This is a genomic window from Pseudomonas sp. A-B-19, assembly GCF_019947515.1.
GTDB lineage: Bacteria > Pseudomonadota > Gammaproteobacteria > Pseudomonadales > Pseudomonadaceae > Aquipseudomonas.
The window spans coordinates 1-56,841 of record NZ_JAGYGN010000035.1; the positions used below are offsets into that span (position 1 = coordinate 1).

The 56,841-nt window shown below is 60.4% G+C and carries 52 protein-coding genes and 1 tRNA gene (1 of these 53 only partly in view); 40 read left to right on the forward strand and 13 right to left on the reverse strand.

All coding sequences use genetic code 11. The annotated features are described in order from the left end of the window. Positions 1 to 1,949 (reverse strand): retention module-containing protein (locus tag KGA81_RS26705; RefSeq protein ID WP_223550064.1); only part of this gene is annotated, 1,949 nt, incomplete at its 3' end. Between the two features lie 356 nt (positions 1,950 to 2,305). On the opposite strand from KGA81_RS26705, the gene KGA81_RS26710 reads away from it, so the two are divergent. From KGA81_RS26710 to KGA81_RS26765, 12 genes are all read left to right on the forward strand, one after another. Beyond that, a complete protein-coding gene (locus KGA81_RS26710) occupies positions 2,306 to 3,661 on the forward strand; it encodes a TolC family outer membrane protein (protein WP_223550066.1) in 1,356 nt (451 codons plus the stop codon). Positions 3,662 to 3,703: 42 nt separating this feature from the next. After that, complete coding sequence (locus KGA81_RS26715; RefSeq protein WP_223550069.1) at positions 3,704 to 5,860, forward strand: type I secretion system permease/ATPase; 2,157 nt, start codon at positions 3,704 to 3,706, stop codon at positions 5,858 to 5,860. Continuing rightward, complete coding sequence (locus KGA81_RS26720; protein ID WP_223550071.1) at positions 5,850 to 7,214, forward strand: HlyD family type I secretion periplasmic adaptor subunit; 1,365 nt, start codon at positions 5,850 to 5,852, stop codon at positions 7,212 to 7,214. The genes KGA81_RS26715 and KGA81_RS26720 overlap by 11 nt, the downstream gene beginning before the upstream one ends. A gap of 383 nt (positions 7,215 to 7,597) precedes the next feature. After that, entirely contained in the window at positions 7,598 to 8,485 is an 888-nt protein-coding gene (locus KGA81_RS26725) for a TauD/TfdA dioxygenase family protein (RefSeq protein ID WP_223550074.1), read from the forward strand. 18 nt (positions 8,486 to 8,503) lie between these two features. Then, on the forward strand, positions 8,504 to 9,529 hold the full coding sequence (locus tag KGA81_RS26730; RefSeq protein ID WP_223550076.1) for an ABC transporter substrate-binding protein: 1,026 nt from the start codon (positions 8,504 to 8,506) through the stop codon (positions 9,527 to 9,529). Between the two features lie 5 nt (positions 9,530 to 9,534). Then, a complete protein-coding gene (locus KGA81_RS26735; protein WP_223550078.1) occupies positions 9,535 to 10,395 on the forward strand; it encodes an ABC transporter ATP-binding protein in 861 nt (286 codons plus the stop codon). Between the two features lie 21 nt (positions 10,396 to 10,416). Continuing rightward, on the forward strand, positions 10,417 to 11,283 hold the full coding sequence (locus KGA81_RS26740; protein ID WP_223550080.1) for an ABC transporter permease: 867 nt from the start codon (positions 10,417 to 10,419) through the stop codon (positions 11,281 to 11,283). A gap of 52 nt (positions 11,284 to 11,335) precedes the next feature. Then, complete coding sequence (locus tag KGA81_RS26745; protein ID WP_223550083.1) at positions 11,336 to 12,265, forward strand: LysR family transcriptional regulator; 930 nt, start codon at positions 11,336 to 11,338, stop codon at positions 12,263 to 12,265. A gap of 207 nt (positions 12,266 to 12,472) precedes the next feature. Further along, complete coding sequence (locus tag KGA81_RS26750; protein WP_223550085.1) at positions 12,473 to 14,005, forward strand: MFS transporter; 1,533 nt, start codon at positions 12,473 to 12,475, stop codon at positions 14,003 to 14,005. Positions 14,006 to 14,031: 26 nt separating this feature from the next. After that, positions 14,032 to 15,096 carry an HlyD family secretion protein gene (locus KGA81_RS26755; RefSeq protein ID WP_223550088.1) on the forward strand — a complete coding sequence of 355 codons (1,065 nt, stop codon included), beginning with the start codon at positions 14,032 to 14,034 and terminating at the stop codon, positions 15,094 to 15,096. Next, on the forward strand, positions 15,093 to 16,670 hold the full coding sequence (locus tag KGA81_RS26760; RefSeq protein ID WP_223550090.1) for an efflux transporter outer membrane subunit: 1,578 nt from the start codon (positions 15,093 to 15,095) through the stop codon (positions 16,668 to 16,670). Before KGA81_RS26755 ends, KGA81_RS26760 begins: the two co-directional genes overlap by 4 nt. Positions 16,671 to 16,787: 117 nt before the next feature. After that, entirely contained in the window at positions 16,788 to 18,371 is a 1,584-nt protein-coding gene (locus KGA81_RS26765) for a glycosyltransferase family 39 protein (protein WP_223550093.1), read from the forward strand. 18 nt (positions 18,372 to 18,389) lie between these two features. Here KGA81_RS26765 and KGA81_RS26770 read toward each other — a convergent pair whose 3' ends face one another. Together KGA81_RS26770 and KGA81_RS26775 are read right to left on the reverse strand one after the other, a co-directional pair. Beyond that, positions 18,390 to 19,148 carry a slipin family protein gene (locus tag KGA81_RS26770; protein WP_223550095.1) on the reverse strand — a complete coding sequence of 253 codons (759 nt, stop codon included), beginning with the start codon at positions 19,146 to 19,148 and terminating at the stop codon, positions 18,390 to 18,392. A 2-nt stretch (positions 19,149 to 19,150) separates the two neighbouring features. Then, positions 19,151 to 19,684, reverse strand: a complete 534-nt coding sequence (locus KGA81_RS26775; protein WP_223550097.1) for an NfeD family protein — start codon at positions 19,682 to 19,684, stop codon at positions 19,151 to 19,153. 198 nt (positions 19,685 to 19,882) lie between these two features. Between KGA81_RS26775 and KGA81_RS26780 the strand changes: the two genes are divergently transcribed. The 11 genes from KGA81_RS26780 to KGA81_RS26830 all read left to right on the forward strand — a co-directional run bounded on the left by KGA81_RS26780 (position 19,883) and on the right by KGA81_RS26830 (position 29,009). Further along, complete coding sequence (locus tag KGA81_RS26780) at positions 19,883 to 20,344, forward strand: aminoacyl-tRNA deacylase (protein ID WP_223550099.1); 462 nt, start codon at positions 19,883 to 19,885, stop codon at positions 20,342 to 20,344. A gap of 139 nt (positions 20,345 to 20,483) precedes the next feature. Further along, a complete protein-coding gene (locus tag KGA81_RS26785) occupies positions 20,484 to 20,729 on the forward strand; it encodes a DUF2789 domain-containing protein (protein WP_223550101.1) in 246 nt (81 codons plus the stop codon). An 82-nt stretch (positions 20,730 to 20,811) separates the two neighbouring features. Further along, entirely contained in the window at positions 20,812 to 21,057 is a 246-nt protein-coding gene (locus KGA81_RS26790; protein ID WP_046040690.1) for a type II toxin-antitoxin system prevent-host-death family antitoxin, read from the forward strand. Further along, on the forward strand, positions 21,047 to 21,328 hold the full coding sequence (locus tag KGA81_RS26795) for a type II toxin-antitoxin system RelE family toxin (protein ID WP_223550103.1): 282 nt from the start codon (positions 21,047 to 21,049) through the stop codon (positions 21,326 to 21,328). The genes KGA81_RS26790 and KGA81_RS26795 overlap by 11 nt, the downstream gene beginning before the upstream one ends. 131 nt (positions 21,329 to 21,459) lie before the next feature. Continuing rightward, positions 21,460 to 21,888, forward strand: coding sequence for a MarR family winged helix-turn-helix transcriptional regulator (locus KGA81_RS26800; protein ID WP_223550105.1), 429 nt, complete (start codon positions 21,460 to 21,462; stop codon positions 21,886 to 21,888). Then, the gene (locus KGA81_RS26805) at positions 21,885 to 23,957 is read left to right on the forward strand and encodes an FUSC family protein (RefSeq protein ID WP_223550107.1); all 2,073 of its coding nucleotides are present in this window, start codon (positions 21,885 to 21,887) and stop codon (positions 23,955 to 23,957) included. Before KGA81_RS26800 ends, KGA81_RS26805 begins: the two co-directional genes overlap by 4 nt. Continuing rightward, a complete protein-coding gene (locus tag KGA81_RS26810; RefSeq protein ID WP_007975639.1) occupies positions 23,954 to 24,163 on the forward strand; it encodes a DUF1656 domain-containing protein in 210 nt (69 codons plus the stop codon). Before KGA81_RS26805 ends, KGA81_RS26810 begins: the two co-directional genes overlap by 4 nt. Continuing rightward, positions 24,160 to 25,047 carry an HlyD family secretion protein gene (locus KGA81_RS26815; RefSeq protein ID WP_223550109.1) on the forward strand — a complete coding sequence of 296 codons (888 nt, stop codon included), beginning with the start codon at positions 24,160 to 24,162 and terminating at the stop codon, positions 25,045 to 25,047. Before KGA81_RS26810 ends, KGA81_RS26815 begins: the two co-directional genes overlap by 4 nt. Further along, entirely contained in the window at positions 25,044 to 26,492 is a 1,449-nt protein-coding gene (locus KGA81_RS26820; protein ID WP_223550111.1) for an efflux transporter outer membrane subunit, read from the forward strand. The genes KGA81_RS26815 and KGA81_RS26820 overlap by 4 nt, the downstream gene beginning before the upstream one ends. 93 nt (positions 26,493 to 26,585) lie before the next feature. Beyond that, entirely contained in the window at positions 26,586 to 27,221 is a 636-nt protein-coding gene (locus tag KGA81_RS26825; RefSeq protein ID WP_223550113.1) for an NADH:ubiquinone oxidoreductase subunit N, read from the forward strand. Between the two features lie 282 nt (positions 27,222 to 27,503). Beyond that, on the forward strand, positions 27,504 to 29,009 hold the full coding sequence (locus tag KGA81_RS26830; RefSeq protein ID WP_223550115.1) for a YdgA family protein: 1,506 nt from the start codon (positions 27,504 to 27,506) through the stop codon (positions 29,007 to 29,009). A 67-nt stretch (positions 29,010 to 29,076) separates the two neighbouring features. Here the strand turns inward: KGA81_RS26830 and KGA81_RS26835 are convergent, their stop codons facing one another. Then, on the reverse strand, positions 29,077 to 30,606 hold the full coding sequence (locus tag KGA81_RS26835; protein ID WP_223550117.1) for an FAD-dependent oxidoreductase: 1,530 nt from the start codon (positions 30,604 to 30,606) through the stop codon (positions 29,077 to 29,079). Between the two features lie 139 nt (positions 30,607 to 30,745). On the opposite strand from KGA81_RS26835, the gene KGA81_RS26840 reads away from it, so the two are divergent. The 4 genes from KGA81_RS26840 (at position 30,746) to KGA81_RS26855 (ending at position 32,341) form a co-directional block, all read left to right on the forward strand. Continuing rightward, positions 30,746 to 31,306 carry a YbhB/YbcL family Raf kinase inhibitor-like protein gene (locus KGA81_RS26840; RefSeq protein ID WP_223550119.1) on the forward strand — a complete coding sequence of 187 codons (561 nt, stop codon included), beginning with the start codon at positions 30,746 to 30,748 and terminating at the stop codon, positions 31,304 to 31,306. A gap of 42 nt (positions 31,307 to 31,348) precedes the next feature. Beyond that, entirely contained in the window at positions 31,349 to 31,618 is a 270-nt protein-coding gene (locus tag KGA81_RS26845) for a hypothetical protein (protein WP_223550121.1), read from the forward strand. 118 nt (positions 31,619 to 31,736) lie between these two features. Further along, positions 31,737 to 32,036 (forward strand): type II toxin-antitoxin system prevent-host-death family antitoxin, encoded by a 300-nt coding sequence (locus tag KGA81_RS26850; protein ID WP_223550123.1) that lies wholly within the window; start codon positions 31,737 to 31,739, stop codon positions 32,034 to 32,036. After that, positions 32,033 to 32,341 carry a type II toxin-antitoxin system RelE/ParE family toxin gene (locus KGA81_RS26855; RefSeq protein ID WP_223550125.1) on the forward strand — a complete coding sequence of 103 codons (309 nt, stop codon included), beginning with the start codon at positions 32,033 to 32,035 and terminating at the stop codon, positions 32,339 to 32,341. Before KGA81_RS26850 ends, KGA81_RS26855 begins: the two co-directional genes overlap by 4 nt. Positions 32,342 to 32,411: 70 nt before the next feature. Here the strand turns inward: KGA81_RS26855 and KGA81_RS26860 are convergent. Further along, positions 32,412 to 32,488: transfer RNA gene (locus tag KGA81_RS26860), tRNA-Arg, on the reverse strand. Between the two features lie 349 nt (positions 32,489 to 32,837). Between KGA81_RS26860 and gabD the strand changes: the two genes are divergently transcribed. The 3 genes from gabD to KGA81_RS26875 all read left to right on the forward strand — a co-directional run bounded on the left by gabD (position 32,838) and on the right by KGA81_RS26875 (position 37,093). Beyond that, on the forward strand, positions 32,838 to 34,280 hold the full coding sequence (gene gabD, locus KGA81_RS26865) for an NADP-dependent succinate-semialdehyde dehydrogenase (RefSeq protein ID WP_223550127.1): 1,443 nt from the start codon (positions 32,838 to 32,840) through the stop codon (positions 34,278 to 34,280). Positions 34,281 to 34,464: 184 nt separating this feature from the next. After that, a complete protein-coding gene (gene gabT, locus KGA81_RS26870) occupies positions 34,465 to 35,742 on the forward strand; it encodes a 4-aminobutyrate--2-oxoglutarate transaminase (RefSeq protein WP_223550129.1) in 1,278 nt (425 codons plus the stop codon). A gap of 136 nt (positions 35,743 to 35,878) precedes the next feature. Next, positions 35,879 to 37,093 (forward strand): response regulator, encoded by a 1,215-nt coding sequence (locus KGA81_RS26875; RefSeq protein WP_223550131.1) that lies wholly within the window; start codon positions 35,879 to 35,881, stop codon positions 37,091 to 37,093. 100 nt (positions 37,094 to 37,193) lie between these two features. Here the strand turns inward: KGA81_RS26875 and KGA81_RS26880 are convergent, their stop codons facing one another. Together KGA81_RS26880 and desA are read right to left on the reverse strand one after the other, a co-directional pair. After that, positions 37,194 to 38,183, reverse strand: a complete 990-nt coding sequence (locus KGA81_RS26880; protein ID WP_223550133.1) for a sensor domain-containing diguanylate cyclase — start codon at positions 38,181 to 38,183, stop codon at positions 37,194 to 37,196. A 211-nt stretch (positions 38,184 to 38,394) separates the two neighbouring features. Next, positions 38,395 to 39,579, reverse strand: coding sequence for a delta-9 fatty acid desaturase DesA (gene desA, locus KGA81_RS26885; RefSeq protein WP_223550135.1), 1,185 nt, complete (start codon positions 39,577 to 39,579; stop codon positions 38,395 to 38,397). A 146-nt stretch (positions 39,580 to 39,725) separates the two neighbouring features. On the opposite strand from desA, the gene dibA reads away from it, so the two are divergent. The 6 genes from dibA to KGA81_RS26915 all read left to right on the forward strand — a co-directional run bounded on the left by dibA (position 39,726) and on the right by KGA81_RS26915 (position 46,078). Beyond that, positions 39,726 to 41,666 carry a phosphodiesterase DibA gene (dibA, locus tag KGA81_RS26890; RefSeq protein ID WP_223550137.1) on the forward strand — a complete coding sequence of 647 codons (1,941 nt, stop codon included), beginning with the start codon at positions 39,726 to 39,728 and terminating at the stop codon, positions 41,664 to 41,666. Positions 41,667 to 41,952: 286 nt separating this feature from the next. Continuing rightward, positions 41,953 to 42,135 carry a sulfur starvation response protein OscA gene (oscA, locus tag KGA81_RS26895; RefSeq protein ID WP_056726967.1) on the forward strand — a complete coding sequence of 61 codons (183 nt, stop codon included), beginning with the start codon at positions 41,953 to 41,955 and terminating at the stop codon, positions 42,133 to 42,135. 144 nt (positions 42,136 to 42,279) lie between these two features. Beyond that, positions 42,280 to 43,293: a sulfate ABC transporter substrate-binding protein gene (locus KGA81_RS26900; RefSeq protein WP_223550139.1), complete on the forward strand. Its 1,014-nt coding sequence runs from the start codon at positions 42,280 to 42,282 to the stop codon at positions 43,291 to 43,293. A 90-nt stretch (positions 43,294 to 43,383) separates the two neighbouring features. Continuing rightward, on the forward strand, positions 43,384 to 44,202 hold the full coding sequence (gene cysT, locus KGA81_RS26905) for a sulfate ABC transporter permease subunit CysT (protein WP_223550140.1): 819 nt from the start codon (positions 43,384 to 43,386) through the stop codon (positions 44,200 to 44,202). A gap of 13 nt (positions 44,203 to 44,215) precedes the next feature. Beyond that, complete coding sequence (gene cysW, locus KGA81_RS26910) at positions 44,216 to 45,085, forward strand: sulfate ABC transporter permease subunit CysW (protein ID WP_008045439.1); 870 nt, start codon at positions 44,216 to 44,218, stop codon at positions 45,083 to 45,085. Positions 45,086 to 45,088: 3 nt separating this feature from the next. Further along, positions 45,089 to 46,078 (forward strand): sulfate/molybdate ABC transporter ATP-binding protein, encoded by a 990-nt coding sequence (locus KGA81_RS26915; protein ID WP_223550142.1) that lies wholly within the window; start codon positions 45,089 to 45,091, stop codon positions 46,076 to 46,078. Positions 46,079 to 46,168: 90 nt separating this feature from the next. Here the strand turns inward: KGA81_RS26915 and KGA81_RS26920 are convergent, their stop codons facing one another. Continuing rightward, a complete protein-coding gene (locus tag KGA81_RS26920; protein ID WP_223550144.1) occupies positions 46,169 to 46,693 on the reverse strand; it encodes a DUF962 domain-containing protein in 525 nt (174 codons plus the stop codon). 83 nt (positions 46,694 to 46,776) lie between these two features. Here KGA81_RS26920 and KGA81_RS26925 point away from each other — a divergent pair, with 83 nt between their 5' ends. Then, positions 46,777 to 47,463 (forward strand): Crp/Fnr family transcriptional regulator, encoded by a 687-nt coding sequence (locus KGA81_RS26925; RefSeq protein WP_223550146.1) that lies wholly within the window; start codon positions 46,777 to 46,779, stop codon positions 47,461 to 47,463. A gap of 221 nt (positions 47,464 to 47,684) precedes the next feature. On the opposite strand, the gene KGA81_RS26930 is transcribed toward KGA81_RS26925, so the two are convergent. Then, positions 47,685 to 48,689, reverse strand: a complete 1,005-nt coding sequence (locus tag KGA81_RS26930; RefSeq protein ID WP_223550149.1) for an AraC family transcriptional regulator — start codon at positions 48,687 to 48,689, stop codon at positions 47,685 to 47,687. A gap of 100 nt (positions 48,690 to 48,789) precedes the next feature. On the opposite strand from KGA81_RS26930, the gene KGA81_RS26935 reads away from it, so the two are divergent. After that, entirely contained in the window at positions 48,790 to 49,863 is a 1,074-nt protein-coding gene (locus KGA81_RS26935; RefSeq protein ID WP_223550151.1) for a fatty acid desaturase, read from the forward strand. Positions 49,864 to 49,994: 131 nt separating this feature from the next. On the opposite strand, the gene KGA81_RS26940 is transcribed toward KGA81_RS26935, so the two are convergent. From KGA81_RS26940 to KGA81_RS26950, 3 genes are read right to left on the reverse strand one after another with little or no spacing between them, the layout of a single operon-like run. Beyond that, positions 49,995 to 51,605, reverse strand: coding sequence for an arylsulfatase (locus KGA81_RS26940; RefSeq protein ID WP_223550153.1), 1,611 nt, complete (start codon positions 51,603 to 51,605; stop codon positions 49,995 to 49,997). Positions 51,606 to 51,620: 15 nt separating this feature from the next. After that, complete coding sequence (locus KGA81_RS26945) at positions 51,621 to 52,436, reverse strand: ABC transporter ATP-binding protein (protein ID WP_223550155.1); 816 nt, start codon at positions 52,434 to 52,436, stop codon at positions 51,621 to 51,623. Beyond that, entirely contained in the window at positions 52,433 to 54,031 is a 1,599-nt protein-coding gene (locus KGA81_RS26950; RefSeq protein WP_223550157.1) for an ABC transporter permease, read from the reverse strand. Before KGA81_RS26950 ends, KGA81_RS26945 begins: the two co-directional genes overlap by 4 nt. Before the next feature lie 403 nt (positions 54,032 to 54,434). On the opposite strand from KGA81_RS26950, the gene KGA81_RS26955 reads away from it, so the two are divergent. After that, positions 54,435 to 55,448 carry an ABC transporter substrate-binding protein gene (locus KGA81_RS26955; RefSeq protein ID WP_223550159.1) on the forward strand — a complete coding sequence of 338 codons (1,014 nt, stop codon included), beginning with the start codon at positions 54,435 to 54,437 and terminating at the stop codon, positions 55,446 to 55,448. 95 nt (positions 55,449 to 55,543) lie between these two features. Here the strand turns inward: KGA81_RS26955 and KGA81_RS26960 are convergent, their stop codons facing one another. Then, positions 55,544 to 56,464, reverse strand: coding sequence for a LysR family transcriptional regulator (locus KGA81_RS26960; RefSeq protein ID WP_223550161.1), 921 nt, complete (start codon positions 56,462 to 56,464; stop codon positions 55,544 to 55,546). 183 nt (positions 56,465 to 56,647) lie between these two features. On the opposite strand from KGA81_RS26960, the gene KGA81_RS26965 reads away from it, so the two are divergent. After that, positions 56,648 to 56,841, forward strand: partial view of a TauD/TfdA dioxygenase family protein gene (locus KGA81_RS26965; protein ID WP_223550163.1) — the 5' end (the start) only. The gene runs 727 nt beyond the window's last position; only the first 194 of its 921 coding nucleotides appear in the window; its start codon is at positions 56,648 to 56,650; its stop codon lies beyond the right edge, outside the window.

Here is a 56,841-nt window from a genome sequence, read left to right on the forward strand (position 1 = left end):
TTGCCGACGGTGACCGGCAGGCTGCCGGCGCTCTGGCCTTCGGCGATGGTGATGACCTTGCCGCTGTCCAGCGTCACGGTGACCGGACCGTTTTGTGCGGTGACCGGGTCACCGTTTTTGTCGGTCAAGGTCGCGGTGTAGGTGATGGTGCCGTGCTCGTCGACGCTCGGGGTGGCGGTCAAGGTCACGGTGGTGGCGTCGTTGACGTCGTTGACCGTGGTGCTGACCGGGGTCTTGATCGGATCGATGGCTTCGAGGTTACCGCCCACTGCGTCCTTGATGGATTCGCTGACCGTGGTTGGTCCTTGGTACACGTCGTTGCCGACGGTGACCGGCAAGCTGCCGGCGCTCTGGCCTTCGGCGATGGTGATGACCTTGCCGCTGTCCAGCGTCACGGTGACCGGACCGTTTTGTGCGGTGACCGGGTCACCGTTTTTGTCGGTCAGGGTGGCGGTGTAGGTGATGGTGCCGTGTTCGTCGACGCTCGGGTTGGCGGTCAAGGTCACCGTAGTGGTGTCGATCGAGTCAGTGATGGACGTTACTGCCGGCTCTTTACTCGGCACCAGGTTTTCGAAGTTGCCGCCGGTGGTGCCGGCGATGGTGGTGCTGACAGTGTTGCCGTTGACATAAACGTCGTTGGCCGCAGTCGGCACGTTGACGCTGCCGCTGGTCTGGCCCGCGTCGATGGTGATGACCGAGCCGTTGCTCAAGGTCACGGTCACCGGCGTGCCGGCCGGGTTGGTCAGGGTCGCGGTGTAGGTGATCTGGCCGCCTTCGGTGATGGTGCCGGTGGCCGTCAGGCTCAGGCCGGTGGTGTCCACGGAGTCGGTGATGGTGGTCACGGCCGGCGCGGTGTTCGGCACCAGGTTTTCGAAGTTGCCGCCGGTGGTACCGGCGATGGTGGTGCTGACAGTGTTGCCGTTGACATAAACGTCGTTGGCCGCAGTCGGCACGTTGACGCTGCCGCTGGTCTGGCCTGCGTCGATGGTAATGACCGAGCCGTTGGACAGGGTGACGGTCACCGGCGTCTGCGCCGGGTTGGTCAGGGTGGCGGTATAGGTGATCTGCCCGCCTTCGGTGATGGTGCCGGTGGCGCTCAGGCTCAGTCCGGTGGTGTCGACGGTATCGGTGACCTGGGTCACGACCGGGGTAGTCGGTGGCGTCACGGTGATGCCACTGCCGCCGCTGGTGCCGGTGACCGTTACTTCGATCCGGGTCGCGTCGTTATAGACAGTGTCGTTCGCAGCCAATGGCACGTTGATGGTGCCGGTGGTCGCACCCGCGGGAATCACGATCACTGCGCCGTTGGACAAGGTGACAGTCAGGTCGCTCAGCGGTGCCTGTGTCAGGGTCGCGGTGTACACCAGCACGCCACCGGCCTCGGTGATGGTCGGCGTGGCACTGAGGCTGAGGACTGATTCACTCGGGGTATTGGCGTTGGTATTGGCGTTGGCATTGGTATTGGTGGTCTGGCCACCCGGGATTTCCAGGGTTGTTTGCCCGGCAGCGTTGATGCCCGCAGTCGGGAAACCAATGGTCGGATCGACGCGGCCAGCCGTAGCGTCGAGCACCACAAAGCTGTGACCGCCACCGGCGGCACCAGAGCCTGCCGCCGTCGGCCCCGCAGCGGTGGCTTCAAGGTCTTTGGTCGGGTCGGCACCGGCGACAATGGCTTGTTGCAGCTCTTCTACCGATGGCGCGGCTTGCGCAGTGGCGGCTGCCAGATCAGTGCCGGAGTCCGGAGCGTCAGCGCTCCACTGGGTGTCACGGCCCAGATCGAGGGTGCGGCCATCGGCCAGTTCCAGGGACACGGCACCGGAAAGGCCAGTGTCGATCTGGTCACCGGCGAACAGTTTGTCGCCTTCAACGAGAACACGGCGGACGCCCTCTGGGGACACCACGAAAACCTGACCGACAATGCTTTTGACGATGGCAACAACACTGCTCATTGAAGACTCTCCGGGGTGTCACGTTCAGTTGACTTCCATAGACCTGATGGCGCCTGCGCCTACCAGTCTGGACGTACATTGCAAAAAGGGTGCACAAGTTTGACGCAAAAATCCGTCAATAATTTGGCTAGAGTTTTTCGCTATTAACTTTATGCCAAACTATTGACCTTCTGCAGATCATCCTAAACAATCGCCCCAGTAATGTCACATTGATATTTCAGCCACGACCTGTCCTCGGTATGTGATCCAGTTCCGCTTCTGAACTTTCCGACATACGGTCATTTGGCTTGCCATCTTTCAACGCAGCGCGCTCTTTTGCTGTGATTCAAGACAAGAAGTCCTGGGAAATTCCTACAATGCGTTCGCCCTTGTTCATGGCTATACCTTTCGTCCTCGCCGCGTCTTTTGTTCAGGCGCAGTCCTTGCCAGACGCCATGCAACAAGCGCTGGACGTCCATCCGGAAGTCCAGGCAGGCGTCAACAGCCGATTGGCTGCGGACTATCAATTGAAGGCTGCGAAAGGTGGATACCTGCCACGGGTCGACCTGCTGGGTGGTTACGGTCGTGAAGGCACCGATAGCGTGACTACACGCACGGACAGCAGTAGCAACAACCACTGGGAAACCCTGAATCGCAGTGAGTCCAGTTTGCGACTGACCCAAATGGTTTTTGACGGTTTTGCGACGTCCAGCGAAGTGGGGCGTCAACAAGCCGCCGTCAACTCCCGTGCCTACTCGCTGCTGAGTACTTCCGAGCGTACCGGGCTGACCGTGGCCCAGGTGTATCTCGATGTGCTGACCCGTCGCGAATTCGTGCGTCTGGCCGAGGACAACCTCAAGAGTCACCAACGCATTTACGACCAGATCCAGCTGCGCACCCAGCGCGGCGTCGGCAGCGGCGCCGACCTCGATCAGGCAGAGGCGCGGATGGCCCAGGCGCGCAACAACCTGATCACCGAGCAGACCAACCTGGCTGACGCCGAAACCAACTACCTCTCCGCTGTCGGCCAGATGCCCGATCAACTGGAGCGCCCGGCGAGTTTCATGGCGCTGATGCCGGCCAACCTGAATGAAGCCCGTGCGCAGATGCTGGAAAACAGCCCGATCCTGCGCTCGGCCGAATCCGATATCGCCGCTGCCGAGAAGCAGTACGACACGGCCAAGTCGACCTTCTACCCACGCTTCGATGCTGAATTGGGTCGTACCGCAAACAACGACATTGATGGTCAGAACGGCCACGACAACGAATGGCAGGCCATGCTGCGCATGCGTTTCAACCTGTATTCCGGCGGCAGCAACAAGGCCGATCTGGAATCCAAGGCCTACCAGTCGAACCAGGCGCTGGACATCCGCAACAACGCCTTGCGCCAATTGAATGAAGAGCTGGGTCTGGCCTGGAACGCCCTGAACAATGCCAACGCGCAGGTGCCGATCGCCCAGCAATACGTCGATCACAGCACCGCCGTGCGGACCGCTTACCAGCGTCAGTTCAGCCTCGGCGAGCGCACCCTGCTCGATTTGCTCGACAGTGAGAACGAACTGTTTACCTCCTCTCGTCGTCTGGCGGAGATCAAGAACACTCAGTTATTTACTCAGTACCGTATCAAGGCGACCATGGGCGAATTGCTCAAAAGCCAGGGAGTGGTCGCACCATTGGCATCCGTTGTGCAGAACGACGTGAAGCCCAAGGTTCAATTGCCCGGTATGAATTGAGCGGGACCTTCGTTGTTCAATTGTTAGCCAAGAGTGCCGAGCGTGGAATCAGAAGTCAGTCGGGTTCAACTCATTCATGATCCGCGCGCGTTGCATGACGATCCGTTACTGGATGGTCTGCTCGCTCTGTGCATGCTGCACCAGAAGCCTGCCAGCGCGGCGATGCTGACCACCGGCCTGCCGCTGCCCGAGCAACGCCTGAGTGTCGACTTGCTGCCTCGCGCGGCCGCTCGCGCGGGGCTGCAAGGTCGGGTACTGCAGCGCAAGCTGGAGGATATTCCGGCGATTGCCATGCCGGCATTGTTGCTGCTCAAGGACGGTCGCAGTGCCGTCCTGCTTGGCTGGCAAGGCGAAGATCAGGTACGGGTGCTGCTCAGCGAAAGCGATGGCGGCGAGTCCCTGGTCAGCCGTGAGCTGCTGGCCGACGACTACACCGGCAAGGTCTTTTTCGCCCAGCCCCAGCACAAATTCGACGTCAATCACGGTACGTTGATTCCGCGTGCACGCTCGTGGTTTCGCGACACCCTCAAGCGTTCACGCTGGTTGTACGCCGACGCCATTGCCGCCAGTTTTCTGATCAACATCATCGCCATGGCTGCGCCGTTGTTCGTGATGAACGTTTACGACCGCGTCGTGCCGAACCAGGCCGAAGCCACGCTCTGGGTGCTGGCACTCGGCATCACGGGCGCCTATCTCTTCGACCTTATCCTGAAAAGCTTGCGCAGCCTGTGCCTGGATCTGGCCGGCAAGAAAACCGACCTGATCATCTCGGCCACGCTGTTCGAGCGCATCGTCGGCATGGCCATGAAATACCGGCCGGCACGGGTCGGCAGCTTTGCCCAGAACATCCATGAATTCCAGAGCCTGCGCGACTTCCTCGCCTCGTTGACCCTCACCAGCCTGATCGACCTGCCGTTCACGATTCTGATTTTCATCGTCATCGCGATCCTCGGCGGGCACCTGGTGTGGATACCGGTGCTGGCATTCCCGATTGCCCTGGCCATCGGCTATGCCTTGCAGAAACCCCTGGTAGCAACCATGGAACGGACCATGGCGCTGGGGGCCGAACGTCAGTCGAGTCTGATCGAAACCCTGGCCGGCCTGGATGCGGTGAAGGTCAACAACGCCGAAAGCGAACGCCAGTACCAGTGGGAACAGACCATTGGCACCCTCAGTCGTCTTGAGTTGCGGGTGAAAATGCTCTCCGGCCTGGCGATGAACATCACCTTGCTGATCCAGCAACTGGCCGGGGTGATCATGATCGTCTTCGGCGTATACCAGATCATCGACGGCCACCTGAGCATGGGCGGCCTGATTGCCTGCTACATGCTCAGTGGCCGAGCGCTCAGCCCGCTGGCGTCACTGTCCGGGTTGTTGACCCGCTATCAGCAGGCGCGGGTGACCATGACCTCGGTCGACCAGATGATGGAACTGCCTCAAGAGCGCAATTTCGAAGAGCGTCCGCTCAGCCGCAAAGTGCTGCAAGGCGGCATTGAGTGCCGCCAGCTCAACTTCACCTACCCGCAACAGCAGAACCCGGCGCTGAAGAACATCAACCTGTCGATTCGTCCCGGCGAGAAGGTCGGCATCATTGGCCGAAGCGGTTCGGGCAAGAGCTCCCTGGCGAAACTGCTGGTGGGGCTGTATCAGCCGGATGATGGCTCGTTATTGGTCGATGGTGTGGATATTCGCCAGATCGATGTCAGCGAGCTGCGCTACAACATCGGCTACGTGCCCCAGGACATTCAGTTGCTCGCTGGCACCTTGCGCGACAACCTGGTTTCTGGTGCGCGGTATGTCGAGGACGAACTGGTGCTGCAAGCGGCAGAGCTGGCCGGCGTCCACGAATACGCGCGCCTGCATCCACAGGGTTATGAGCTGCAAGTGGGCGAGCGCGGGCAGAACCTTTCCGGTGGTCAACGGCAGAACGTCGCCCTGGCTCGTGCATTGTTGCTCAACCCGCCGATCCTGCTGCTCGACGAGCCGACCAGCGCCATGGACAACACCGGCGAAGAACGCCTCAAGCAGCGCCTGGCGGCGGTGATCGAAAACAAGACCATGGTGCTGGTGACGCACCGGGCATCGCTGTTGTCGCTGGTCGATCGGCTGATCGTGATCGACCGCGGGCAGATACTCGCCGACGGCCCGAAAGCCGCGGTGATGGAAGCGTTGAAGAAGGGGCAGATCAGTGTTGCTTAAGTCGGGTAAGGATTCGATCCGTCGCTACTTCAAAGGCACTGCTTCGCTGCAGGGCCAGCCGCTGCCGGAGGTCAACAAGGCGCTGATCGAGGACGCACCGCGGGTGGTGCGGTTGACGATCTGGGCGATCATCGCTTTCTTTGTATTCCTGATGCTCTGGGCCAACTTTGCGGTCATCGACGAAGTGACCAAGGGCGACGGCAAGGCGATTCCATCGTCGAAGATCCAGAAAATCCAGAACCTTGAGGGTGGTATCGTTGCCGAGCTGTTCGTCAAGGAAGGCCAGATCGTCGAAGCCGGCGCACCGCTGATTCGCCTGGACGACACGCGATTTGCTTCGAACGTTGGCGAAACCGAGGCCGATCGGTTGTCGATGCTGCTGCGGGTCGAACGCCTGAGCGCCGAGGTCGAAGATCGCCCGCTGAACTTCCCCGAGGATGTACTCAAAGCCGTGCCGGGTCAGGCCAAGAGCGAAGAGTCGCTCTATATAAGCCGTCGTCAACAGTTGCACGACGAAATCGGCGGCTTGCAGGAGCAACTGATCCAGCGCCAGCAGGAACTGCGCGAATTCACGTCAAAGCAAGCGCAGTATCGCCAGCAATTGGGCTTCCAGCGTCAGGAAATCAACATGTCCGAGCCGTTGGTGGCCCAGGGTGCGGTATCACCGGTGGAAGTCCTGCGCCTCAGGCGTGCCGAAGCGGAGACCCGTGGTCAGCTCGACGCCACCACCCTGGCCATTCCGCGAGCCGAATCGGCAATCAAGGAAGTGCAGCGCAAGGTCGATGAAACCCGTGGCAAATTCCGTAGCGATGCCCTGACCCAACTCAACGAAGCGCGCACCGACCTGAACAAGGCCCAGGCCACCGGCAAGGCCCTGGAAGACCGGGTCAGCCGGACGCTGGTCACTTCGCCGGTGCGGGGTATCGTCAACAAACTGCTGGTCAATACCATCGGCGGGGTTATCCAGCCAGGCAGCGATCTGGTGGAAATCGTGCCACTGGATGACACCTTGCTGGTCGAGGCGAAGATCCGCCCGCAAGACATTGCGTTCCTGCACCCGGGGCAGGAAGCGACGGTGAAATTCACCGCCTATGACTACACCATCTACGGCGGGCTGAAGGCCAGGCTCGAGCAGATCGGCGCCGATACCATCACTGACGAAGACAAGAAAACCACCTACTACATCATCAAGCTGCGCACCGATCGCAGCCACTTGGGCACCGATGAAAAGCCGTTGCTGATCATTCCGGGGATGGTAGCTTCCGTGGACATCATCACCGGCAAGAAGACCGTCCTCAGCTACCTGCTCAAGCCGATCATCCGCGCGCGGGCCGAGGCGTTGCACGAGCGCTAGATCTTCATTGAGGCGACGGGCCTCATCGTCGGAACGCCGCCCGGAGCAAGTTCGCTCCCACATGGATTTTTGCTGGAACACAATTTTGTGCCCAACGGAGAACCCCTGTGGGAGCGAGCTTGCTCGCGATGGCGTCCGCCAAAACACCACAATCCTGTCAAAAAGTGACAAATAACGTCACACCACGATTCCCCATCTCCTTAGCAATCGCCATATCGTTATTCTCTAACGGTATTTAAATTTCAATTCTTATATCTATAAAGTCAACCTCCTGCGTACCTGCCGACCAATCGGCGCGCCGCACGACACGAACCAACACGGGACCTCCGTGAGTTTCTGATCGACGCGCGCGCCTTTGAGCGTGCCGTGCGTGGGAGTGATTTATGTCTGCAGCTTCAGCTTCGCCAAGCATCGCGCCACAGTTCTTTGAAATCCGCCCGTTCAGCGGTGCGGTGGGGGCCGAAATCATCGGCCTCGACCTGTCCCGTCCGATCAATGATCAGGACTTCGCACGCATTCACCGCGCGCACCTGGACCATCATGTGGTGGTGTTCCGCGACCAGCGCATCACCCCCGAACAGCACATCGACTTCAGTCGTCGTTTTGGCGTGTTGCAGATCCATGTGCTCAAGCAGTTCCTGCTGGCAGGGCATCCGGAAATCCTCATCGTTTCCAACATTGTCGAAAACGGCCAGAACATCGGCCTGGGCGACGCCGGCAAGTTCTGGCACTCCGATCTTTCTTATAAGGAACTGCCGAGCCTGGGTTCGATGCTGTATGCCCAGGAGCTGCCGTCAGAAGGCGGCGACACATTGTTCGCCGACATGCACAAAGCCTGGGAAAGCCTGCCGCTCGCGTTGCACAAAGCGGTGGAAGGTCGCTCAGCCGCGCACTCCTACACGGCGCGTTACAGCGAGACCAAATTCGAAGGCAACTGGCGCCCGACCCTGACCCCGGAGCAGCTCGCCCAGGTCGCCGAAGTGGTGCATCCGGTGGTGCGTACTCATCCGGAAAACGGCCGCAAGGCACTGTTCGTCAGCGAAGGGTTCACCACCCGTATCGTTGGCCTGCCGGACGACGAGAGCCAACAACTGCTGACCGAACTCTACGCCCACAGCGTGCTGCCGCAAAACATCTACCGCCATCAATGGCAGCCCCACGACCTGGTGTTCTGGGACAACCGTTCGCTGATCCACCTCGCCGCCGGATGCCCCAGCCATCTGCGTCGCAAGCTGTATCGCACCACCATCCAGGGCGACGCGCCTTTCTGATTTGTCGGAGATTTGATCATGTCCAAACGTCTTCCATTCGTACCGCTGGCCGCCGCCGTCGGCCTGGGTTTCAGCCTGATCGCCGGCAGCCTGGTGGCGCCGACCGAGGCCCACGCCGAAGGTGAAATCCGCATCGCCGAACAGTTCGGCATCGTTTACCTGCTGCTCAATGTGGTGCGCGATCAGAACCTGATCGAGAAATACGGCAAGCAGGAAGGTATCGACATCAAGGTCGACTGGACCCAGCTCTCCGGCGGTGCAGCGGTCAACGATGCGTTGCTGTCGGGCTCGATCGATATTGCCGGCGCAGGCGTCGGCCCGTTGTTGACGATCTGGGACCGCACCCACGGCAAGCAGAACGTCAAGGCAGTGGCCTCCCTGGGCAACTTTCCGTACTACCTGGTGAGCAATAACCCCAAGGTCAAAACCATCGCCGACTTCACCGAGAAGGACCGTATCGCGGTGCCGGCGGTGGGCGTGTCGGTGCAGTCGCGCTTCCTGCAATACGCGGCGGCCAAGCAGTGGGGCGACAAGGAGTTCAACCGCCTCGACAAGTACACCATCGCCGTTCCGCACCCCGACGCGACAGCGGCGCTGGTGGCCGGCGGCACCGAGCTGAGCGGGCACTTTTCCAACCCGCCGTTCCAGGATCAGGAACTGGTCAATCCCAACGTGCACGTGGTGCTGAACACCTATGACCTGCTCGGTCCGAACTCGCCGACGGTGCTGTTCGCCACCGAGAAATTCCGCAATGAGAACCCGAAAACCTACAAGGCATTCATTGAAGCACTGACCGAAGCGGCCACGTTTGCCCAGAACGACAAAGGCGCGGCGGCGGACACTTACATCCGGGTTACCAAGGCCAAAATAGACCGCGCCGCGTTGCTGAAAATCATCGACAACCCGCAGTTCGAATTCAGCGTCACGCCGAAAAACACTTATCCGTTGGCCGAGTTCCTCTACCGCGTCGGTGCGATCAAAAACAAACCTGATTCGTGGAAGGATTACTTCTTCCAGGATGCCAAGCCGCTGCAAGGGAGCTGACCGAAATGAATGCCCCTTTGCAAGGCCACACGGTCAGCAAATCGATCGCGGCAGCCCAGGCGCTGCTGTCGGTCGATAACGTCAGCCTCGAATACCGCACACCGCAACGTGTGGTGCGGGCGACCCATCAAGTCAGTTTCGAGATCGATCCGGCGGACCGTTTTGTCCTGCTCGGACCGTCCGGTTGCGGCAAGTCGACGTTGCTCAAGGCTGCGGCTGGATTCATCCAGCCCGTGGAAGGCGAGATCCGCCTGCAAGGTCAGCGCGTCGATGCGCCGGGGCCGGACCGGATCGTGGTGTTCCAGGAGTTCGACCAACTGCCGCCGTGGAAAACCGTGAAGCAGAACGTGATGTTCCCGCTGCTGGCCTCGAAAACCCTCAAGCGCAAAGAGGCCGAAGATCGGGCGTTGCACTATCTGGAGAAGGTCGGTCTGGCGGCGTTTGCCGATGCTTATCCGCATACCCTGTCGGGCGGGATGAAGGCGCGGGTTGCTATTGCCCGGGCACTGGCGATGCAGCCGAAAATCCTCCTCATGGACGAACCCTTCGCCGCCCTCGATGCCCTGACCCGACGCAAGATGCAGGAAGAGTTATTGCTGCTCTGGGAGGAGGTGCGTTTCACGCTGTTGTTCGTCACGCATTCCATCGAAGAAGCGCTGGTGGTGGGCAATCGCATTCTGTTGCTGTCGCCGCATCCGGGCCGGGTGAGGGCGGAAGTCCACAGCCACCAATACGATTTGCACAGCCTCGGCGGTGTGGCGTTCCAGGAATCAGCGCGGCGCATCCATCGGCTGTTGTTCGACGAAGGCCAGCCGACCCAAGCCGATCATGAACTGGATTTCGCCGACATCCGCATCGCTTATTGAGCCAGTTGAAAGGAGGGCCCGATGAGCCATTTATCATCCCGACGTGAAGCGTTCGAAACGGTTTTGCAGCCACTGACCAGCGTGCCGCTGGAGCGTGAATTACCCCTCGGCCAACGTCTGTGGCAACAGAGCTGGCTACGTAAAAGCCTGATCCTGATTTTGCTCGCCGTGCTTTGGGAAGCGGTTGCCCGGTATCAGAACAACGACCTGCTGCTGCCGAGCTTTGTGCAAACCGCACACGCCTTGTACGACGGCCTGCTCAGCGGTGAATTGCTGGGCAAGGTGTGGATTTCCCTGGTGGTGTTGCTCAAGGGTTACCTGATCGGCATCGCCTTGGCGTTCGCCCTGACCACACTGGCGGTGTCGACGCAATTCGGTCGCGACTTGCTCAGTACCCTGACCTCGATGTTCAACCCGTTGCCGGCCATCGCGCTGCTTCCATTGGCGCTGCTGTGGTTTGGACTGGGCCAGAACAGCCTGATTTTCGTGCTGGTGCATTCAGTACTCTGGGCGCTGGCGCTGAACACCTACGCTGGCTTCCTCGGCGTCTCGGAAACCCTGCGCATGGCCGGGCGCAACTACGGCCTCAAGGGCATGCGTTTCGTGCTGTTCATCCTGATCCCGGCAGCACTGCCGTCGATCCTCGCCGGGCTGAAAATCGGCTGGGCGTTTGCCTGGCGTACGTTGATTGCTGCTGAGCTGGTGTTCGGCGCTACCAGTGGCAAAGGTGGGCTGGGGTGGTACATCTTTCAGAACCGCAATGAGCTGTATACCGACAAGGTGTTTGCCGGGTTGGCGGTGGTGATTCTGATTGGGTTGCTGGTGGAAAATCTGGTGTTTGATTCTTTGGAGCGGGTGACGGTGAAACGGTGGGGGATGGTTCGGTGATGTTTGCTAGCATTGCATTTGAGTCAGCCCTGATCCGACACGAGTGCTCGTAATGCAATTGCCAGACATGAACCTGTTGGTCGCCCTCGACGCCTTGCTCGACGAGGGCAGTGTGATGGGCGCCGCGCGGCGGATGAACCTGAGTCCGGCGGCCATGAGCCGGACGTTGACGCGCATCCGCGAAGCCATTGGCGATCCGATTCTGGTGCGCGCCGGGCGTGGCCTGGTGCCGACCCCCAAGGCGCTGGAATTGCGCGAGCAGGTGCGCAGTGTGGTGGAGCAGGCCGGGTTGCTGTTTCGCTCGGCTGATGCGGTGGAACTGAGTTCGTTGCGGCGGCGTTTCAGTATTCGGGCCAACGACTTTTTTGTCGGCGTTTACGGCGGCAAGCTGTTCGACACCCTTGACCGACAGGCACCGCACTGTGAATTGCGTTTCGTCCCCGAAGGCGATGGCGATGATGAGGCGTTGCGTGAAGGGCGGATCGATCTGAGCATCAGTAACACCCGTCCCCTGACGCCGGAAGTGAAAGTCCAGAACCTGTTTTCCACCCACTTCGTCGGCCTGGTGCGTGAGGATCACCCGCTGTTGGACGAAGAGATCACGGCAGAGCGCTATGCCGGTTATTCCCATATCAGCATGTCCCGGCGTGGCATTGCCCGTGGGCCCATCGATACCGCGCTCAATGCCCTGGGGCTGGAGCGGCGGGTGGCGGTGATCGCGCCCAGTTTTCATGCGGCGATGTTCGCCTTGCCCGATTCCGACCTGATTCTGCCGGTGCCCAAGGAAGCATTGCTGAGCGTGCGGCGGCTGGGGTTGAAGCTGCGCTCGTTTGACCTGCCCATCCCGTTGCCGACCTTGATGCTGACCCAGGCCTGGCACCCGCGTTTCGACAAGGACCCGGCACATCGCTGGCTGCGCGAAACGCTCAAGACGTGTTGCGATGAGACGTGGCTGGCTGCACAACCTGAAAGTCACCGCTGAACTCCTGTGGGAGCGAGCTTGCTCGCGATGAGGCCGGCGGCCTCGACATCTCTATTGGCTGATCTGCCGCTATCGCGAGCAAGCTCGCTCCTACAGGGTTTTGTATTGTTGCGTCTAGCACACTTATAACCTGCCAATAAGTTGATTTTCGTCAGGCGTTACGCTTCCTAGAATGCTTCGGTCTTTCCACGCCGGAGCTTGCAATACATGACTTCTCTCACGGCCCCGGCTGCCGTCGCCGCGTCCGGTCCGACAGCTTCACCACAGGTTTTCGGCCCTCGAATCATCATCGGCCTGGTGGGCGTATTGCTGGCGGTGCTGGTGTCGGGCCTGAACGAGATGGTGACCAAAGTCGCCCTGGCCGACATCCGCGGTGCGTTGGGCATCGGCTACGACGAAGGCACCTGGCTGGTCGCCTGTTACACCGCGACTTCCGTGGCGGCCATGGCCTTCGCGCCGTGGTGTGCTGTGACGTTCTCGCTGCGGCGTTTCACCCTGTGGGCCATCGGCCTGTTCACCCTGTTGGGTGTGTTGTGCCCGTTCGCCCCGAATTACGAAAGCCTGTTGTTGCTGCGCACCTTGCAAGGCCTGGCGGGTGGCGCATTGCCGCCCATGCTGATGACCGTGGCCCTGCGGTTTCTGCCGGCCAATGTGAAGTTGTATGGCCTGGCCGGTTATGCTCTGACAGCGACGTTCGGCCCGGGCCTGGGCACGCCATTGGCCGGGTTGTGGACCGAGTATGTCGGCTGGCAATGGACCTTCTGGCAAATCATCGCGCCGTGCCTGATTGCCATGGCTGCGGTGGCGTATGGCTTACCCCGGGACCCGATGCGTCTGGAACGCTTCAAGTCCTTCAACTGGCTCGGTGTGCTGCTGGGTTTTCCCGCCATCTGCATGCTGGTGATCGGCATCTTGCAGGGCAATCGCCTGGACTGGTTCGAGTCGAACCTGATCTGCGGATTGCTCGGCGGCGGGCTGTTGCTGCTGGTGCTGTTCTTGACCGGCGAATGGTCGCAGCCGATGCCGTTTTTCAAGATGCAGATGCTCGGCATCCGTAACCTGTCTTTCGCCCTGCTGACCCTGGCGGGCGTACTGGTGGTGTTGCAGGCAGTGATCATTATCCCGTCCAGCTACCTGGCGCAGGTCCAGGGTTATCGTCCGGTGCAGGCCGCGCCGATCATGCTGCTGGCGGCGCTGCCGCAATTGATTGCGCTGCCGTTGGTGGCGGCGCTATGCAACTTTCGCTGGGTCGATTGCCGCTGGGTGTTGGGCCTTGGCCTGAGCATGCTGGCGCTGTCGTGCGTCGGCGGTTCGCAACTGACGTCCGTGTGGATTCGCGACGATTTCTATGTGCTGCAATGGCTGCAGATATTCGGACAGCCCATGGCAGTGTTGCCGCTGCTGATGCTGTCCACCGGCAGCATCAGCCCGATGCAAGGGCCATTCGCATCGGCCTGGTTCAACACCGTCAAAGGCCTTTCGGCGGTCATCGCCACCGGGGTGATCGAGGCGTTGACCACGGCACGCCTGCATTTTCACTCGACCATGCTGGTCGATCGCCTCGGCAACTCGCCGCTGGCTGAGCGCGACAGCGCAAGCCTCGCTCATCGTCTGCATGAGCAAGCGGTGGTACTCACTTCCTCTGATCTTTACCTGTGCATGGCCGGTATCGCCGTGACCTTGATCCTGTTGATTTTCTGGCTGCCGACGCGGATCTATCCGCCGCGTGCTCCGACCTGAATGCTCCACTGATACAGAAGGTTTTTATGAACACTCAAGCAAAGCAGAAAGTCGCGGTGGCCGTGGTCGCCGCGTTGGCCGTCGGCGTGCTGCTGTACCTGGCGATGCCGGGCCTGTTCGGCAAGCGTACCCAGCAGAGCACCAACGATGCTTATGTCTCGGCGGATTTCACCCTGGTCGTGCCGCGGGTCGCCGGGTTTATCAAGCAAGTGCTGGTCGAGGACAACCAGCAGGTCAGGGCCGGGCAGTTGCTGGCGCTGATCGATGACCGGGATTTGCGCGCCGCCGCCGAGGCCGCCGACGCCGAAACGCTGGTGGCCAGGGCGCAACTGCAAAACGCCCGGGCGACCCTCGAGCGCCAGACGTCGGTGATTGCCCAGGCGCAATCCTCGGTGGTCTCGGCCAAGGCGGAAATGGCCTTTGCCGGGCATGAGTTGAACCGCTACAACCACCTCGCCGGGGTAGGCGCCGGCACGGTGCAAAATGCGCAACAGGCGCAAACGCGCATCGACCAGGCCGCCGCGCGGCTGGCCAACGCCACGGCAGTGCTGGCGGCGGAACGCAAGCAGGTGGAGATTCTCACGGCCCAGCGCGATGCGGCCGAAGGCGGCCTGAAACGGGTGCAAGCGAAGCTGGAAATGGCCAGCTACGAGTTGTCTTACACGCGGATCGTCGCACCTCAGGACGGCATGGTCGGCGAACGCGCGGTGCGGGTCGGCGCCTACGTCACTCCGGGCAGTAAAATCCTCGCGGTGGTGCCGCTGGCGCAGGCTTATGTGATGGCCAATTTCCAGGAAACCCAACTGACGGATGTACAGCCGGGTCAGGCTGTGCAAGTGCGCGTCGACAGTCTGGGTGGCGCGGCATTGAACGGTCGTGTCGAAAGCATTGCACCGGCTACCGGGGTGACGTTCGCCGCGGTCAAACCGGACAACGCCACCGGCAACTTCACCAAGGTGGTGCAGCGGATTCCGGTGAAGATCGTGCTGGAGCCGGGGCAGTCGCTGGCCGAGCGCTTGCGGGTAGGGATGTCGGTGGAGGCGAGTATTGATACCGCAAGTGATGTCTCGCGTGAGGTGACTCAGCGATGAAAACCTGTGTTGACGGTGCGGACGCCATCGCGAGCAAGCTCGCTCCCACAAGGGTTATGCGCGATGTACAAGATTTTCGTATCACAGAAAGTCCATTGTGGGAGCGAGCGTGCTCGCGAAGGGGCCAACTGTCGCAACTTACCTTGAGTGCCGTGCTCGCAATGAGCCTCAGCGGCTGTACCGTAGGCCCCGATTTCAAAAAGCCCGAAGCCACCGAAATCACCGAATGGTCGAAACCATCAAAGGCAGCCGCCAGCCAGGCCGTCGCCGAAACAATGGCCGAGCGCTGGTGGGAAGTGTTCCACGACTCGAAACTCTCGGCCCTGAGCCAGCGCGCCCTGACCGACAACCTCGATCTGAAGCTGGCCAGCAGCCGCTTGCAGCAAAGTCGCGCCGTGCGTCAGGTCATCACCGCCGAGCGCTATCCCAACACGACCGCCAGCGGCCGTTACGGACGCAACCGTAACAGTGGTGAAGGCCTGAACGACCCGTCAGGACACAACGGCCAATCCGCCTTCAACCTGTGGGATGCCGGCTTTTCCGCCTCCTGGGAGCTGGATTTCTGGGGGCGCGTGCGGCGGGAAACCGAAGCCGCCAATGCCAACCTGGAAGCCGCCGAGAACGACCGGCGCAGCGTGCTGCTATCGGTGCTGGCCGAAACCGCCCAGGACTACATTCAATTACGTGGTGTGCAGAACACCCGGCTTGTCACCGAACAGAATCTCGACGTTGCCCGTCATAGCCTGAAGCTCTCGCAACTGCGCCTGGCCGACGGTGTCGCGACGGATCTGGACGTCGCCGAAGCCGCCGCGCAGGTAGCGGCCATCGAATCGCGTCTGCCCACACTGGAGCAGCGCCAGTGGCAACTGATCAATGCCTTGAGCCTGTTGATGGGCGAACCGCCCCAGGCATTGGCGACGGAGTTATCCACAGATGCACCAGTGCCACAAACGCCGAGGCAGGTCGCCATTGGCTTGCCCTCGCAACTGGCTGAACGCCGGCCGGACATTCGCCAGGCCGAAGCACGGCTGCATGCCGCCACGGCCAGCATTGGCGTGGCCAAGGGCGATTTCTATCCGCGCATCACCCTGTCGGGGAACATTGGTTCCCAGGCCATGCAACTGAGCGATTTCGGCTCCTGGGGTTCGCGCTCGTTCGGGATCGGTCCGCAATTGAGCTTGCCGTTGTTCGACGGCGGCCGCTTGCGCGGCGTGCTCGAATTACGTGAAGCACAACAACAGGAAGCCGCTATCGCCTATCAGCAAACCGTGCTGCGCGCCTGGCATGAAATCGATGACCAACTGACCGCCTACAACGCCAGCCAGTTGCGTCGCGACAGCCTGGCCGAAGCCGTGCGCCAGAACCGCATTGCTCTGGACACCGCGCAACAGCAGTACGTCGAGGGCGTGGTGGATTTCGTCAGCGTACTCACCGTGCAAGGGGCGTTGCTGGCGACGCAGGAGCAGTGGGTCGAGAGTTCGGCCGGCGTGTCGCTGGCGGCCGTCGGGTTGTACAAGGCGTTGGGTGGCGGTTGGGAGTCGGTGTATTCCGTGGCGCAGACGACGCTGCGCTGACGGTGCCACCGCCGGCTATCGCTCCATTACCGGGTCAGCATCGACGATGCTCGGCTTGAAGGGCTAAAGTGATGCGCAAACAATCTGGCTCTTCACTCAGCGTTACAAGGGGAGGCAATGGAGGCGCGCAGAGAAACGCCGATGGGCGACACTCAGGGACCGCACGCCAATCCTGGTTTCGCCAGGGGCGCGCAACTGTTGATCCGCTGGACGCGGGAGCATTGGCTGGTGCCGATTCTGGTGTTGGCCGCGCTGGTGCGCTTTTACGATCTCACTGCCGCCGCGATTTGGGGCGACGAGGGTTCCAGCCTGCTGCTGGCCCGTTATTCGATACCTGATATCTGGTTGCATGCTGCCTTCGATGTCCACCCGCCGCTGTACTTCATGTTGCTGCACGGCTGGATCGCGATGTTTGGCGACGGCATCTTTTCAATCCGCTGTCTCAGCGCCCTGCCGGGGATTGCCTCGGTCGGACTTGGTGTGTGGCTGGTCGATCGGCTCGCCACCCGCCGTGCCGCGATACTGGCCGGTTTCCTGTTGGCCCTGCTTCCCACGGCGGTGCGATATAGCCAGGAAGTGAGAATGTATTCGCTGCTGGGGCTATGGTTGCTGGGGGCAACCATAGCGCTGGTGTACTGGATCCGCAGGCCCCAGCGTCGGCGCTACCTGGTGATCTACGTCGTGCTGATGAGCGCGGCCTTTTACACCCATTACTTCACAGCCCTTTGCGTGCTGTGCCATTGGCTGTACCTGGGGATCATCCGTGTGCAGCCGGGGCATCGCCTGCAGCACATCCAGCGCAGTGACTGGTGGCTGGCCAACGTGGCTATCGTGGCGCTGTATCTGCCTTGGCTGCCGGGGTTTGTCGAGCTGCTACGTCATGTGGATCAACTCAAGGCCAATGGCGATGTCGGCTGGGAGTTGCCTGTCAGCCTGGATTCTTTACCGTCGATGATCTGGTCGATACTGACCCAGGACGACGGCGAAACCCTGCCCTCGCTGGTATTTATCGCCTTGCCGCTGGCCCTGCCTGTGTTGGTGTGGGTGGCGCTGGCACGTGATCGAAGCGTGTCCCGCGGCAGTGCGTTGCTCGCGGTCTACACCTTTGTCCCGATGCTGCTGGTGTTTGCGGTGTCGTTTTTTTCGCCGATATTCATCGAACGCTACCTCACCGCGTATGCCCTTGGCCTGCCGCTGTTGGCAGCATTGGCAATCGACCGCTTGTACTCCGGTTCCCGGGTACTGGCCCTGACGGTGCTGGTGCTGTTTGTCGGTGTTGAACTGGTGGGCCTGAAAAACAACGCGACGGTGGACGTCCATGATCAGGTCAATGTCCTGGTGGAAGACGTCAACCTGCATTTTCAGCCGGGTGACCGGATCGTCACCAGTGACATGCTCTGGTACTTGAGTTACGTCTACTACAACCGCACCAATACCCAGCCCCTGCTGTACACCCCGGCACGGGCCGATGGCACTTCGAGCCGGCCGAACGACTATGGTTTCGGTACCTTGACCACGCCAGACGTGTATCTGGACCACTTGAGTGATTTGTCCAGGGGCACGGGGCGAGTCTGGCTGATCGGCACCGCCGACGTACCTGACGAGTTCGCACCGTTGCCGGCGCAATGGCAGATCGCTCGTCAGATGAAGGCCGGTGGTGTTGTCGCGAGGTTGTACCTGTCCGGCAATACCGGGCAATGAGTGGCGTCATCGCAACCTTCAAGGTTTCGACGACAAGTCCGCCATGCCCTTGAGCAACTCGATCGGCAGTGGAAAGACGATGGTCGAGCTCTTGTCGCCGGCAATCGAACTCAGGGTCTGCATGTAGCGCAGCTGCATGGCCCCCGGTTGGCGGCCAAGCATTTCGGCGGCCTGCATGAGTTTTTCCGAGGCCTGCAATTCGCCCTCGGCGTGGATCACTTTGGCTCGCCGCTCCCGTTCAGCTTCGGCCTGCTTGGCGATGGCGCGGATCATCGATTCGTTGAGGTCCACGTGTTTGATCTCGACGTTGGCAACCTTGATGCCCCAGGCGTCGGTCTGGGCGTCGAGTACTTGCTGGATGTCCAGGTTCAACCGTTCGCGCTCGGCCAGCAGCTCGTCCAGTTCGTGTTTACCCAGCACCGCCCGCAGCATGGTTTGCGCCAACTGGCTGGTGGCGGCGAGGAAGTCCTCGACCTGGATGATTGCTTTCTGCGGATCGAGCACGCGGAAATACAGCACCGCATTGACCTTGACCGACACGTTGTCGCGGGTGATCACGTCTTGCGGCGGAACGTCCAGCACCACGGTCCGCAAATCGACCCTGACCATTTGCTGGACGGCTGGAATCAGCAGGATCAGACCAGGGCCCTTGACCTGCCAGAAACGCCCGAGCTGGAACACCACGCCGCGCTCGTACTCGCGCAGGATGCGAAACGTCGACCCCGCCAGTGCGATGAGCAACAGCAGGAGCGCGACAAGACCTAATTGCAAACCCATGACTATTCTCCACCCGGCGCCGCGTCAGCCGCGGCCACTTGCAGCAGCAAACCCTTGCGCCCCACCACCCGCACCCGTTGCCCGGGCTGCAGCGGTGTCGCGCTGAGCACTTGCCATCGTTCTCCTTGCAGATGCACCCAGCCACCATAGGCATTGCCGATCTGCAATGAGGTCACCGCCGTCTCGCTGCCGAGCAGCCCGGCATCACCGCTGACGATGTGTCGCGGTCGGGTTTTCAGGGCGTGAAACACCAGGTAACTCAGTAGCAGCGCGCTGACCATTGCCAGGCCGATCATCAATGGCACGGGCACTTCGGTATTGGACAGGATCACCGCACCGATCACGAACATCACGATGCCGCCCAGGCCGATCACACCGTAATTGGGCAGGGTCGCCTCAGCGACCAGAAACGCGAGGCCGAAGGTGATCAACCAGATCCCGAGGGGGTTGGGCACCAGCAATACAACCGTGTCGGCGGCCCAGGTCGATCCGCTCAACGCCAACAGCAGCGCAACGGCACAACAGCGCATGTTCACTTGACCCTCCGAGAGAGTCTTGGGGTGGCTCTGTAGACAGTCTAGTTGAGCCTTGGTCGGTATGAATTTTGCTCAATTATCGTCGACATCCGATGGGCGGATTTCCCGCTGGAACACGTCATCGGGCCTAGACTTTCAGTACCGAAAGAATTGTTAACCAGCGTCCGCCAGCGGTTGTTGCGGACACCGAGGTGCATCATGCGTATGGCAAGAACCGTGCAGCGAAGCCTGGAAAAGGCTCAATGCAACTACGACATCGTCAGCCACCCACACTCGGCCAGCAGCCTCGAAACGGCACGGCTCGCAGGTATTCCTGCCGAACGGGTGGCAAAATCGGTGATCCTCGACGATCACCATGGGCATTACCTGATGGCCGTGCTGCCCGCCAGCCGTCATCTTGATCTGAGCAAAGTCCGCAGTAGCGGTGAGTGGCAGGTGTCTCGCGAAAGCAACCTGGCGCATCTGTTCGACGATTGCGAACGCGGCGCCGTACCGGCGCTGGGTGAGTCCTATGGTTTGGAGGTGGTGATCGATCCACTGCTGACCCGGCAGAAAGACATCTATCTGGAGGCCGGCAACCACGTCAACCTGGTGCGCATGGACATGCCCGAGTTCCTGAAAATGGTGCCGCATGCCGAGGTGCGGGAGTTGAGTCATTGAGTTTTGTTTCGTCAATGCTGACGTCTTCGCGAGCAGGCTCGCTCCCACAGGTTTTGTGATCGACACAGATCCTTGTGGGAGCGAGCTTGCTCGCGATTGACCGCGCAGCGGTCTCTAAATCGGTTCACTGGAGTTCGTCATGGAAAGCCCAACCCACAACCTTCCATCCCTGTTCAAACAACTCGGCCTGCCGGACGACGCCGAAAGTATCGACAAATTCATCGCCTCCCATTCACCGCTCAAGCCGGAGCTGCAACTGGCGGATGCGTTCTTCTGGAACAAGAGCCAGGCGGACTTCCTGCGGGACGAAATTCTCGAGGACGCGGATTGGGCCGAAGTGATCGATCAGCTGGATGTGCTGCTGAGGAAGGGGCGGGGGGTGTAAAAAACTGATAGGCGGTGCTCAACCGAGGTTGCTCTGATTACAATAACTGACCAGAATTAAGACCTTATTTGAGGTCTTAATTATGCAAAGTGTTTTGGCTGATATGGCTGTCAGCGTGTCTGAACTAAAGAAAAACCCCTCTGCCGTTTTGAATGGCGCCCATGGAGGGCCCGTCGCAGTGCTCAATCACAATCGCGTTATGGGCTACATGGTTCCTGCCGATGTGTTCGAAGCCATGATGGAACGCCTTGATGATTTGGAGTTGGCGGAAATCGTGCGTTCTCGTCGTCATGAAACGCCGATCCCGGTAACGCTGGATGACTTATAAGCTCGAATTTCTGCCGTCTGCACGCAAGGAATGGGACAAGCTGGGGCACACGTTGCGTGAACAATTCAAAAAGAAGTTGGCAGAGCGGCTTGAACTGCCTCGAGTCCCTTGCGACTCATTCCATGGCATGCCCGACTGTTACAAAATCAAGTTGAAGTCATCGGGATATCGACTCGTCTACGAGGTGATAGATGAGCGCGTCGTCGTTTCTGTCGTCGCAGTAGGGAAGCGCGAACGCAGTGAAGTGTATGAGCGTGCCAAGAAACGTTGATCGCTCTCGACAGGTCTCTATTACGTATTTGTTTCAAAACTTGACGGAAAATCCTCTCCAATGCATATTGATAGTTAGCAAACTAACAGTGTGTGTTTTCCCTCGTGCCGAATAACCTCGACGTTCTCCAGATGAACATCAGCAGTGCCATGGTGGTGGCCGCCAGGCATTGGCGCAAAATCTGCCAGACCACGCTGGTCAACTACGGAATCTCCGAAGCCTGCGCCGTTCCGCTGTTGATGATCGGGCGTCTGGGCGAGGGTGTGCGCCAGGTGACGGTGGCCCAGGCGGCAGGGATGGAGAGCCCGTCGCTGGTACGCCTGCTCGATCAACTGTGCCATGCCGGTTACGTCTGCCGCACCGAAGATGCACAGGATCGCCGCGCCAAATGCCTGAGCCTGACCGCTACCGGTCGGGAGCTGGTGCAGGCGGTCGAAGTGGAACTGGTGCGCTTGCGCCACGAAGTCCTTGAAGGCATTGCCCCGAGTGATCTGGAGGCTACGCTGCGGGTACTGAGAGCTTTTGAAGCGGCCACGCCGCCATCGGTGGCCAACTCTTGAACGGATTCTTCTCTGGCATGCCCCCGGCGCGGGACTGGTTCTACGGAGTCCGCACCTTCGCTGCATCGATGATCGCGTTGTACATCGCCCTGCTCATGCAAATGCCGCGTCCGTACTGGGCGATGGCCACGGTGTACATCGTTTCCAGCCCGTTTCTCGGGCCTACCAGTTCCAAGGCATTGTACCGGGCGGTCGGCACCTTTATCGGCGCCGCGGCGGCGGTGCTGTTCGTGCCGATGTTCGTGCAGAGCCCTTACGTGCTGGTGGTGGTGATTGCGCTGTGGACCGGCACGCTGCTGTTTCTGTCCCTGCATTTGCGCACCGCCAACAACTACGCCTTGATGCTCGCCGGTTATACCCTGCCGTTGATCGCCCTGCCGGTGGTGAACAACCCGTTGGGCGTGTGGGACGTGGCTGAAGCACGGACCGAAGAAATCTTTCTCGGCATCGTCGTGGCGGCGGTGGTCGGTGCCATGTTCTGGCCGCGGCGTCTGGCGCCGGTGTTCAATGATTCGGTGGGCAAATGGTTTGTCGATGCATCGACCTACAGCCTGCGCTTCCTCAGCCGCAACGTGCAGCCTGAAGAAGTCAGTGCATTGCGCGCATCGATGGTCGCCACGTTCAACTCTCTGGAGTTGATGATCGGTCAGTTGCCCCACGAAGGCTCGCGTGCGCAGACGGTGCGCAACACCAAGGAGTTGCGTGGGCGGATGATTCACCTGCTGCCAGTGATCGATGCCCTCGACGACGCGCTTTACGCACTGGAACGACGCACCCCGGAGCTTGTGGACAAGTTCGCGCCGTTGCTGGCCGCCACCACCGAATGGCTCGAACACAAGGATTCCGATCTCGACCGCTGGCAAGCCCTGAAGGATCGACTCGAGGCCCTGCAACCTGCTCCCGAAGCGCTGGACGATCGCAAGCAACTGCTGTTCTCCAACGCCATTTACCGCCTCGGCGAGTGGATCGATTTGTGGCAGGACTGTCGCAGCCTGCAATACGCCATCCAGTGCGAAAGCCAGGAAAGCTGGCGCGCGGTGTATCGGCACTGGCGGCTGGGACGGCTGACACCGTTTCTGGACCGCGGCCTGATGTTCTATTCCGCCGCATCGACCGTTACGGCGATCATTGTCGCCTCGGTATTGTGGATTCTGCTCGGCTGGACCGATGGTGGCAGCGCAGTGATCCTGGCGGCGGTGGCGTGCAGCTTCTTCGCCTCGATGGACGACCCGGCGCCGCAGATTTACCGATTCTTTTTCTGGACGGCGATGTCAGTGGTGTTCGCCAGCCTGTATCTGTTTCTGGTGCTGCCCAACCTGCATGACTTTGCGATGCTGGTGCTGGCGTTTGCCGTGCCGTTCATTTGCGTCGGCACCCTGACGGTCAAGCCGCAGTTCTACCTGGGCATGCTGCTGACCCTGGTCAACACCTCGTCCTTCATCAGCATTCAAGGCGCTTACGACGCGGACTTCCTCAGTTTCGCCAACTCCAACCTGGCAGGGCCCATGGGGCTGCTGTTCGCGTTCGTCTGGACCCTGATCGCCCGGCCGTTCGGTGCTGAGCTGGCAGCCAAGCGCCTGACCCGTTTCAGTTGGCGTGACATTGTCGGCCTCTCCGAGCCGGCCACGTTGTCCGAGCACCGACTTCTGGGCATTCGGATGCTCGATCGGCTGATGCAGCATCTGCCGCGCCTGGCCATGACCGGCCAGGACTCCGGCGTGGCGCTGCGGGAAGTGCGGGTGGCGCTGAATCTGTTGGACCTGCTCGCTTATACGCCGCGGGTCCTCGGTGTACCGCAGGTGCTGTTGCACCAGGTGGTGGCTGAGGTTGGCGAGTACTTCAAGGCCTGTCTCAAGGCCGGTGAACGCTTGCCGGCACCGAGCCCGTTGTTGATGACCCTCGATCGCACCCGTCGCGCCCTCAGCGGTGCCGGCGATGACGAAACCCGTCGGCATTTGCTGCACGCCTTGAGCGGCCTGCGCCTGGCCTTGTTGCCAGGCGTCGAATTCGTCGGCGCCGCCGAGCCCGAAGAACCGCTTCCCCATGGCATTGATGGAGCGCCTCTATGATCGGTGACCTGGATGTCAGCGGGGTGTTCCTGCCCACACTGCTGGTGCTGATGGGCATTACGTATGTGTTGTACCTGTTGGTGCACGGGGTGCTGACGCGCCTGCACTTTTACCGTCTGGTCTGGCACCGGGCATTGTTCAACGTGGCCCTCTACGCCCTGCTGCTCGGCGCCGTGGACTCACTCAGTCGATACCTGATGACATGAAAAAACCGTTTCTTACCCTGGGTCGCGTGGTGTTGACCCTGCTGATCGTGAGTTTCGCCGTTGTCGTGGTCTGGCGCATGGTCATGTATTACATGTTCGCGCCCTGGACCCGCGACGGGCACATCCGTGCCGACATCGTGCAAATCGCCCCGGACGTTTCCGGTCTGATCCAGCAAGTGGAGGTGCGCGACAACCAGTTGGTCAAGCGCGGCCAGGTCCTGTTCAGCATCGATCCAGACCGCTTCAAACTGGCGCTGCGCCAGGCAAAAGCGTCCGTCGCCGATCGCGAAGAAACCCTGGCCCAGGCCCAACGCGAGGCCAAGCGAAACAAGGGGCTCGGCAATCTGGTGCCGGGTGAGCAACTGGAAGAAAGCCAGTCGAAAGTGGCCCGCGCCCAAGTGGCCTTGATGGAAGCCCAGGTGGCAGTGGACAGCGCCCAGCTCAACCTCGACCGCTCGGTGATCCGCAGCCCCGTGGACGGCTACGTCAACGACCGCGCGCCACGGGCCCAGGAGTTCGTCAGCGCCGGGCGAGCGGTGTTGTCGGTGGTCGACAGCAACTCGTTCCATATCGATGGCTACTTCGAAGAAACCAAACTGAATGGCATCCACATCGGCCAGAACGTCGACATCCGGGTGATCGGCGACAATGCGCGCCTGCGCGGACATGTGCAGAGCATCGTTGCCGGTATCGAAGATCGCGACCGCACCAGCGGCAACAACCTGCTGCCCAACGTCAACCCGGCATTCAGCTGGGTGCGGTTGGCCCAGCGGATTCCGGTGCGGATCGCCTTCGATGACGTGCCGGAAGATTTCCGCATGATTGCCGGGCGTACCGCCACGGTATCGATCATCGACGATCAGAAGCGGGAGCCGGCGCAATGAGCAAGGCCTCGGGTTTGGCGGTCGCCGGATTGGGCTTGCTGCTGTCGGCATGTCAAATGGTCGGGCCGGATTATCATTTGCCCGAAGAGGCGGCTGTCCATCGTTCAGACTTGCAGGGCGATCTGGCGGTCGACGGCAAAACAGTGATGTCTGCGCCGGTGCCGGCCGATTGGTGGCGTTTGTATCAGGACCCGCGACTCGATCAGTTGGTGCAGCAGGCCATGGCCTCCAACACCGATTTGCGCGTGGCGGCGGCCAGCTTGTCGCGCTCTCGCGCTCAGGTTGATGAGGCGCAAGCGGCGGGCGGCTGGAGCGGCGGCGTACAGATGGGCGCCCAGCGCTTGCAGGAGTCCGGCCAGGCCTTCCTGATCCCGGAAAAAGTGCCGGTGGCCAACATTGGCGATATCGGCATCAGCGCGTCGTACCAGTTCGACCTGTTCGGCACCTTGCAACGCGGCATCGAAGCGGCCAAGGCCAATGCTGATGCGACACAGGCCGCCGCCGATACGGCACGCATCACCGTGGTGGCCGACGTGGTTCGGGCGTACACCCAGGTGTGCGCGGCCAATGAAGAGCGGGAAATTGCCCAGCACTCCCTCGACCTGCAAGCCCAGAGCACGACGCTGATCCAGCGTCTGCGCGATGCCGGACGTGGTGACGAAACCCAGGTCACCCGTTCGCAAACCCAATTCAAATCCCTGCGCGCCGACATGCCGCGCTATGAAGCCGCGCGGCAGGCCGGGCTGTACCGCTTGTCGATGTTGCTGGCCAAACCGGTGGATCAACTGCCAGCCGGCACCGCCACCTGCGACGAACTGCCAAAAATCGCGCAATTGATTCCGGTGGGCGATGGCGCCGCATTGCTCAAGCGTCGCCCGGATGTGCGGCAGGCCGAACGTCGGCTGGCGGCCGCGACGGCCGGTATTGGCGTCGCCACGGGTGAGCTGTACCCGAATATCAGCATCGGCGCGACCATCGGTACCGTCGGTATCCTGGACGATCTCGGCGATCCGTCCACCAACCGCTGGGGCTTCGGCCCGTCGCTGAGCTGGAAGGTGCCGACCAACGGCGCCCGGGCGCGGATCCGCGAAGCCGAAGCGGTGACCCAGGCGACGCTGGCGCATTTCGATGGGGTGGTGCTCAATGCCATTCGCGAAACCCAGACCAGCCTCGCCCAGTACAGCGCATTGCTGCAACGCCGCGACGCTCTGGCCGATGCCGAGCAATCGGCGAAACTGGCGGCCGACCAGACCCATCGTTTTTTCCAGGCTGGCCGAGAGTCTTTCCTGGCTGACCTGCAGGCCACCCGCACCTACACCGACGTCACGGCGCAACTGGCGGCCGCGAACACCCAGGTTGCCGCGAGCCAGATCGATTTGTTCCTCGCACTGGGTGGCGGTTGGGAAAGCGGACGAACGCAAGCGTCGAACTCCGGCAAACCCTGAGGCCGTTGCTATGCTTTGAAGTGTTGGAGGGGCGCCTTGTGCAGAGTGCCCTTTCTTCGCTCAAGGCTCGCGCAGGTCAGGGGGAAACCAAGAATGAAAAACCCTTATGCTCTCGGCTTCTGGTGCGCCATCGTGGCATTGGTGCTGCTGTCGGCCACCTATTTCTACGGCATCATGCTGGCCCACCAGATCGACAAGGCACTGGCGTTCCTCGACAGTGCCGTCGCGCTGATTGCGGTGATGTCCATTGCGGTGGTGGCCTGGGCCTCGGTCCAGAATCAACGCATCAAGAAAAGACAGCTCGAACAAGGCAAGACCCTGGTCCTGATCTGGGACACCAAGGTGGCGTTGCGTCGTGTCGAAACAGTGTTCGACCGTTATTTCTGGGGCAGTTACTGGCAACCGGGGCGCACGTTTCAGGAAGTCATGGGCGAATTGACCGGCACGCCGCTGGAAAAAAGCCTCGAGAGCCTGAAAAAACAATGCCTGGCGCTGGACCGGCAGGTGGCTGACGACGGTCGGCACTGGCTCAGCAATGCCCGGGAACTGGCCGATGTCGCCACGGCCATGGCCCGCGAACGTTATCAACTGGACGTCTGCGACCCGCGTACGGAAGTGACGGGCGGGGCGGTCATCAACCGCGACTTCGAAGTGCTGGTGTACACCTGGACTGCGCGGCTCAAAAGCTTTGATCATCAGCTGGATGAGATCGAGGTCCAGTATTCCTGATTCTGTGTTGGCAAGGCTGGCGCCTTCGCTGGCAAGCCAGCTCCTACGGTACAAGGTGATCCCTATAGGAGCTGGCTTGCCAGCGAAGGCGTCAGAACATCCACCGAAACGCTCAGCCCTTATATGACTGTCCACGAGACACTCTTTCACCTTTAATCATTGGGCCGTTCGTCGCGCCCGATGCTAATCTGCATGCCACTTTCAGCGCAGTCGAGCCGCAACCTGTCATGGGTTCAGGGAAGACGACCTCGCTTTCAACAACGGACATTGAACGGGTCATACATGAATAAATCAGCAGGCGTTCTACTGGGAATCGTTGTCGCAATCGGTGCCGTCAGCGCAGGCGGAGCCTGGTTCACCGGCACCAGGATCGAAGGCGTGTTGAACACCTCGATTGCCAATGCCAACAAGGAATTACAGGCGGCCATGGTCGGCTCCAACGGCACCGCGTCGCTGGAACTGGTGTCGCTGGAGCGTCATGTATTGAGCAGCACCGCGCACTACCGCCTCAAGGGCGAAGGCGAAATGTTCGGCGAAGCGCCGGTCGAGTTGCTGTTTGTCGATCACATCGAACACGGCCCGTTGCCGCTTTCGCGTCTGATGTCGCTGAAGTGGTTGCCAGTCCTGGCGACCAATCACTACGAACTGGAAAAGACCCCGTCTACCGAAAAGTGGTTCGCCGCCGCCAAGGACAAATCCCCGCTGACCGGCGTGGTCAACATCGGCTATGACAACGCGACCAATGGCACCTTCGAGTTGCAGCCGCTGGAAATGGCGCTGGATGACAAGTCGAGCATGAAGTTCTCCGGCTTGAGCATGGACGTCGATGCCAGCGCCCAGGCGCAGAAGGTCAAGGCCAAAGGCTACATGGACAGCCTGAAACTGACCACCGTGTCCGAAGACCAGGCACCGGTGCAGGTTGAATTGAACGGCCTGACCCTGGCCAGCAACCTGACAAAAAGTACCTACGGTTTCTACACCGGCGAAAACGTCCTTGAACTGGCCAGCGGAAAATCGACTTTTGGCGTCAAGCAGTCGGTGCTGGACTTCAAGAAATTCGAGATGAAGAACCTGACCGAAGAAATGGGCAGCAACGCCTCCGGGCGTGCCGATTACAAGGTCGGCGAAGTGTCCCTGAATGGCAAGACCATCGGCTCCGGTGCGCTGACCATGAGCCTGAAGAACCTCGATATTCCGGCGAGCCTGTCGTTGATGCAGATTTACCAGAGCAAACTGCAGCCGTATGAGCGGGTGGCAGCCGAAGCGACGGCGGCCGGTCTGCCGGCGCCGGAGCTGAATCTGACCGAAACCGAAGAAGCACTGCTCAAGTCCAGTCTGGAAAAACTGCTGGCGGCCGGTCCGCAAGTGGCCCTGGAAAATCTATCGTTCAACACCGCCAATGGTGAGAGCCGCGCCAATATGGTGCTCGACCTGACCAAGCCGCAAGCCATCGATCTGCCGACCGAGCAACTGGTCAGGCAGCTGATTGCGCTGCTGGACTTCAAACTGCAAGTGTCCAAGCCCATGCTGGTCGATGTGCTTACCGTGCAATCGCAAATCGACGGTCAGACCGACGCCAAGCTGATTGCCGATCAGGCCACCGCCACCGCAGACATGTTCAGCAGCATGGCGGTCGGCAGCCAACTGGCAAAACTGGACGGCAACAACATCGTCACCAACTTGCATTACGCCAACAATCAGGTGGACTTCAACGGCCAGAAAATGACCGTCGAAGAGTTTGCCGGTTTTGTCATGAGCAAGTTCCAGGGTGCTGGCGCCACCGAGTAACGGCGACCGTGTAACCCGGCAACGCCCGGCCTGTGCATCGCGCAGGCGCCGGGCGTTTTGCTGTCCGCTACGGAACGTCACGGATCAGTCGCCATGCCTCTTCCCATGGCAGCGTTTGTTTCATCCGCTCGGCGAGCATCGCCATGGCCCGGTCCATCTCGCAGGCGACCGCCGCCGACACCACACCATTTTTTCCGAACAGGCCTATGAAGGGCGGATCGTAAGGGTCGCCCTTGAACTCGACCTCGTCCCAGGCCTCGGCGCGCCCGAGGTAGTCGTAGGTTTTGCCGAAATGCCAGGTCCAGAAAAACGGCACGTCGAGGTAATGCTCATCACCACCCAGCATATTCGCTGCGGCGATCCGCGCTTGCTGCTGGGCCAGTCGCCAGTGTTCGATGCGCAGGTATTGGTTGTTCAGTGGGAACGTGGCGATATCGCCAGCCGCCCAGAGGCCGTCGGCCACGCGCATTGTGCCGTCGACACGCAGCGAGTGATCCTGCTCTTTCACCAGCCCGGTGAAGGCGGCGGTGGCGGGCGTGACGCCAATGCCGACCAGCACCAGATCGGCCGGCAAGCGTTGGCCGTTGTCCAGGCGCACGGCTTCGACCTTGTCCGTTCCTTCGATCTGTGCCGCATTGCCCCGGGTATGAAACACGACGCCATTGGCTTCATGCCGCGCGCGAATGGCCTTGCCGACCGTTTCTCCGAACTGTTTGGCAAACGGCACTTCGTGGTGGGCCAGTACGGTCACGTGCAGGCCAAGCTGGCGCAGGGACGAGGCGGACTCCATGGCAATGAAACTGTCGCCGATGATCACGACCCGCTGGCCGGCGCTGGCGCTGTCCAGAATCTGCTGTGCATGGGCTTTGGAGCGTAAAACGAACACCTGCGGCAGGTCGGCGCCGGGCAGCGTCAGCGGGTTGGGTACACCGCCGGTGGCCAGTAGCGCGGCGTCGTATGTCAGTGACTGGCCGTCAGTCAGCCGCAGCGTCCGGTTTGGCGCATCCAGGCTTGCCACTTCGCCTCGCAGACGCTCGATCCGCTGCTCGCGGTAAAAGTCCTCGTCACGCAGCGGCGGGACTTCGTGCAGCGGCATCTCCCCGGCGATCACGTATTTGCTCAGCGCAGTGCGGTCGTATCCGGCGTCGGCCTCGCGATCGATCAACAATAACCGACCGCCGAAACCTTTCTCGCGCAACGCCGCTGCTGCCGCCGTACCTGCCGCGCCAGCGCCGATGATAACGAAAGTCCTTGAATCGTCGGCCGGTGGCGTATGGGCGTCCGACAACGGTTGGTCGCCGACCCAGATGTCGCCATCACGGATTTCGAGGGGGTAGCGCTTGAGGCTGTCCAGGGCTGGCGGCTCACACAGCCCGCCATCCTCGATCCGAAACTGCGCCTTGTGCCACGGACAGGTCAGGCGCCCGTTGCATACTGCGCCGTCAGCCAGCGGGGCCCCGGCATGAGGGCATTCGGCCTGATAAGCGCGCAGTTGCTCACCGGCCCGCAACAGCAGAATCCTGCTGTCCTGGACTTGCACTTCCAGACCCCGGTCTTCGGGTACATTGGCGATACGCGCAACGTGATGCAGAGTCATGATCGCTCTCCAGACAGACGTTTCACTTATGAGTCTGGTACTTATCGCGAGGTTCAGCCAATTGCCCCTGCCACGGCGTGAACGGTCCGGCTATAGTTTGCACGCCGACGACGGCCCAACACGCACAAGGTGCTCCGGTATGCCCCGATTGACCTCAATGAACCCTTGGCTCGCGGCCTTGGCAGTCGCCCTTTGCGTGCAGTTCCCGGCGCAGGCACAGGAACGCTTCACCCTGAACATTCCCGGTGTCTCCGATGACCGTCTGTTCACCTCGGTCGCCGCCAGTGATGCCGCCGGCTGCGGTGGGCACAACATTTCCCCGGCGTTGAACTGGAACACAGGCCCGGCCGCCACCCAAAGCTACGCCATCGTCATGCACGACCCGGACGGCCAGAAAGGCCAGGGCGTCGATCACTGGGTGCATTACGGCATCAAGGCCGCTACCCACCAGATCCCGGCCGGTGCCGGGACCAAGCCCGGCCTCGAAGGCTTCGGCGGTACCAACAGCAAAAACACCACCGGCTACATCGGCCCCTGCCCACCCGTTGGCGACAGCGCGCACCACTACATCATCCAGATCTACGCCCTGGATCTGGCCCCGGACGCCTTGCCCGCCGGCCTGACCCGTGCGCAGCTGCTGGAAAAAATCAAAGGCCACGTCCTGAGAAACAGCAGCGTGGTGCGACGCTATCACCGCTAACCGTCTTCAGGAATAAACTGAAGTGCGCAGTGCTCGGGGAATTTGGCATCCCGACCCGAAAGCGCGCACTATCAGGCCATAGCCGATGCGTTGGAGGATGCCGTGGCAAAAAAAATCGACCGCATCGCCCAAATGCTCAACTGCCCGCAAAAGGGTGAAGAACTGCGGCGAGCGATTACCGAGAGTCGCAAGGACTTTCTGCTGAACCAGCCGGAAGAAGACATAGTTGAAGACGACGACCTTGAAGAGGAGTTTTTCGAGGACGACGAGGACGATGATGAGTACGACGAGTTCGACTGGACGACAGAATGATAAAAACCGCTTCGGCGGTTTTTTTGTGAGCCAGGGCAGCACCGGTCGGAGATTCGTTGACCCTCATGCCGGGAATGGAACACTATAAGGTACTTTTTTTCGTACCTTTGGAGCCGTCATGGAACAGCTACTTGCAAGCCGTTCGGTCAGCATCACCGAGCTCAAGCGCAGCCCGAGCACGGTGATCGAGCAAGCGGGTTCCGAGCCTGTTGCCGTGCTCAACCACAATCGTCCTGCCGCCTATCTTTTACCGCACGCGGCCTATCAACAGCTGCTGGATCGGCTACAGGCTGCCGAACTTCGTGAAGCCATTGCAGCCAGCCGCAACGATCCGCGTCCGGCCATTGCTGCCGATACAGTGTTTGCCGAGCTTGATGCGCTGATTGATGAGGTAGCAGCCGAGCAAAACCGTCCATGAGGCAACTGCTTTTCTCCGCATTGGCACGGGACGATCTGCTGCAAGTCGCTCGTTTTATCGCCCGAGACAACCCGGAACGGGCCCGGACGTTTGTGGGCGAGCTACGCACGCAGTGCACACGATTGATCGATCAACCGAACCTGGGTGTTTCAAGAGACGATTGCGCCAAGGGATTGCGAATGCTTGCCCATGGTCGATATCTGGTTTTCTACTGTTTGATGGACGACGGGATCAAGGTCGAACGTGTGCTGCATAGCGCGAGAGACATCGCCCGGCTGTTTGAAAAAAACAGCATTGATCATTAGGCGCCAAGCCTTCAAACACCCACAAAAAAGCCCCAGACCCAACGGCCTGAGGCTTTCTCGCTACAACGTATGGTGCACCAGGCGGGATTCGAACCCACGACCCCTGCCTTCGGAGGGCAGTACTCTATCCAGCTGAGCTACTGGTGCAGCGGGCGCCATGATACGCATATGCGCTGCGGGCGTCCATGCTGCTGAATCGCCTGCGTTTTTTTAAAGCTGTAACGCGCGTTTGCTACGTTGATCAGAAAAAATAGGCAAAAGCGTCGTTTTCGTTCTTTTTTTCGAACAGGCTATTGTCCTTTACCCCCTTTGATCCTAGGATTCGTTTGAGATTTCAAACGCTCATATCTGGGTGCTGAACCGCGCGATTTGAATCAGTGCGCTATTTATGTGCTTCAGCCCGGTGAATGATTTCCCTGACGGCAGCCTATCGAGGCGCCTTTCAACAATCATAATTTGCTCCGCATTCATTGCGGTGCTGTTAAGGAAAGCCGACATGCAGCTTAAAGACACCCAGTTGTTCCGCCAGCAAGCCTTTATCGATGGCGCGTGGGTTGATGCGGACAATGGTCAGACGATCAAGGTCAACAACCCGGCAACGGGCGAAATTCTGGGCACCGTGCCGAAAATGGGCGCTGCCGAAACCCGCCGTGCGATCGAAGCTGCCGACAAGGCGCTGCCGGCCTGGCGTGCACTGACCGCCAAAGAGCGTGCGACCAAGCTGCGTCGCTGGTTCGAGCTGATCATCGAGAACCAGGATGACCTGGCTCGCCTGATGACCCTGGAGCAAGGCAAGCCGTTGGCCGAAGCCAAGGGCGAAATCGTTTACGCCGCTTCCTTCATCGAGTGGTTCGCCGAAGAAGCCAAGCGTATCTACGGTGATGTGATTCCGGGCCACCAGCCAGACAAGCGCCTGATCGTGATCAAGCAGCCGATCGGCGTGACCGCTGCCATCACCCCGTGGAACTTCCCGGCTGCAATGATCACCCGTAAAGCCGGCCCGGCCCTGGCCGCCGGCTGCACCATGGTGCTCAAGCCTGCTTCGCAGACTCCTTTCTCCGCCTTCGCCCTGGCTGAACTGGCCCAGCGTGCGGGCATCCCGGCTGGCGTGTTCAGCGTGGTTTCCGGCAGCGCCGGCGACATCGGTAGCGAGCTGACCAGCAACCCGATCGTGCGCAAGCTGTCCTTCACCGGTTCGACCGAAATCGGTCGTCAACTGATGTCGGAATGCGCCAAGGACATCAAGAAAGTGTCCCTGGAACTGGGCGGCAACGCGCCATTCATCGTGTTCGACGACGCGGACCTGGATAAGGCCGTCGAAGGCGCGATCATTTCCAAGTATCGCAACAACGGTCAGACCTGCGTCTGCGCCAACCGCCTGTACATTCAGGACTCGGTCTACGACGCGTTCGCCGAGAAGCTCAAGGCCGCTGTGGCCAAGCTCAAGATTGGTAACGGTCTGGAAGTCGGCACCACCACTGGCCCGCTGATCGACGAAAAAGCCGTGGCCAAGGTGCAAGAGCACATTGCCGACGCCGTTTCCAAAGGCGCCACCGTGCTGTCCGGCGGCAAGTCGATGGAAGGCAACTTCTTCGAGCCGACCATCCTGACCAACGTGCCGAACAACGCGGCCGTGGCCAAGGAAGAAACCTTCGGCCCACTGGCTCCACTGTTCCGCTTCAAAGACGAAGCCGATGTGATCGCGATGTCCAACGACACCGAGTTCGGTCTGGCCTCGTACTTCTATGCTCGCGACCTGGGTCGTGTGTTCCGTGTGGCTGAAGCCCTGGAATACGGCATGGTCGGCGTCAATACCGGGTTGATCTCCAACGAAGTCGCGCCGTTCGGCGGCATCAAGGCCTCGGGCCTGGGCCGTGAAGGCTCCAAGTACGGCATCGAAGATTATCTGGAAATCAAATACCTCTGCCTGGGCATCTAAGCCAGTAAGAGCATTGCTTCAAGCGCAAAGGGCACGAGAGCGCTGTCCCTTTGCGCCGCTTCAAACCGGAATTTTCTCGGTGGCCGGGAACGCTGTGGCAGTCGATCATCGCATGCTGCCGCCGTTGCTTCCCGTCGCTTTATCCTTGAACCACGCCGCCCGATGAGCGGTGAATGAGGACTGTATGAGCAAGACTAACGCTGATTTGATGGCCCGCCGTACCGCTGCTGTTCCACGTGGTGTTGGCCAGATTCACCCGATCTTCGCCGATTCCGCGAAGAACGCGACCGTAACCGACGTTGAAGGTCGTGAATTCATCGATTTCGCCGGCGGTATCGCTGTGCTGAACACCGGCCACCTGCACCCGAAAGTCATCGCCGCCGTGACCGAACAGCTGAACAAGCTGACCCACACCTGCTTCCAGGTACTGGCCTACGAGCCGTACGTGGAAGTGTGCGAAAAAATCAACGCCAGGGTGCCAGGCGATTTCGCCAAGAAAACCCTGCTGGTGACCACCGGCTCCGAAGCCGTGGAAAACTCCATCAAGATCGCCCGTGCCGCCACTGGCCGTGCCGGCGTGATCGCGTTCACCGGCGCTTACCACGGTCGCACCATGATGACCCTGGGCCTGACCGGTAAAGTCGTGCCTTACTCGGCCGGCATGGGCCTGATGCCAGGCGGCATCTTCCGCGCGCTGTACCCGAACGAACTGCACGGTGTGAGCATCGACGATTCGATCGCTTCCATCGAACGCATCTTCAAGAACGACGCCGAGCCGAAAGACATCGCCGCGATCATCATCGAACCGGTTCAGGGCGAAGGCGGTTTCTACGTCGCTCCGAAAGAGTTCATGAAGCGTCTGCGCGCCCTGTGCGACCAGCACGGCATCCTGCTGATCGCTGACGAAGTACAGACTGGCGCAGGCCGTACCGGCACCTTCTTCGCCATGGAACAGATGGGCGTTGCCGCCGACCTGACCACCTTCGCCAAATCCATTGCTGGCGGCTTCCCGCTGGCCGGTGTGTGCGGCAAGGCCGAATACATGGACGCCATCGCTCCAGGCGGCCTGGGCGGCACCTACGCCGGTAGCCCGATCGCTTGCGCCGCGGCCCTGGCCGTGATGGAAGTGTTCGAGGAAGAGCACCTGCTGGACCGCTGCAAGGCTGTTGGCGAGCGTCTGGTTACCGGTCTGAAGGCCATCCAGGCCAAGTACCCGGTGATTGGTGAAGTCCGCGCCCTGGGCGCGATGATCGCGGTCGAGCTGTTCGAAAACGGCGACAGCCACAAGCCGAACGCTGCAGCTGTGGCGTCCGTTGTGGCCAAGGCTCGCGACAAGGGTCTGATCCTGCTGTCCTGCGGCACCTACGGCAACGTTCTGCGCGTCCTGGTACCGCTGACCTCGCCGGACGAGCAACTGGACAAAGGTCTGGCGATCATCGAAGAGTGCTTCTCCGAGCTCTGATCACCCAGTGTGACCTGATCCACAAAAAACCCGCTTCGGCGGGTTTTTTCATGGCTCTTGAAACGCATCCCGCGCATTAGCGCTGTATCGAATGGCCAGCATTGGCTAAGGTTCCAGCATTGCCAGGGAGAGCTGTATGACAACCGTCATTTTACCCGCGGTTCCGAGAGTCCTGATTGCCGAGGCCGACCCTTGGTCCCGGGATTTGCTCAAGGAAGTGTTGTTGAGTGTACGCTGCGATGCGCGGCTGGATCTGTGCGCCGATGGTCGGCAGGCCTTGGAGTTGCTGGCGGACAACCCCTATGACCTGGTGATCGCCGACTGGGAGTTGCCGGGTGTCGATGGCCTGAATGTGCTGCGCAGCATCCGCCAGCACAAACGCAATCCACCCATGCCGTTCATTCTGATGAGCAGTCGCAACGACAGCGCCAGCGTGCGCGAGGCCTTGCCGCTGGCTCCGGCCGCATACCTGACCAAGCCCCTGAACATGCAAAGCCTGACTCAGCGGTTGCAGGCGTTGCTGCTGAACGCTGGCGAAGAAGTCTCATGCGAAGTGCCGGCGCTGGCGCCGGGCATGACATTGTCGGTGTATTTGGAGCGTCGACGTGAATTGGCTGACGGCGCGCCATTGATGACCGACGTGCAAGTGGCGGTCAAACGCAGCCTCAACCCCAATGGTCTCGACCTGACGGTGCTGGAAGACGAAATCCGCACCGATCCGCAGGTTACCGCTGTGCTGATCGCCGCTGCCAACAGCGCGGCCCAGCACCACGGCGCCGCGGTGCAAACCCTGTCCCAGGCACTGCATCGCCTGGGTACCGGGCAGAGCATGAACCTGATTCTCGGGCTGGCGCTCAAGCGCAGTGCCCGGCTCAGCGATCCGCAATTGGCCGACTATGCCGAGCGTAACTGGGAACTGTCCCTGCACACCGCCGAATACGCACGAACCCTGGCGCGCTTGCTCGATCTGGATCAGGAGCGCTGCTATTGCGCTGGCATGTTGCATCGTCTCGGCGATCTGGCATTGCTGCGCTGTCTGCAGGAATGGAAACAGGCCGGCGGCGAACTGGACGAGCAGGAGGAAGTGGGCGAAGTGCTGGCTGAGTTTGGCGCGGCCTATGGTTCGGCCCTGCGTACGCGCTGGCGTCTGCCGCTGGAGTTGCGGGAGCTGATTGCGGCGGCCTACCAGCTCGGTGGCGGGGTTTACTCGCGCGAAGCGCTGGTGATGAACATGGCGGCGCAGATGGCACGCCTGACCGAGCATGAGGGCATCGAGGCGCTGGCGAAGAGCCGGACGGCGCGGCTGCTCAAGATCGGCTTGCCGGAGTTGATGCGTTTGCGCAAAAAATAAGATCGACGAAAAACCTGTAGGAGCTGGCTTGCCAGCGAATCCAGGCAACGAGGTGTGTCAGATATACCGCCTTCGCTGGCAAGCCAGCTCCTACAGGGCCTTAGGCGGTGACAATCCGGTTCTTGCCGTCGCGCTTGGCCTGGTACATCGCGGCATCCGCCCGGGAAAACAGGTTTTCCACGTTTTCGTCCGCGGCGGTCAGGCTGGTCAGGCCCTGGCTGACGGTGATGCCGAACGTTTGGCCTTCATGGCTGAAACGCAGTCGCTGAATCTGCAGTTGCAAGCGTTCCGCCACTTGCAGGGCCATCTGCGGTGTACAGCCGGGAAACACCGCCGCGAACTCCTCACCGCCAATGCGCCCGAACAGGTCGCCACGGCGCAACGCGGCGCGGCCGCTATCGGCAATACGTTGCAGCACGTTGTCGCCTTCCTGGTGGCCGTAGGTGTCGTTGATTATTTTGAAGTTATCGATGTCCAGCATCAGGAACGACAGCGGCTCGCCCTGTTGCCGGGCGTGGGCGAACGCGCGGTGGGCGCATTCGAAGAAGTGCCGGCGATTGCTGCTCTGGGTCAGGGCGTCGGTGGTGGCCAGGCGGTGCAGTTCACTTTCCATCCGCTTCTTGTCGGTGATGTCTTCGGCGATGCCGACGATGATCACCGGTTCCCCCGGCTCGGCCTGGCGGTTGATGTAGCATTTGTCGCTGAGCCAGCGCACCTGGCCGTCGGCGGCAATGATTCGATACTCGCGGTCTTCCACGGCGCCTTTGTCCAGCACTTCGGCCAGGCTGCGTTCGGCATAGTCCAGGTCGTCGGGATAGATGTTGTCGCGCCATTGATCGCAGTTGGCCAGCAGCAGATTGGCCGAACGGCCAAAGATCCGTTCATAGGCGGGGCTGACGTAAAGCACCCGGCGGGTTTCCCAATCGAATGCCCACAGCACCGCGTTGACGCTCGCCAGCAAGGTGTTGAACAACTGCTCGCGTTCGCTCAGTCGTGCGACTTCGCCTTGGGCGTGCATCAGCGCCATCAGGGTCTGCGCGGCCTCGGGCCAATGGGTCGGAGATGAGTCTTGCAGGTTTTTTTGGGCCATCGACACAAATCTCAAAGGGCATGCCGCGTGTTCGATAACGGCCATTACCAAGCCCGCCGGGGATGGCGAAGTGTCTTTGAGATAGGTGTTTTTAGATGAAGTTCCCGCCTTTTGTGGCTAGGGAACCGGCTCCCGCCGGGCGGTACTGGCGATGCTTTTTTGCGGCCACCAATCAATGTGGGAGCGAGCAAGCTCGCTCCCACAGGTGCAATCAGACAGCGGCAGGGCGCAGGGAGTAAGTCTTCAACTGATCGGCGAAGTCGCGCAGCGATTGAATCCCGCTGGCTTCGGCTTCGTGTACCCAGTCCTTGATGGCCGCCAGCATGTCGTGGCCATTTGAGCTGGTCTTGACCCAGATCTGCTGCAGGGCCAGGCGTTTCTCGTAAATTACCTTCAGCGCCTGACTGTGCTCGAGCATGTTCTGGATGCGTACATGGTGTTTGTCATCCAGCAGGCTGGTCTCCCGCGAAAGCAGGCGTTTGGCCCGGTGGAACTGGTGACGTACCGAGTGATCGACCTTTTCCAGCTCTTGTTTGACCAGCGGGCCGATCACCAGTTTTCGGTACTGGGCCATGATCTGGAAGCGGTTGTTGAGGATCGCCATGGCGGTGTCCATGTCCAGATTGCCCTTGCCTTCGACGCGATGGGCGATCGGCGCAACCCGTTGAACCTTGGCCAGGCGCAGGAAACTGAAGACTTGAATCCACGCCCAACCCAGGTCGAATTCCCACTTCTTCACCGACAGTTTTGCCGAGTTAGGGTAGGTGTGATGGTTGTTATGCAGTTCTTCGCCGCCAATCAGGATGCCCCACGGCACCAGGTTGGTCGCCGCATCGCGGCATTCGAAGTTGCGGTAGCCGATGGCATGACCCAGGCCATTGACCACGCCGGCGGCCCATACCGGGATCCACATCATCTGGATAGCCCAGATGGTGATGCCGATGGTGCCGAACAGCAGCAGGTCGATAACGCCCATGATGGCGATGCCCAGTAGCGGATAGCGGCTGTAGAGGTTGCGCTCGATCCAGTCTTCGGGGCAGTTCTTGCCGTAGATACGCAGCGTCTCGGGGTTTTCCGCTTCGGCGCGGTACAGCTCGGCGCCTTTGCGCAACACCGTGGACAAACCCTTGATGACCGGGCTGTGCGGGTCATCGACGGTTTCGCATTTGGCGTGATGCTTGCGATGGATGGCGGTCCACTCGCGGGTGTTCTGCGCCGTGGTCAGCCACAGCCAGAAACGGAAGAAATGTTTAAGGCCACCATTCAGCTCCAGGGAGCGATGGGCCGAGTAACGATGCAGATAGACCGTGACGGCAATGATCGTGACGTGGGTCATCAGCAGGGTGACTGCTACCAGAGACCAGGGCGACAAGCCAAGAAAACCTTCGTACCACATAGGCTATAGGGCCCTCGATAAAGAAAAAACAGCCATTGCATTATCACTAAGCCCACACAGAAAACCAGTCGCCCTTTCAGATAAGAGTGGCTGGATGTGTCTTTAAACTATAATCCCCTCCTATTTGTCGGGACATGGATCGTCGGATGTCTGCCACCTATCGCGATGCCTTGCGCACAGCGCTGCTCTATCTGTTGCTTTCTGTGGTTTGGCTACAGATCAGTGGCTATTTATTGAACAGTTTCTTCGATAGCTCTGCCGAGCGACTGCGATGGCAACTGATCAACGGTTATGTTTGGGGGCTGTTCAGCACCGGGTTGATCTTCGTTGCCCGGGCGCGGCTGCTGCGGTGTCTGGGGATCGGCGCCACATTGCACGAACGCAATACCAATCGCGAGCGCCTGCGCCAGGCGGCTGCTGTTTTTGACTGTACCCGCGAAGGCGTGCTGGTCACCGATCGGGAAGGCGTGATCGTCCATGTGAACCGGGCCTTTATGGAAATCACCGGTTACGGTTGTGAGGATGTGCTCGGACAGCGCCCCAATATGTTCAAGTCCGGACGTCATCCATCTGACTTCTATCAGGCAATGTTCGCTACGCTTGAACGCACAGGGGAGTGGAGTGGGGAAATCTGGAACCGGCGCAAAAGCGGCGAAATTTACCCGCAATGGCAGACGATCCGCCTGATCCATGATGACAATGGCCAGCCGAGCCAGTACGTGGCGGTGTTTTCCGATATCAGTGCAATCAAGGACTCCGAACACGAACTGATGCGCCTGGCGCACCACGATCCGCTGACCGACCTGCCGAACCGCCTGCTATTCACCGACCGCACCGGACAGGCCCTGGCCTCGGCGCAGGTCCACAAGCGTGGCTGCGCGCTGCTGATGATCGATCTCGATCACTTCAAGATGATCAACGACAGCCTTGGGCACACCATCGGCGATCAGTTGCTCAAGGCGGTGGCTGAACGCCTGGGCGCCATGTTCGGCACGGGCATCACCCTGGCGCGATTGGGTGGGGATGAGTTCGCCGTACTCGCCGAAAGCTGTCCGCAATTGGTTCAGGCCGCTGCGTTGGCCCAGCGGATCATCGACGGCCTCAAAGCACCCTTCTCTATCGATGACCATCAGTTGTTCATCAACGCCAGCATTGGCATCAGCCTGTTCCCCAGCGATGCCTTGAACATCGAGCAACTGCTGCGTAATGCCGACTCTGCGCTGTTCAAGGCCAAGAGCACGGGGCGCAATGATTATGCCCTGTACACCGAAGAGCTGACGGCCCACGCCCAGCAACGGGTCGAGATCGCCTCCGAGTTGCGTCGCGCCCTGAACCGGCAAGAGCTGCGGGTTTATTACCAGCCGGTTCACGACCTCAAGAGCAGTCGCCTGATTGGCGTCGAGGCACTGGTACGTTGGCAGCACCCGCAGCGGGGATTGGTGTCGCCGGCGGAATTCATTCCGGTCGCCGAGCGAACCGGTCTGATTGCCGAAATCGATGCCTGGGTGATGCGGCAGGCGTGCCGGCAGATGTGCCAGTGGCAGCAAGACGGGGTGGCGCTGTCCTTCGTCGCGGTAAACGTTTCTTCGCGCCTGTTCGCCCGTCGTGAGTTGTATCGGCAGGTGGCGCAGGTCCTGCGGGAAACCGGGCTGGATCCGGCGTTTCTGGAGCTGGAAGTGACCGAAAGCGCGGTGATGGAGGACCCGGAAGTCGCGCTGGAGCAAATGCATCGCCTGCGCGAGTTGGGGGTGCGCCTGGCCATCGACGACTTCGGCACAGGTTATTCATCGTTGTTGCGACTCAAGCGTCTGCCGGTGCAGAAGCTGAAAATCGACCAGGGCTTCGTCGCTGGATTGCCGTGGGATGAGGATGATGCGGCGATTTCACGGGTAATCATTGCCCTGGCGCAGAGCATGGGCATGCAGGTGCATGCCGAAGGGATCGAGCAGATCGAACAGGCGGCTTTCCTCCTCGAGCAGGGATGTGATTTTGGTCAGGGTTACTGGTTCGGACGGCCGGTGCCTGCGGCGCAGCTGAATTGGATGCATGCGCCGGTGATTGGAACAGTTACCTCACTGCCCCGGTAATACACAAATCCTGTAGGAGCGGGCTTGCCCGCGAAGAGGCCGGTACATTCAACTTCATTGTCGCCTGACAGTCCGTCTTCGCGGGCAAGCCCGCTCCTACAGTTTTTTTGTGTGCTTGAAAGAGGGTGATTCACCTCAAGCCCTTGTCCCTTCAATTAATCTCTTCTGGTTATATAAACATTCTTAAATAGTCTTTTTAAGAATATCAACACCTCTCTAGTATTGCTCTCACGCCGCAAGCAGTGCCGACACTGCGAGGCAACCTCTCAGTTGAAGGAGCAGCAATATGAGCGCATCCCTGCGAAGCGTCGACGGTCAAGACGAAGCCACCATCCTGCGTGAAATCCAGAGTGCCCTGCGCGACCTGCGCTTTGGCGCCGTGGAAATCACCGTGCACAACGCCCAGGTGGTGCAGATCGAACGCAAAGAAAAATTCCGCTTGCAGCAGCCGGGCAACAAGTCGGGCTGAAAAAGATCGCAGCCTGCGTCAGCTCCTGCACAAGCACGCAATCACCTGTAGGAGCTGCCGAAGGCTGCGATCTTTGAACCGGCAACGCGATTCCAGAAATCCATAAAAAAAGCCAACAAGCCAAGAATTCCAGGAGCTTTCACCATGTCGTCGATTCGCCACTTCGCTTTGGCCGCCCTGGCCAGCGCCCTTTTTGCCGGTTCCGCGGTAGCCAAGGATTACGAGCTGCTCAACGTGTCGTACGACCCGACCCGCGAGCTGTACCAGGACTACAACGCCGAATTCATCAGGTTCTGGCAGAAGGATCATGCCGGCGACACCGTTAAGGTCCAGCAATCCCACGGCGGTTCGGGCAAGCAAGGCCGGGCGGTGATCGATGGCCTGCGTGCCGACGTCGTGACCCTGGCCCTGGCCGGTGACATCGACGAAATCGCCAAGCTCGGCAAGACCCTGCCGGCGGACTGGCAAAAACGCCTGCCGGACGCAAGCACGCCTTACACCTCGACCATCGTGTTCCTGGTGCGCAAGGGCAACCCCAAAGGCATCAAGGACTGGGGCGACCTGGTCAAGAATGACGTCTCGGTGATCACACCGAACCCGAAAACCTCCGGCGGTGCGCGCTGGAACTTCCTCGCGGCCTGGGCCTATGGCCTGAAAGCCAATGGCGGCGACGAAGCCAAGGCCAGGGAATACGTGCAAACCCTGTTCAAACACGTGCCAGTGCTGGATACCGGTGCTCGTGGTTCGACCATTACCTTCGTCAACAACGGTCAGGGCGACGTGTTGCTGGCCTGGGAAAACGAAGCCTTCCTGGCTCTGAAAGAAGAGGGCGGTGCCGAAAAATTCGACATCGTCGTGCCTTCGCTGTCGATCCTCGCCGAGCCACCCGTAGCGGTAGTCGACAAGAATGCCGAGAAAAAGGGCAACGAGCAGATCGCCGAAGCCTACCTCAAGCACCTGTACAGTCCGGTCGGCCAGGAAATCGCGGCGAAGAACTTCTATCGTCCACGTGACAAGGATGTGGCCGCCAGGTACGCCCAGCAGTTCCCGAAACTGGAATTGGTGAGCATCGACAAGGACTTCGGCGGCTGGAAAGCCGCACAGCCGAAATTTTTCAATGACGGCGGGGTGTTCGATCAGATCTACCAGGCGCAGTAACCTGGCTTAAGCTGCATAAATGCAGGAGCGGCGCACCGCCGCTCCTACATGAATCGCGGTGATCTGAACAAATTTTAACCAAGGACTTTTATGTCGCGTCGTATCTCCCCCGTCATACCCGGCTTCGGGCTGACGCTGGGCTACACCTTGGTGTACCTCAGCCTGATTGTGCTCATACCACTGGCGGCGATGTTCGTGCACGCCGCTCAACTCACCTGGGATCAGTTCTGGGCAATCATCTCGGCACCGCGGGTGCTGGCCGCGCTGAAGCTCAGCTTCGGCACCGCCCTGTGTGCCGCGATCATCAACGGCATCATCGGCACGCTACTGGCCTGGGTATTGGTGCGCTATACCTTCCCGGGGCGCAAAGTCATCGACGCCATGATCGACCTGCCGTTCGCATTGCCCACGGCAGTGGCCGGTATTGCGCTGACGGCGCTGTACACCCCTACCGGCCTGGTTGGCCAGTTTGCAGCGGATCTGGGTTTCAAGATCGCATACAGCCCCTTGGGCATCACCCTTGCCCTCACTTTTGTGACACTTCCATTCGTAGTACGTACCGTACAGCCAGTATTGGCGGATATCCCCCGTGAAGTCGAAGAAGCGGCAGCGTGCCTGGGTGCAAAACCGTTGCAGGTTTTCCGTCATATCCTGCTGCCGGCACTGCTGCCGGCATGGCTTACCGGTTTCGCGTTGGCCTTTGCCCGCGGGGTCGGCGAGTACGGTTCGGTGATTTTCATTGCCGGTAACATGCCGATGAAAACCGAGATTCTGCCGCTGCTGATCATGGTCAAGCTCGACCAATACGATTACACCGGCGCGACCTCCATTGGTGTACTGATGCTGGTGGTTTCCTTCGTCCTGTTGCTGCTGATCAACTTGTTGCAGCGGCGCATCGAAACCCCATAAGGAGGCGGCACCCATGTCCCAATCGTCCATTGCTGCCGCTTCCTCGAACGCTGCCCGTCGTGGCAGCGCGACTTCGCGGCGAATCCTGATCGGCCTTGGCTGGCTGATTTTTGCGCTGTTTCTGCTGCTGCCGCTGTTCATCGTGGTGTCCCAGGGCCTGAAGCTCGGCCTCGGTGCGTTTTTCACCGCGATCTTTGAGGCGGACGCGCTGTCGGCACTGAAACTCACGGTCATCGCCGTACTGATCTCCGTGCCGCTGAACCTGGTGTTCGGCGTCAGCGCGGCGTGGTGCGTGAGCAAGTACTCGTTCCGCGGCAAGAGCATGCTGGTGACTTTGATCGACCTGCCGTTCTCGGTATCGCCGGTGATTGCCGGTCTGGTCTATGTGTTGATGTTCGGCGCCCAAGGTCTGTTCGGCCCTTGGTTGCAGGACCACGACATCCAGATTGTCTTCGCCCTGCCGGGCATCGTGCTGGCGACGATCTTCGTTACCGTGCCGTTCGTGGCGCGGGAGCTGATCCCGCTGATGCAGGAACAAGGCACCCAGGAAGAGGAGGCTGCGCGTTTGCTCGGGGCCAACGGCTGGCAGATGTTCTGGCACGTCACCGTGCCCAACATCAAATGGGGCCTGATCTACGGCGTGGTGTTGTGCACCGCGCGGGCCATGGGGGAGTTCGGTGCGGTGTCGGTGGTGTCAGGGCACATTCGCGGGGTGACCAACACCCTGCCGCTGCACGTCGAGATTCTCTACAACGAATACAACCACGTGGCCGCGTTCGCCGTGGCGAGCCTGTTGCTGATCCTGGCGCTCTTCATCCTGCTGCTCAAGCAGTGGAGCGAAAACCGTATCAACCGCCTGCGCGCCAGCGCCGCGGAGGAATAATTCATGTCGATCGAAGTGCGTAACGTCAGCAAGAACTTCCATGCCTTCAAGGCGCTGGACAACATCAGCCTGGATATCCAGAGCGGCGAACTCGTCGCGTTACTCGGTCCGTCGGGCTGCGGCAAGACCACGCTGCTGCGGATCATCGCCGGTCTGGAAACCCCGGACCAGGGCAACATCGTGTTCCACGGTGAAGACGTTTCCGGCCACGACGTACGTGATCGCAACGTCGGTTTCGTGTTCCAGCACTATGCCCTGTTCCGCCACATGACAGTGTTCGACAACGTCGCGTTCGGCCTGCGCATGAAGCCGAAAAACCAGCGCCCGAGCGAAAGCCAGATCGCCACCAAAGTTCACGAACTGCTGAACATGGTGCAACTGGACTGGCTGTCGGATCGCTACCCGGAACAGCTCTCCGGCGGTCAGCGTCAGCGCATTGCCTTGGCCCGGGCGCTGGCAGTGGAGCCGAAAGTGCTGCTGCTCGACGAACCTTTCGGCGCCCTCGACGCCAAGGTCCGTAAAGAGCTGCGCCGATGGTTGGCGCGCCTGCACGAAGACATCAACCTGACCTCGGTGTTCGTGACCCACGACCAGGAAGAAGCGATGGAAGTCGCCGACCGTATCGTGGTGATGAACAAGGGTGTGATCGAGCAGATCGGTTCACCGGGCGACGTCTACGAAAACCCGGCCAGCGATTTCGTCTACCACTTCCTTGGTGATTCGAACCGTCTGCACCTGGGCGAAGACAACCACGTGCTGTTCCGTCCGCACGAGGTGTCGCTGTCACGTCATGAACTGGAGGATCACCACGCGGCCGAAGTGCGGGATATCCGTCCGTTGGGTGCGACGACCCGGGTGACGCTGAAGGTCGAAGGGCAGAGCGATCTGATCGAGGCCGAAGTGGTCAAGGATCACGACAGCCTGATCGGGTTGGCCAAGGGCGAGACGCTGTTCTTCAAGCCGAAGGTCTGGCAGAAAGTCGCCAACATCTAAGGCAAAAGCATCGCGAGCAAGCTCGCTCCCACAGGGGGTCAATGTACGCCATAGATCTACTGTGGGAGCGAGCTTGCTCGCGATTGCTATCTAAGCAGCTGCACGCTTCGGATTGACCCGCACCCCACCCGCCCGCGCCTCGATCTGCTCTTTGAGCTCATGCCGCATCCCCAGCAGGAACGCCAGCTCGGCCACCACGAACAACGGCCCGACAATCAACCCGGTCACGTCATCGACAAATGCCGGTTTGCGCCCTTCGTAGTGGTGACCGACAAACTGGATCGCCCAACCGACCACGAACATCGCCACGCCGCTGCTCAACCAGACCAGCGTGCTTTGCTGCGCGAGCACATGACCGGCCCAGACACTCAGCCCGAGCAACACCGTCATCAACACGCCCAGGCGCCATTCCAGGCGCAGGTAAAACCACGCCGATGCCAGCGAGACGAGCACCGCCGGTGACAGCCACACGCCCCCCATCGCCCACTCCGGCCGCGACAGCAACACCGCGACGGCGACTACGATCAGTGGAATGCCGATAAAGTGCGAGGCGATGTTGCGTGGGTCACGGTGGTAGGCGGCGTATTGACTGAGGTGGTCGACGAGGCTTTTCATTGTTGTTCTCCTGTGGGGTGATCGATCATGCCCCGGGGCCACTTCCCGCACTGTCAGCCAGGCGACAATCTCTAGGAGTTTTCATGGATATGCAGGTCTGGCGTCCACGCCTGATGAGTGGTCAGTGGTTCAGCCATTTGCCTGTTTCCCTACAGGATAGTTTGCTGTCGGTGGCCAGGGTGCGGCGCTTGTCACCGGGCCAGCGGCTGTTCAAGCGTGGCGATCCGCCCTGTGGCCTCTACGCGATGCTTGAAGGCACGGTGCGCGTCGGCGCCGTGAGCGAGCAGGGCAAGGAAGCCTTGTTGAGCCTGGTGGAACCGTCGCACTGGTTCGGGGAAATCGGCCTGTTCGATGGCCAGCCACGCACCCACGATGCCTACGGCGTGGGCCAGTGCACGCTGCTGCACATTCCTCAGAACACCTTGCTGGCGCTGCTCGACGAGTATCCGCAGCACTGGCGGCAACTGGCATTGCTGATGAGCCAGAAATTGCGCATGACCTTCATCAACCTCGAACAACTGAGCCTGTTGCCGGCCCCGACACGGCTGGCGCACCGCTTGCTGATGATCGCCGAAGGCTATGGCGAGACCACCCCACCGCGCCGTGTCCTGCAACTGCCCCAGGAGCAGCTTGCCGCCATGTTGTCGCTGTCACGCCAGACCACCAACCAGATCCTCAAGGAGCTGCAGGGGCAGGGGATCATCGGGCTGAGTTACGGCGAAATCGAAATCCTCGATGCTGTCCGGTTGCGGGAACTGGCCACAGTCTGACACTCGACGCATATCCCTTGTGGGAGCGAGCTTGCTCGCGATGACGGTGTGTCAGTCTCCAGGTGTGTCGACTGACCGTCCGCTATCGCGAGCAAGCTCGCTCCCACAGGAGATCTGGGTGAATCAGAGATTTGTGATCACCGAAAAAACTGTGAGAGCGGGCCCGCTCCGGGCGGCGTTCCGACGATGGGGCCAATCAGCCAACTCATCTTGCGAATCAATCAGCGCAACCCGTCCCGAAACTGCCCCGGCGTCATCCCGGTCCAGCGCTTGAACGCACGGCTGAAGCTGCTGGTATCGGCAAACCCGAGCAGATAACTGATCTCGCTGAGCGAAACCTGCGGGTCACGCAAGTGCAGCAGCGCGAGGTTTTCGCGGCTTTCGTTGAGTAGCGTATCGAACCGGCAGCCTTCATCGGCCAGGTGCCGTTGCAGGCTGCGCAGGCTCAGGTGCAGGGCCTTGGCGATGTGTTCGGCGCTGGGTTCGCCTTCGGGCAGTTGTTCTTCAATGGCGTCGCGGACCTTGCGCTCCCAGGTCAGCGGCTTGAGTTGCGCCAGGGTGCGCTTGAGCACGGTTTCGTTGTGTTCGGCCAGCTCCGGGTTAGCGTCGTCCAGATGGCTGTCGAAGTCGACGAGGGCGAATTCCAGTCGATCCTCGTCGGCGCCGAAGTGCAGGGGCGAGCGAAAGACTTTATGCCATTGGTGCGCGTCCGCCGGCTCCGGGCGGCGCAGGTAGGTCGCCAGCGGCGCGTAGTCGCGGCCCAGGCGATTGCGGCAGGTGCGCACGTAAATCGCCATGAACGCATCGATGGCTTCGAAGGCAGGGGCCGGGTTGCCAGCGGGGATTTTCAGACGGAAACAATAGCGATCTTCGGTGCGGGTCAGTTCCAGTTCCAGGGCATCGCTGACCACCTGGTGATAGCGCACGATGCGCTCGAACACTTCCCGCAGGCTGCCGCTGGCCACCAGCGCATAACCCAGCGCATGGAAAGTGGTCGGGCTGACGAAACGCGAAACCCGCAAACCGATCGCCGGGTCGCCGCTGACCTGCACCGCCAATTGCCACAGGTGTGTGGTGCCCGACAGCGGGTAGCGCGCGTTCGGGTCGTCCATCAAATTTGGGTCGAGGCCAGCTTGCTGGCACAGGGCGGTGCTATCGATGCCCAGGGCATCGAGTTGCTTGCGCAGCGCGCGAGTCCAGCTGGCGAGGGAGGTCGGTTCAGTCATGCTGATTGGCGCTTCCGGTCAACAGGTTGGCGTTCTCGGCTACCGCATTGCGAGGGTTCGCAAGGCAGGATGCAACCATCGATAATCAGAGGATGGAAGCATGGACGGTACTTCTGCAAGCCCCCAACGACTGAATGCAGCCCAACGATCAGCTCATATCCGTGAAGTGGTGCTGGCCAGAGGCGTCGAGCTGCGCGAGCAATACCCGATTCTCAAGCATCAGGACGCCATGGGCGCAGGCATCCTGACCGTTGCCATCGCCGGTATGGTTGGTTCTGCGGCGCTCTACATGACGGGGCACATGGCGTGGTGGGCATGCCTGCTACTCAACGCGTTTTTCGCCTCGCTGACCCATGAACTGGAACACGACCTGATCCACAGCATGTACTTTCGCAAGCAGAAGGTGCCGCACAACCTGATGATGGGGCTGGTGTGGCTGGCGCGGCCGAGCACCATCAATCCATGGATTCGCCGCCATCTGCACCTCAATCATCACAAGGTGTCGGGCTCCGAAGCCGACATGGAAGAACGCGCCATTACCAATGGCGAGCCATGGGGTATCGCGCGATTCTTGATGATTGGCGACAACATGATGTCGTCGTTCATCCGCATGCTGCGGGCCAAGGCCTGGGCGCAAAAGATCAGCATCGTCCAGCGCACGCTGAAGGTCTACGCACCGCTGGCGCTGATGCATTGGGGCGCGTGGTACGTGTTTCTCGGCTTCCACGCAGCGAACGGCATTGCGCATCTGATGGGGGCTCCCATCGAGTGGTCGGCGACCACGTTGTCGGTGATGCAGGTGGTAGACATCGCGGCGGTGGTGATCATCGGCCCGAATGTGTTGCGCACGTTCTGCCTGCACTTCATCAGCTCGAACATGCACTACTACGGTGACGTGGAACCGGGCAACGTGATGCAGCAGACCCAGGTGCTGAACGCATGGTGGCTGTGGCCGTTGCAGGCGTTCTGCTTCAATTTCGGCAGCAGCCACGGCATCCATCACTTTGTGGTGAAAGAACCGTTCTACATCCGCCAGTTGACCGTGCCGGTGGGGCACAAGGTGATGCGCGAGATGGGCCTGCGGTTCAATGATTTCGGCACGTTTGCGCGGGCTAACCGGTTTGAGCGCAGGGAAGAAGTGGTCGGGGAGAAGGTGCGTACAGCCCAGGCTTAAGGGTTGTCTGTAAGGGCCTCTTCGCTGGCAAGCCAGCTCCTACAGTGGATGTGCGTTGAACACAAAATTTGTGTTTGCCACAAATTACTGTAGGAGCTGGCTTGCCAGCGAAGGCGATAGTTCAGGCAGTACTAATCCGGCTGAAACGGCGACTCACTCAATATCACCCCAGTCTCATCCACATACCGCTGCCAATGCCCGATCAAGGCACCAAGCTTCTGCGGTTGGCTCGACGCCAGGTCATGAATCTCCCCCGGATCATTGCCCAGGTCATACAGCTGCCAGGTCGCCGGCCCGACCGGTCCCGGGATGTACACCGCCTTCCATTGCCCCTGTCGAATGGCCCGTCGTCCGAACAATTCCCACCCGGTCACGGTGTGCTCGTCATGCACCTGCGCTGTCTCGCCCGACAGAAACCCCAGCCACGATTTACCGCGGATTTGCGCCACGGGTTTGCCATGCCACTGCTTGCCCGGATGGCGCACACCGGCGAGGTCGAGAATGGTCGGCGTGATGTCCATCACGGTGCCGAAACCGTGGCTGATCTGCCCCTTGAGCGGCAGCTGCGGATAATGCACAAGCGCCGGCACGCGAATCCCGCCTTCGGTGGTGAAGGCCTTGAACAGCCGCGATGGCGCGGTCGCCACTTGCGCCCAGTTCGGCCCATACCAGACGTAGGAATTGGCGCGGCCGATGTTGTCCAGGCTGTTGTCGTAATGCTGATTGAGATAGGTCAGCAACTGCGGGCCGAATTTCGGGAAGGCTTCGAGCAGTGCGCCTTCGGCTCCGTTGTCGGACATGAACAGGATGAAGGTGTTGTCCAGTTGTCCTTGTTGGCGCAGGTAATCGACGACGCGGCCTATGTTCCAGTCCATGCGTTCGACCATCGCTGCATACACCTCCATGGCCCTTGCGGAGATCTGCCGTTGCTCATCGCTCAAGGCATCCCATTGTGCGGTCAACTGGATCAACGGATGGGGCTCGACATCGGCCTCGATCAGCCCCAGTTTTTTGAGTTTTTCCAGGCGCTCGATTCGCAGTGCTTCAGGGCCAGCGTCATAGCGCCCGCGGTATTTTTCCACCACCTCTGCCGGCGCCTGCAACGGCCAGTGCGGTGCGGAAAAAGGCAGATAAGCGAAGAACGGCCGGGTTTGGTCGCGCTCCTTGAGGTATTGCAGCAGCTTGTCGCCGAAGGCATCGGAAGAATAAAAATCCTTGGGCAGTTCGTCGATGAATTGGTCGTCTTCGATGTACAGCGCCGGGGTGGATTTCAGCAGCCGTGGCGTCGTTTCATCGTAGGTCGGCTCGAAGCCGTAATGGTTAGCCGCGCCGGGCAACAGCGAAAACGACCGCTCGAAACCCCGGGCGTGAGGCGCCAGTTCTGCGGTCAGGCCCAGGTGCCATTTACCGCTCATCAAGGTCTGGTAGCCGGCCTCGTGCAGCAGCTCGGGCAGGGCGACCACGCGATCGTTCAGGTGCCCTTCGTAACCCGGTTTGCCGATCAGGTCCGGGGTCAATGCTTCGGCCATGGTGCCGATGCCGGCGATGTGGTGATCGGTGCCGGTGAGCAACATCGACCGGGTCGGTGAGCAGGTTGGTGCGGTGTGAAAGTCGGTCAGGCGCAAACCATTGTTGGCCAGTGCATCGAGGTTCGGTGTATGGATTTCACCACCGAAGGCGCCGAGGTCGGAAAAGCCCAGGTCATCGGCCAGGATCACTAAAAAATTGGGACGTTGCGGCATCAGGCATTTCCTTTTTCAGTAGGCAATGAAGGACAGCGGCAAATCACGGACCTGTACCGGCACAGGGGGCTGGTAGTGATCGTCGCTGGTGAGTTCGTGAAGCAGTTCTTCGCGCAGTTGGTGGAAGTCGAAGCTGCTGCGCTGGCGCGGATGGGGCAGGGCAATCTCGACCACTTGCTTGATGCGGCCGGGGCGCGGTTCCATCACTACTACGCGGTCGGCGAGAAAGATCGCTTCCTCGACATCATGGGTGACCAGCACGGTGGTGATTTTTGCCCGGGCGCGGATCGCCAGCAGTTCGTCCTGCATCTGCTGGCGTGTCAGTGCATCGAGGGCGCCGAAGGGCTCGTCCAGCAGCAGAATTCGCGGGCTGGCCACCAGGCCGCGAGCAATCGCCACGCGCTGCGCCATGCCGCCGGAGAGCTGATGCGGATAGGCGCGGGCGAAGTCGCCGAGGCCCACCAGTTCGATGAAATCAGCGATGCGCTTGTGCTTTTGTGCAGCGCTCAGTGGCTCATTGACCAGGCCCAGGCCGATGTTGTCGGCCACGCTCAGCCACGGGAACAAGCGGTGCTCCTGAAAGACGATGCCGCGCTCGCCGCCGATGCCGGTGACGGCTTTACCGTCGACGCGGATCTGCCCGCGAAACTGCGTGTCGAGGCCCACCAGCAACCGCAGCAAAGTGGATTTGCCGCAACCGCTGGAACCGACGATGGCGACGAACTCACCCTCGACGATGTCCAGGTTGAATTCGCGAATGGCCTCAAGTGTGAAGCCGTCGACATCAAAGCTTTTGCCTACGTGATTGAAGCTGACAATCGGTGCGTTCATGCGTGTCTCCAGCGAGTGGCGCGGATTTCCAGGCGTTGGCCAATGAGGTTGAGCAGGGCGCCGGTCAGGCCCACCAGCAGCATGCCGGCCATGATCAGGTCCATGCGCAGCAGTTGCTGGGCACCGATCATCTGGCTGCCGATGCCGCCGTTGGACGGCATGAAATATTCGGCGCCGATGGTGCCAAGCCAGGCGTAGATCAGGCTCAGCCGGAGTCCGGCGAAAATTCCCGGCGCCGCGCCCGGCAGCACCAGTCGACCGAGACGCTGACGCAGATTCAGGCGCAATACTTGCGCGGCCTCGTTCAGTTGCGGTGACAGGTGGGCGACGCTGCGTTGGGTGGCGATGAACAACGGGAAAAAGGCGGCGAGGGCAACGAACACCCACTTGGTCAATTCCCCCAGACCGAACCAGGCAGTGAGCAGCGGCACCCAGGCGAAAATGGCGATCTGGCGGATGGCGGCGAGGGTTGGGCCGAGCACGCGTTCACTGGTGTGCGACAACCCCAGCAGCAACCCCAAGGCAAACCCGAGCCCGCCGCCGAGCAGCAATCCGCCAAGGGTTCGGCCCAGGCTCAGGGCCATGCCGCCAAGCAGTGTGCCGTCGAGCAATCCATCCTTTGTGGTCTGCAGGACGGCCAGCGGGCTGACCAGAATGTTCGGGTCAATCCACTGCTGATCCGAAGTCAGTTGCCACAACGCCAGAAGCGCCAATGGCAGCAGCCACGGTTGCAGGCGTTGCCAACCTTGATAGCGTGGCCCACGACGGATTTCGGCGGTGGCCGGGTGCGGCCAATGCACCAGTTTCCTGTCCAGCAGACCGATACCGCGATCCATCGCCACGCCGATCAAGCCGATCACCACAATGCACACGAACACGATGTCGAGCATGAACAGCTGCCGCGCCCAGACCATCAGGTATCCGATGCCTTCGCTGGACGCGAGCAGTTCGACAGCCAGTAGCGAGGTCCAGCCGGCAGCCAACGCAAGGCGCACACCGGCCATGAAGGCCGGTAGTGCAGCAGGCAGCACCAGGCGTCGGATCAACAGATGCCTGGGCAGGCGCAACACGGCGGCGGCCTCGCGCAGCCTGGGTTGTGCATCGCGCACGCCGACCAGTGTATGCAGGGTCACCGGCACCACGATGGCCTTGATCAGCACCACCAGTTTCAGCACCTCACCGATGCCGAAAAACACCATGAACAACGGAATCCAGGCCAGGGTCGGGACTTGCGCCAACCCGGCGAAGATTGGAAATACCAGACGCTCCAGTCGACGACTGAAACCCAGTGCCGCACCCAAAACCGCGCCAGTGCCGATCCCGGCCAGCAGCCCCCAGAACAAGCGTTGCAGGCTGATCCACAAATGGCTCCACAACTCACCTTGGAACAATTCCAGCGCGCTGTTCCAGACCAGGGTCGGCGCCGGCAGGATCTGCTCACTCATCCAGTGATAGCGGCTGGCGAGCCACCAGAGCGAAAACAAACCGACTGGCAATAACCACGGTAGCAACCGCTGGCCCAGCCGTGGCCACAGCAACTTGCCGTTAAGCGGTGGTGCGGCAAGAGGTAGGCTGAGAAGAGAAATACGGGCCATGGGTGACCTCCGTTGTCGGGTTGCAATGCAAGCCTGCTTTTTGTGGGAGCGAGCTTGCTCGCGATGAGGGCGTGTCAGGCGGCTTATGTGCTGGATGAGACACCGCCATCGCGAGCAAGCTCGCTCCCACAGGGGTACAAGGCGTATGCAAAATTGATCTATAAAAATTCAAATCAATACTATTTAGAGATAAGAGAAGCCATTTATGGCCTCCCTAAGCCTCCGCATCCAATGCCTTCGAAGAATATTTTCGATGCCGTTCCTGCATACCTGGCCAAGAGGCCCGGAAGCATTGATATAGATCTAAATGGTCTAAAAATGTGAATTTATAGTATTTAAGTGTTGGTTCAACTTCGACCTACTTTCGGTTCCTCAACGCCCGTTGCCCCAAGGAGCCGCACCCATGAACCTTCCTTTCAAACGTGTCATCAGTCTGTTCGCCGCACCGGCCTTGGCGGGCCTGCTGGCTTTCACGGCCAACGCCACTGAGCTCAAGGAAATCCGCATCGCCGTGCCGGACCTGAGTGCCGGTACCCAGCACTCAGGTGGCGGTGTCGTGGATGTGCTGCGTGATCAACAGATCTTCGAAAAGGCTTTCGCCGATCAGGGCATCAAGATTCAGTGGAGCTTCTTCAAGGGCGCCGGCCCGGTGATCAACGAGGCGTTCGCCAACGGTCAGGTTGACCTGGCTTACCTCGGCGATCTGGCGGCCATCATCGGCAAGTCCAATGGACTGGATACGCGACTGCTCAGTGCCTCGGCGCGAGGGGTCAAGCATTACCTCGGGGTGGTGCCAGGTTCGGGGATCAAGACCCTGCAAGACCTCAAGGGCAAACGCGTGGCGATCTTCCGTGGCACCGCCAGCCAGTTGTCCTTCGATGCGGCGCTGGCCAGCCAGGGGTTGAGCGAGAAGGATGTGAAAGTCATCAACCTCGACTTCAACGCGGCGGTCGCAGCGCTGGCGGCGAAGCAGATCGATGCGTCATGGGGCGGTTCCGGGCTGACGGCATTGCAAGCCAAGGGGCTTGCCGAGTTGCCGCTGAGCACCAAGGATCTGGGTGGCGCCGGCAGCGTGCAGGCGGTGCTGATAGGGAGCGGGAAGTTTGTCGATGCGCATCCGGACGCGGTGGCGAAACTGCTCAAGGCCCAACAGCAGGCCGTGGAGTGGCTGACCCAGGACAGCAACAAGGACGCCTACATTCAGCTGGTGTCGGGGCTGGCGAGTTATCCGGCGGTGATCCTCAGTCAGGATCTAAAAGATCAGAAGCTGAGTGAGGTTTTCCCCTCGACACTTGACCCGGTGTTCCTTGGCAAGTTGCAGGATGCAGTGGATCTGGCTTCGCAGCAGAAGCTGATTCGCAAGTCGTTCAAGGTGAGCGACTGGGTGGCGCCGGAGTTGGCTGCTGCCAGGCTCTGAAAATCCAGTGATCTTGAGGACGCCTTCGCTGGCAAGCCAGCTCCTACGAAGACTCCATATATCCTGTAGGAGCTGGCTTGTCAGCGAAGAGGCCATCAAACCGCAACGGCCATCTGCTGCCTGTCCACCGCCACCAACGTCTCGATCATCGCCCGCGCCGCCGGCGACAGCCTGAACCCGGTGCGACTGACGATCCCGCACCGCGCATTCATGCTCTCGATGTTCTGCGGCAAGTTGCGCCAATGCAGTAGCACCAGCGAACCCTGGGCAATGTCCTCGATAAACGCCTCCTCCGTGCCGACGCCAATCGCATTCGATTGCAGCACCACTTTCACCAGCGCCGGGAAATGCTCGGTCTCGATGCTCGGCGAAAAATCCACTCGGCCACTGAGGTTCGCCAGCAGTTTGCGAATGCCTGGCGGGATCATCGTGGTCGCCAGCGGGTAATCGAACATGTCGTTGGTCGACAGGCTCTCCTTGGCCAGCAGCGGGTGCCCTGGCCGGCAGAAAAACACGCCGCGCTTGGGTGTCAAAGCCTGGGTCTGGAAGTTCGGATCGGACTCGAAATGGCGGATGTCGGCGATGAAGAATTCGATCTCTTCACGGCTCAGGGCGCGGCTGAGTTTTTCCCAGTTATCCACCTCGAAACAGGTGCGCACTTTCGGGTGTGCGTTGATGAATTGCGCCACTGCATCCGGCACCAGTTTCACCGCCGGTGCCGGGCCGCAACCGAAGCGCAGTTCGCCGGCATCGAGCTTGGTCATCTGTGTCACTTCGGCATTCAAGAGGGCCGCGCCTTGCACCAGGCTGCGGGCATGTTGCAGCACCACCAGGCCTTCGGGGGTGGGGCGCAAATCCTTGCTGCCACGGTCCACCAGGACGCAGCCGAACTCGTGCTCCAGCCCCTGAATGCTGCGGCTGAAGGCAGGCTGGGTAATGCCCATGGCCTCGGCCGCGCGCACGAAACTGCGGTGTTCGTCGAGGGCGATGAAGTAACGCAACTGGCGAAGATCCATATGCTTTTCCGGCATCCTAAAAATAGCTCGAAGGCATTTGCGACGAGGGTTGACTGAGGTTTTAAATGCAACCTCTTATTCCGTCAACGAAGCATGTAGATATCTATTAGATCTAAATTGAATATAGATAGAGCAGTGTTTCGTGGCCGGTTCAACCGCAAGCAGTCTGATGAGGGTCTACCCATGAGCAATGCCGCTTTCGCAGTACAACCCGCTGTTCACGCGCTTGAAATCCACCCGGTGGCCGGTCGCATCGGTGCCGAAATCCGTGGGGTACAGCTTTCGGGCGAGCTGGATGCCGCCACCGTCGAAGCCATTCAACAGGCACTGGTGCAATACAAAGTGATCTTCTTCCGCGAGCAGACCCAGCTCGACGA

Excerpts from the sequence above, each read along its gene's own strand:
- KGA81_RS26770 (WP_223550095.1), bottom strand. The coding sequence starts at position 19,148 with ATGGGTTTGCAATTAGGTCTTGTCGCGCTCCTGCTGTTGCTCATCGCA.
- KGA81_RS26930 (WP_223550149.1), bottom strand. The coding sequence starts at position 48,689 with ATGACTGAACCGACCTCCCTCGCCAGCTGGACTCGCGCGCTGCGCAAG.
- KGA81_RS26760 (WP_223550090.1), top strand. The coding sequence starts at position 15,093 with ATGAAAACCTGTGTTGACGGTGCGGACGCCATCGCGAGCAAGCTCGCT.
- KGA81_RS26875 (WP_223550131.1), top strand. The coding sequence starts at position 35,879 with ATGACAACCGTCATTTTACCCGCGGTTCCGAGAGTCCTGATTGCCGAG.
- KGA81_RS26945 (WP_223550155.1), bottom strand. The coding sequence starts at position 52,436 with ATGAACGCACCGATTGTCAGCTTCAATCACGTAGGCAAAAGCTTTGAT.
- KGA81_RS26835 (WP_223550117.1), bottom strand. The coding sequence starts at position 30,606 with ATGACTCTGCATCACGTTGCGCGTATCGCCAATGTACCCGAAGACCGG.
- KGA81_RS26750 (WP_223550085.1), top strand. The coding sequence starts at position 12,473 with ATGACTTCTCTCACGGCCCCGGCTGCCGTCGCCGCGTCCGGTCCGACA.
- KGA81_RS26900 (WP_223550139.1), top strand. The coding sequence starts at position 42,280 with ATGTCGTCGATTCGCCACTTCGCTTTGGCCGCCCTGGCCAGCGCCCTT.
- KGA81_RS26710 (WP_223550066.1), top strand. The coding sequence starts at position 2,306 with ATGCGTTCGCCCTTGTTCATGGCTATACCTTTCGTCCTCGCCGCGTCT.
- KGA81_RS26840 (WP_223550119.1), top strand. The coding sequence starts at position 30,746 with ATGCCCCGATTGACCTCAATGAACCCTTGGCTCGCGGCCTTGGCAGTC.
- KGA81_RS26825 (WP_223550113.1), top strand. The coding sequence starts at position 26,586 with ATGAAAAACCCTTATGCTCTCGGCTTCTGGTGCGCCATCGTGGCATTG.
- KGA81_RS26920 (WP_223550144.1), bottom strand. The coding sequence starts at position 46,693 with ATGAAAAGCCTCGTCGACCACCTCAGTCAATACGCCGCCTACCACCGT.
- cysT (WP_223550140.1), top strand. The coding sequence starts at position 43,384 with ATGTCGCGTCGTATCTCCCCCGTCATACCCGGCTTCGGGCTGACGCTG.
- KGA81_RS26940 (WP_223550153.1), bottom strand. The coding sequence starts at position 51,605 with ATGCCGCAACGTCCCAATTTTTTAGTGATCCTGGCCGATGACCTGGGC.
- KGA81_RS26830 (WP_223550115.1), top strand. The coding sequence starts at position 27,504 with ATGAATAAATCAGCAGGCGTTCTACTGGGAATCGTTGTCGCAATCGGT.
- KGA81_RS26880 (WP_223550133.1), bottom strand. The coding sequence starts at position 38,183 with ATGGCCCAAAAAAACCTGCAAGACTCATCTCCGACCCATTGGCCCGAG.
- KGA81_RS26755 (WP_223550088.1), top strand. The coding sequence starts at position 14,032 with ATGAACACTCAAGCAAAGCAGAAAGTCGCGGTGGCCGTGGTCGCCGCG.
- KGA81_RS26735 (WP_223550078.1), top strand. The coding sequence starts at position 9,535 with ATGAATGCCCCTTTGCAAGGCCACACGGTCAGCAAATCGATCGCGGCA.
- KGA81_RS26800 (WP_223550105.1), top strand. The coding sequence starts at position 21,460 with ATGAACATCAGCAGTGCCATGGTGGTGGCCGCCAGGCATTGGCGCAAA.
- KGA81_RS26795 (WP_223550103.1), top strand. The coding sequence starts at position 21,047 with ATGACTTATAAGCTCGAATTTCTGCCGTCTGCACGCAAGGAATGGGAC.
- KGA81_RS26745 (WP_223550083.1), top strand. The coding sequence starts at position 11,336 with ATGCAATTGCCAGACATGAACCTGTTGGTCGCCCTCGACGCCTTGCTC.
- KGA81_RS26935 (WP_223550151.1), top strand. The coding sequence starts at position 48,790 with ATGGACGGTACTTCTGCAAGCCCCCAACGACTGAATGCAGCCCAACGA.
- KGA81_RS26960 (WP_223550161.1), bottom strand. The coding sequence starts at position 56,464 with ATGGATCTTCGCCAGTTGCGTTACTTCATCGCCCTCGACGAACACCGC.
- gabD (WP_223550127.1), top strand. The coding sequence starts at position 32,838 with ATGCAGCTTAAAGACACCCAGTTGTTCCGCCAGCAAGCCTTTATCGAT.
- KGA81_RS26925 (WP_223550146.1), top strand. The coding sequence starts at position 46,777 with ATGGATATGCAGGTCTGGCGTCCACGCCTGATGAGTGGTCAGTGGTTC.
- KGA81_RS26815 (WP_223550109.1), top strand. The coding sequence starts at position 24,160 with ATGAAAAAACCGTTTCTTACCCTGGGTCGCGTGGTGTTGACCCTGCTG.
- oscA (WP_056726967.1), top strand. The coding sequence starts at position 41,953 with ATGAGCGCATCCCTGCGAAGCGTCGACGGTCAAGACGAAGCCACCATC.
- KGA81_RS26725 (WP_223550074.1), top strand. The coding sequence starts at position 7,598 with ATGTCTGCAGCTTCAGCTTCGCCAAGCATCGCGCCACAGTTCTTTGAA.
- KGA81_RS26915 (WP_223550142.1), top strand. The coding sequence starts at position 45,089 with ATGTCGATCGAAGTGCGTAACGTCAGCAAGAACTTCCATGCCTTCAAG.
- KGA81_RS26810 (WP_007975639.1), top strand. The coding sequence starts at position 23,954 with ATGATCGGTGACCTGGATGTCAGCGGGGTGTTCCTGCCCACACTGCTG.
- KGA81_RS26855 (WP_223550125.1), top strand. The coding sequence starts at position 32,033 with ATGAGGCAACTGCTTTTCTCCGCATTGGCACGGGACGATCTGCTGCAA.
- KGA81_RS26790 (WP_046040690.1), top strand. The coding sequence starts at position 20,812 with ATGCAAAGTGTTTTGGCTGATATGGCTGTCAGCGTGTCTGAACTAAAG.
- cysW (WP_008045439.1), top strand. The coding sequence starts at position 44,216 with ATGTCCCAATCGTCCATTGCTGCCGCTTCCTCGAACGCTGCCCGTCGT.
- desA (WP_223550135.1), bottom strand. The coding sequence starts at position 39,579 with ATGTGGTACGAAGGTTTTCTTGGCTTGTCGCCCTGGTCTCTGGTAGCA.
- KGA81_RS26850 (WP_223550123.1), top strand. The coding sequence starts at position 31,737 with ATGGAACAGCTACTTGCAAGCCGTTCGGTCAGCATCACCGAGCTCAAG.
- KGA81_RS26820 (WP_223550111.1), top strand. The coding sequence starts at position 25,044 with ATGAGCAAGGCCTCGGGTTTGGCGGTCGCCGGATTGGGCTTGCTGCTG.
- gabT (WP_223550129.1), top strand. The coding sequence starts at position 34,465 with ATGAGCAAGACTAACGCTGATTTGATGGCCCGCCGTACCGCTGCTGTT.
- KGA81_RS26950 (WP_223550157.1), bottom strand. The coding sequence starts at position 54,031 with ATGGCCCGTATTTCTCTTCTCAGCCTACCTCTTGCCGCACCACCGCTT.
- KGA81_RS26780 (WP_223550099.1), top strand. The coding sequence starts at position 19,883 with ATGCGTATGGCAAGAACCGTGCAGCGAAGCCTGGAAAAGGCTCAATGC.
- KGA81_RS26785 (WP_223550101.1), top strand. The coding sequence starts at position 20,484 with ATGGAAAGCCCAACCCACAACCTTCCATCCCTGTTCAAACAACTCGGC.
- KGA81_RS26955 (WP_223550159.1), top strand. The coding sequence starts at position 54,435 with ATGAACCTTCCTTTCAAACGTGTCATCAGTCTGTTCGCCGCACCGGCC.
- KGA81_RS26730 (WP_223550076.1), top strand. The coding sequence starts at position 8,504 with ATGTCCAAACGTCTTCCATTCGTACCGCTGGCCGCCGCCGTCGGCCTG.
- dibA (WP_223550137.1), top strand. The coding sequence starts at position 39,726 with ATGTCTGCCACCTATCGCGATGCCTTGCGCACAGCGCTGCTCTATCTG.
- KGA81_RS26740 (WP_223550080.1), top strand. The coding sequence starts at position 10,417 with ATGAGCCATTTATCATCCCGACGTGAAGCGTTCGAAACGGTTTTGCAG.
- KGA81_RS26765 (WP_223550093.1), top strand. The coding sequence starts at position 16,788 with ATGGAGGCGCGCAGAGAAACGCCGATGGGCGACACTCAGGGACCGCAC.